The organism is Nonomuraea sp. NPDC049486 (genome assembly GCF_040676925.1).
Lineage (GTDB): Bacteria > Actinomycetota > Actinomycetes > Streptosporangiales > Streptosporangiaceae > Nonomuraea > Nonomuraea ferruginea.
In genome coordinates this window covers 111,214-152,998 of record NZ_JBFAPV010000019.1, presented here as the reverse complement: position 1 = coordinate 152,998, position 41,785 = coordinate 111,214, and the positions used below count along the sequence as shown (strand labels likewise).

The following is a 41,785-nucleotide window of genomic DNA, read 5'->3' as shown; positions in this document are numbered from 1 at the left end:
CCACGCCCACATGGTCGAGACCAGCGGTGAATCCCATCGCCTGGCCGAAGCACTCGCCGGAAAGGGTGTCGTCCCTCTCACCTGACCGTCCACCTAGACTTTACGTGTCCGTCTACCTGGAGATTTCATGGCCGCCAGCCTGGATCAGGCTGGCCGCCCACCTGGAGAAATTCCTGACCGTCCACACCCGGGCTCACCCATTGTCGACGCTGATGTCCCGTGAGAACATCCAGCGATGCGTGTGAATCTGTGGTATCGCAATTTATCCCGCATCCTCCTGGCCCTGGTCGCAGCTGCCTTCTCCATCGCATCCCTGGGCCTGGCCACCCCGGCATCCGCCGCCGTTCCCGACGGCCACAACTGCTGGTACGTCTCGCCGGGCAGCCCACCGAGCAAGACCGACAACTACAGCGCGACGGTCCAGTGCGACGGTCCAGCGCGCCGCATCGACGCCACCCCGGCATCCGCCGACCTTCCCGACGGCCACGTCTGCTGGTGGGTCTCGCCGGGCAGCCCACCGAGCAAGACCGACAACAAGACCGTCAACTACAGCGCGACGGTCCAGTGCGACGGTCCAGTGCGCCGCATCGACCTCACCGTGGAGTTGCTCTACCACGGACTGGTCGCCGGCCCCGGCGTAACCGTGAGCGGCCGCACCGATGTTTGGCAGTACACCACCCTGGTCCCCCTGTTCGGCCTCGGCGCCCCCACCCCGGGCGAGTTGTGCGAGTCCGGCTATTACTCGGGCCGGGCGACCGCCACGGTCCAATACCTGTCGGGGTCTCCGGAGTTCATCACCGGATCGACGGGGTCTGATCCGGTATGGCTCGACTGCCCGCCGCCGGATATGCCCACGCCCCCGCCGGCGATGACGGTCGTCAACCCGGGCACCCAGAGCACGCGCCTCCCGGCGGACAGCGTGATGCTGCAGATGCAGGCCACCGGCGGGAGCGGGTCCTACACCTGGTCGGCGACCGATCTGCCGCCCGGGCTGACCATCGACACGACGACCGGCTTGATCACCGGCACGCCCTCGATAGGAATCTACAACGTCACGGTCACGGCCGTCGGCGGCGGCCAGGCAAGCACCACCTTCACCTGGCGCGTCCGGCGCGAGGCCATCTGCCCCAGATGCTGATCTTCCGCCCCCAACGGAAACTCTGTCGGAAAGGCGACGGCGCGTATTGTCTGCGGTCCCGGGTCGGTCCTCCTCCCCGATCCCGCTCGGTGCGGGTAGGAGAGGAGCAACCCGTGACACACGCTGTGAACACATCTGCCGTCCCGAGCGGCGCCCTCGCCGCGGGTCTGGCGCGGCTCGGGCAGGACGACGGCCGGGCGGTCAACCTGGTGCACGGGGTAGCACGACGATGTGCCGTTGATGGAGCGGCTGGACTCGTCCGGGTCCCATCCGGTCACCGTACTGCCGGTCAGCTCCTCGACGACGACGACGACGGCGGCCGCGGCGGCCTGGGCGCCGCGCACGCTCCGCGCGGCGATCGTGCCGAAGAAGCCGAACCCCAACTCGGCGAGCAGGGTCAGCGCGGCCAGGGCCTCATCGCCGGACGGCCGGGGACTGTCGTGGAAGCGGTACGGGTTGGTGAGCTGGTGGACGTTGGTGACCTTCCCGGCGTCGCGCGCGGCGTTCCCGGACGGCACGAAGCGCGTGTTCGGGCTCTCCTCGCTGAGGAAGGCACCGGCGTCTTAAGGACGGGTCAGGTCGTAGACAGGCCGCACGGTCACGTCCCCCTCGGTCGCGCCCCGACGTCCTCGTGGCGATGGCAGATCTGTCATCGCCACGAGGACAGGCGCTGCGGCGGCGTGTGTTTGTTCCCGATGAAGTCTTCAGAGCGGCTGTGCCGCGAACTGCGCGGATAGCCCAACGTAGGTCCGAACGCCCAGCACGTCGGATGCAGAGTTACTCCGGACGTCGCAAGATCGATCGCAAGGTAAGCCGGACGTCGCAGGGCTCCCCCGGACAGGACAAAAGGCGGCATCCGATCTTGGTCGGAGGTCGTATCCGGCGGGGAGATACCTTGGTCCATTTCCGCTCTTGCCTGCTACATCCGGGACGAAAGCGTAAGGGGGTTTCAGCGCCGCGCCGCCAGCTCGTCCAGTCCGCCCGGATGCGCCTCTCCCAGTGCCACGAGAGCTTCCATCAAGGCGTGGCACAGCTTGCGGTGATCCCAGTGCCGGGCGGCCAGCTCCCCGCTGGCGCGCAGCTGCCCGGAGCACAGCCAGGTGCTCGACCCAGTCGCGGGCGGTGCTCGGCGGCTGCCGCTCCAGCCGGGTCTCCACGCGCGTGGGGGTGCGGACGGTGGTCTCGGTGTGCACCTCGCGCACCAGCTCGGCGTGCACGGGCCGGAGATGGTACGGGTGGCCGGATCGCGGTGGAGCGTGGAGGAGTGTTTCCAGGCCACCAAGAAACGAGGTCGGACTGGACCACTATCAGGTCCGCAAGCACCTGGTCTGGTATCGGCACGTCACGTTGGCCGTGGTCGCCCACGCTCACCTGGCCTTCCTCGCCGCTGGCCCGCCCGGCGCAACAGGCCATCAGCACAGGGAGAGACTTTTTCGGGCCTGGCCACATAGGGGCCCTGCCGACCGGGACGATCACGACCTGACAGTACGAACGGTGACGATTCCGGCGAGCTGATCCCGCTCACCGTCAACGAGATCCGGCGTCTGCACGCCCACCTCGCCCAGCCCCGGCACCCCGCCAGCCACCGGATCCGCTGCTCACGGTGGCGACGTCGGCATCAGACCCGCGCCCGCCGCTGCCATTACCAACGGCAGCGACGACTCATCGATCACTAAATGCGGCTGGAGTACTAGGAGGTGACGGGGCATGACGAGCATCCGAACGAAAAGTCCCGTTAGCGGGTGGCTACAGCTAACTATTTGATCCTCCGCTCGTCCTGCTTGCCAGGACCGCCCAACCTTCGGCGTCTATGCCGGTTGAGTTCTTGAGTGATGGTGAGGCGGCCGCGTACGGCCGTTTCTCGGTGCTCCGTCGCAGGCGGAGTTGGAGCGGTTCTTCTACCTGGACGACGCGGATCGGGCGCTGATCGCCGAGCGGCATGGGACACACGCCCGCCTCGGCTTCGCCCTCCAGCTGACGACAGCCCGCTACGTCGGGCGTTTCTGACCGACCCGCTGGATGTGCCCGATGAGGTGCTGGTGTACCTCGGCGAGCAACTCGGGATCGAGGATGTCTCGCAGATCAGCCAGTACACCGAGCGGCGCACAGGCGCCATCGGCGTAGGAGCCGGCCCTGTCTCGGCAGATCACCTGCACCCCGGGATGGTCCTTCAGCCACGTGGCCAGGTCATCGGCGGTCCGGCCGTCCAGCAGATCGATAGGACGGTGGGTGTCCATGTCCACCAGGGCGGTGCCGTAGGAGTGTCCGCGCTTCTTCGCGAAGTCGTCGACGCCCAGCACTGTGACCTTCCCTATCTCGGGATCGGGCAACGCCCGCAGTGTCCGTAGCAGCGTGGATGGGCTGGCCGGCACGCCGACCAGGTAGGCCATGCGGGCACCGGCTCGCCCGGCAAGTGCTATCGCGATCGAGGTGAGAAGAGTGCGTAGGGCGGTGCTGCGACGGGCATGCCGCTGGGTCAGCCCGCCGACCTGCTCGGCGAAGATCTCTCGGTCGCAAGAGGGTTCGCCGCAGAAGAAGCGGCGCACCTCCAGCTCGACCTTGACCGGCCGCCCGCCCGTCGCCAGATCCCATAACAGTCCGGCGATACCGGCTGTGCACCCGGGCCGAGGGCAGCCCACACTTCGGGCATGGGGCTTCACTCGCCACGGTGCGCGCCGCGATCAGCATGGTGTCACCGAGGTCCTCAACATTGAGGACATCCATCTCCCGCAGCGCGGGGCAGAGCAAACGAAGGCAGCAGGCGTTCTCACCTGCCGAAGCATGCAACACAATGATCCCCACGGCCGCTCGTATGGTGATCAGGTTCTCGACAAACCAGATCGTTGACGAGCGGCCATCTCCGTGTGGGGTCCGTTACAAGATCGCGATAACGAGAAACAGCACCGGGATCCTCTCGCCGAGCTCACCCTGAGTAGCTGATCATCGTGAGTGAGCCAGAGCCAGTTGATGTCAGTGGCGGTGACGCGAACTCGCGACCTCAATGTGGGAGCCCGGCTTTCCCGGGGCTGTGCCCCGGGGCCTTGCCGGCCGGAGCGGCGATCGGGCAGGATCGCCGCCCCGATATCGCCGGCAGTTCAGAGGATCCTGATCCCCTGGATGCGGACCCCACCGGGATGGTTCGGCCAGGTGAACACGGTCCACTTCGGGATCGGCTGAGCCGGCTGCCACCTCCCGTCCCCGTACCACTGGACGCGGTTGTTACCGGTCGAGATCCGGGTGACCCACCAGATGTTCAGGGCGTACATGTCCTCTCCGGCGTTGGCGTAACAGTAGTCGACTGACGAGCTGCTGGTTGCGTGGATTGTGGCGCGCACGAGGTCGGTCCGGTCGCCGCACGGGACCTCATCGATCGCGTACGCCGCCGTCGGGAGGACGACGGCAAGTGAGGCCGTCATCGCGACGGACGCCAGAGTGGCCAGGGCCGCGCGCTTGGCGATGCGTTTCATGGACTTCTCCTTTGCAGGTGAGATTCATGCGGTGGAAATGGAGCCGGACTATCCGCAGACTTGACCAGGAGATCTCTGGCCACCTGCCGGGGTGGCTGTCTCGCTTCCGATACGAACACCACGGCTCACGACCGGCTGCGATGCCACAGGGTGTCAGATCTGCCTCAGACGGGCTGGCCGACCGGCCGGATGGTCAGGGTGTTGAGGTCGACGTCGGCCGGCTGGCCGAGGGCGAAGCAGATGGCCTTGACGATGGGCTCGGGGGACAGGGCGAAGGGCGGGACTCCGCCTTGCCAGAAGGCGGTGTCGGTCACGCCGGGGTTGACGAGCGTGACGCCGACGCCGCGGCTGGTGGCGTACATCCGCAGGTTCTCGGCCATGCCGGTGACGGCCCATTTGGTGGCGGAGTAGAGGTTGGCGGGGCTGTTCTTCAGGCCGGCGACGCTGCCGATGAGCACCAGCCGCCCGCCCGTGGTCTCGAGGTGAGGCAGGGCGGCGTTGGCCAGCAGGGCGGGGCCGAGGACGTTGGTGAGGACCATGGGCGCCCACGGTTCCGGGTCGCCGTCGGCGACGGTGCGTGGGTGGTCGGCGGGGATGAAGCCGAAGTTGGCCACCGCGGGTGCAGGGCGCCGAAGTGTGCCACGGTGCGGCTCACGGCGGCTTGGGTGGCCGGCCAGTCGGCGGCGGCGGCGATGATGCCGAGCAGCCGGTCGGGGTGGCCGGTCTCGTCGAGGAAGGACTTGAGTTTGGTCTCGTCGCGGCCGGTGACGGCCACGCGGTGGCCGCGGTCGAGGAGCAATCGTGCGGTGTGGGCGCCGATGCCGCTGGTCGCGCCGTGATCAGTACGGTCTCGCCGGTCATGGTCATACTCCCGGGTGCTGGAGGTCCTGGTGGTGCATCACAGGAGGGCGTCGACGGCGATGGGCGGCCCGATCACCACTACAAAAGCTGGTCGGACAGGGTCCATCTCCGTGTCGCAGGTCGCGTTCGATTCGCTGATCCCAGGAAACCCGCCTGGCCGGGCGCGAGACAGAGCGCATTTATAGGGGGGATAAGCTCAACCCCCTTACCGTCGGCGCCTGCGCGAACCCTCCGGTTACCGTGGGAGCATGGACGACCGGCCCGACAACCGCGACCAGATCCGGGATTTCCTCGCCATCCGGCGCGCGAAGCTCACTCCGGAGCAGGTCGGGCTGCCCACCGGCGGTCGGCGCCGAGTCCCCGGGCTGCGCCGCGAGGAGGTCGCGCTGCTGGCCGGTGTGAGCACCGAATGGTACACCCGGCTGGAGAAGGGCCACATCAGCGGCGTATCGCAAGAGGTACTCGACGCGGTCGCCCAGGCCCTTCGCCTGGACCAGGACGAACGCACCTACTTGTTCGACCTGGCCCAGGCCGCCCGGCCCGCCCGCCGCGCACCTTCGCGCCGCAAGGACGTCCAGGTCCCGCCGCGCGTCCAGTGGCTGCTGGACTCCATGACGATGTCGGCGGCGTTCGTACGCAACGGCCGCCAGGACATCGTCGCCCACAATGCGCTGGCTCGGGCCCTGCTCGCGCCGGTCTTCGACAGCCCTGCCACCACCCGGCACGGCCGCGCCAACCTCGCCCGCTACATCTTCCTCGACCCGGGCTCCCAGCGGTTCTTCGCCGACTGGGACACGGCCACCGCCATCAGCGCCGCGCTGCTGCGCGCCGAGGCCGGACGCGAGCCCCACGACCGGGCGCTACGCGACCTCGTCGGCGAGCTGTCCACGCTCAGCACCGCGTTTCGCGGCCAGTGGGCCGCCCACGACGTGCGCATCCGCCACGCTGGCGGCAAGCGGCTGTGGCACCCGCAGGTCGGCGACCTGGAGCTGACCTACCAGTCCCTTGACCTGCCCATCTCCAGCCGGACAGTGTACGACCTCACCATCTACACCACGGAACCGGGCAGCACCTCCGAAGAGCGGCTCAAGCTCCTGACCAGCCTGGCAGCCACCCAGCCGGCACACCCCACCAGCCAGCCGCGTTGAAGCGCGCCGACTTGCTCACGGCCTGCAGCTCGGGCACCTATAGCTACGGCGAGCCGCTGCGCTGACCGGGCCCCGCGGACAGGCATCGAACTAACATCACCACGACCTGAACACGCGTTCACCCCAGCATGCCAGCATGCCAGCCAACGTGCCTTTACGTGCCTGGCAAGATCACATCTCCCGGCCCTGCGAAAAGATGCGAACAACCCCAGATAGCCACGGCGACGCCTGTCATCATCGAGGTCCAGGTGTGCTTCGAGAAACGATCTCCCAGGGGCGGCACGACGAGAGCGTGATCCCCGCCGTGCCAAGCCGATGGCGAGCGGGGGCGCAATCGACCGACTACGCCCCCTAGCTTGATCCAATCAGGACCCAGCGCCCCGACCTGCCGAAACCGGACGCCGATCCAATCAGATCCGATCCCCACTTCCGCCCCTCCTTTTCGCCCCCCAAAGTGGCATCAGAGCCCGCCGGACACCTCCCGGGCCACCCTGCGGGGAAGGAACCTGATCGGACATGGCCGACCGCGTCTACCTGCGACACTCCACCGACAAGCAGACCGACGCCCGCCGGCGGCACGCCCTGGCCGCGCTGATCGCCTCCGGCGCCCCCGTCTACGAGGACCCGGCCACCTCCAGCCGCCAGCTCTCCCTGGACCGGGCGGGGTTCACCAAGCTGCTGCACGAGGCCGCAGTCGGCGACACCATCCGCATCGCCGACGCCGCCCGCCTGTTTCGCTCGGTCGCCGACATCCTGGCCCTGCGGCCCGTCCTCCTCCGCCGCGGCCTGCACCTGCGGGTGGAGTCCGGGCTGCTGTCGGGGATCGATCTGGCCGCCGATGATCCCGGCACCAAGATGATGGTCAACGTGCTGGCCTCGGTGCTGGAGTTCCAGCGGGACATGATCAGCGAGAACACCCGCCAGGGCGTCGCCGCCGCCGAGGCCTCCGGCAAGACTTTCGGCCGCCCGACCGCGCTCCCTGCGGACAAGGCCGCCGAGGTCGTCACCGCCTACTCTCAAGGCGCCGCCGTCAAGGCCCTGGCCCGCGAGCATCACGTCGCGCCCAAGACCATCCGCCGCGGCCTGGACGCCGCTCACGCCCGCCGACTCCCCGACCAGTTCGACGCGCTGTCCGTTCCCGAGGAGCCGTCGGGCCCTGCCGCGGACACGCCCGTGACGCTCGACGTGCCTGGCCTGCTCGCCGACCCCTGCGGGCCGTCGGCGACGACACCATCCGCAAGATGCTCATCTGGGGGCGGATCATCCGCCGCGGCAAGGGCTACTCCATCCGCCTCATCGTGCCGCTCGAACTCCACCACGCCGCGCTGCAACAGAGCACAGCCTTCGCCGCCGAGGGCGCCGGGCCGGCCGAACGCAAGGCCTACCGGGTGTACGCCACTCGCATTTCCACCGCCCAGCAGCCACCACCGGGCCGCTGACCAGCACGCCCCGTATCAGCCCCGATCACCAGGAGGATGTGCCCGTGAGCACCGCAGGCAAGAGGTGCACCAACCTCGACAGCGACGAACTGGACGCGCTCATCGGCTCCCCCGCCCGGCGATACGACGAGATCATCGAGTTGTGGGACACCCTCCTGCTCAAGGAAGACGAACTGGCCAAGGCCAAGGTGGTCCTGAGCGCGATGAAGGCCTTGGTCATCTTCACCGTGCTCCCCGATTCAGCCGCGGCGGCCGCCGAGGCCACCCGGCAGCTGAACCGCCTGTTCGAGCACGAGGGTGATCTGGGATACCAGCGTCTCCGCCAGCACCAGCGCCAGAGCGGAATCGGTGCCTCCCTGGCGCACCTGTGGAACTCCCGCCTGGGCTCGACGGTGTGTGGCACCTTGAAACCGCAGGATGCTGGCTATACGAAGGGGTTCTCAATGCCATAGGTCTGCGTCGTCGGTTGTCACAGCTCAGCGTTTCCGCTGACATTCAGCCTGCGCGGCACATGAGTTCCGGGACATGAAGGGAGTCGTCTCGGATAGTTACTTGCGGGAATGTTGCCTTCTCGCAAGTAACCTGTGCTCGTCTCGTACGCAACAGAACTGATTTTCCGGATACTGTTTTCCAGAAAATCAATAATGCTAGGATCCTGGCGTGACGGAAACCGACATGGTGGTGACGCCGTGCAAGCACTGCGGTGCGCCGATCGAGCAGAGGCGAGGGAGAGGGAGGCCGAAGGAATACTGTCCCGACGGTGACTGCCAGGCCGCCGCGAAACGGGAGCGGGAGTTGCGGCGGGCCACGCCCGGGCTGGAAGGGGCGCTGGCCAGGGCCGAGCAGTTGTACGAGCGTATGGAGACCGGTCTGTCGGCGGCCATCGAGCCGCTGGCCAGGGCGCTGGCCGACGAGCTGAGCCCGGCGGGGGTCGAGGCGCGGATCAGTGCCGTTCAGGCCGAGGCGCACACCCGGGTGGCCATCGCGCGTACCGAGAGGGAGCAGGCGTTCGAGCAGGTGCGGCTGGCCCGTGAGGCGGCCGAGCACGCGCGGCGGCAGGCCCAGGAGATGCGGGCGCGCACGGAGGAAGCCGAGGCCGAGCGCGACACCGCGCTCGCCGACGCCGAGCGGGCGCGCGAGCAGGCGCTGGCCGCGTTGCGGGAAGCGGCGAGCACCGAACGCCAGGCGCTCCAGGCGGCCGAGGAGGCGGGCCGGCGCGCGGAGGCGGCCGATCAGCGGGCCGAGGAGGCGCTCCGCCGGGTCGAGATGACCGAGCGGGCCCGCGACCAGGCCGTTCAGGAGCTGGCCGAGCGGGTGGAGGCGGCCGAGGTCAGGGCTGAGGAGGCGCGGGCGCAGACCGTACGGGCCGGTCAGGATGTCGAGCGGGCGGTGGCGGAGCGTGATCGCGCCCGTGAGGAGACGGCGGCGGCCGTGCGCGCCCGTGAGCAGGCCGAACGGGACGTCGCGGGGGCGCTGGCCCGGGCGGAGGCGGCGGGGCAGGAGCGTGACCGGGCCGTCGCGCGTGCCGAGAGCGCCGAGCGCTCGGCGGCGGCGGCCGAGCGGGAGCGGGCCATCGCCCTGAACGAGGCCGCCGTGGCCAGGCAGGCGGCCGAACAGGCGCGCGCGACGGCGGACGTCGAGGTGGCGCGGGCGCGCAAGGCCGCGGAGACGGAGACGGCCAAGGTCGAGAAGAGTGTGCGGCGGGAGCGGGAGCGGGTCGAGAAGGAGGCCGCCGCCGCGGTGCGGCAGCGTGACCAGGCGCTGCTGGAGCTGCGGGTGGAGCGGTCGAGGCTGGAGGACTTGCGTGCCGAGCTGGAGGCGGCCCGCGCCGAGGCCGCGCAGCTGCGGGAACGGGCGGTCGCGGCGGAGCTGCGGCTCGGCTGAGGGTGTCTTCGCCGTCCGGCGCCGGGCCACTGCCATGAGCCCGAGCGCGTCACCCCGCAACGGCTAGCCCATTTCGGCGGGGTGACGCCTGCCATGGTCGGGGTTGGCCCTGAGAATGATCTTGAGGGGAACGTGACGCCTGGTTTCGATGCGCATTCATCTCGGCTCGGCGTGATCGCCGAATCGCGCCAGGACTCCCATCGCCTGGGCGTGGCCGTCCAGATCTGGACGGTCCGGTACAAAGGGCTTCCGCCAGCGGTGCCGTGGCCGGTGGTGGACTATCTGGCCGAGCAGCTGAGGTCGCGGGTCAAGAGGTACGGCGAGCGGCTGGATACGGGCGTATGGGCACGCGTGGACGGGACGCCTACGGCTACCGGCAGCGGCAGGACGTGCATCGGCGGATCAAGGAGCTGAGTGAGGTCCAGGTGCACGCCGCCGGACGGGAAACCCCCTTGGGGGTGCCGCTCCACCACCAGCGGCCGCACCGGACCTCGCCCCTCAGCAGCGCGCGCCTTCTTGCACTTCCAGGAGCGGCAGGCCCGCCGCGTACCGACGGAAGAAACCGGCGGTCGGGGTGTCCGCGGACGCGACGGCGTCCGGGGTGCCCTCCGCGATCACCGCGCCCCCATCCGGACCGGCTCCCGGCCCCAGGTCGATCACCCAGTCCGCGGACGCGGCGACGGGGATGTCGTGTTCGGCCACGACGACGGTGTTGCCCGAGTCGAGCAGCACGTCGAGCGCGTCCACCACCCGCTGGATGTCGGACGGGTGCAGGCCCGAGACGGGTTCGTCGAGGACGACGAGGCCCGCCTTGCGGCCTGCGGCGCCGCGCTGGATAGCGGAGGCCAGCCTCAGCCGCTGCGCCTCACCGCCGGACAGCTCTGTGGCGCTCTGGCCGAGCTGGAGATAGCCGAGTCCGACCTGGTTCAAGGCTCCCAGGGTTTCCGCGAGTTGCCGGGGTCGGGAGAACCGCTCCACAGCCTCGGCGACGGTCAGCTCCAGCACCTGATCGATGGCCAGCCCTTGATACCTGATCTCCAGAGCCTCCGGCTTGTAGCGTCGGCCCTCGCACGCGTCGCAGACCACCCACACATCCGGCAGGAAGTGCATGTCGACCAGCTTGCGGCCATAACCGGTGCAGGTTTCGCAACGGCCGCCGCCCGCGGTGTTGAAGCTGAACCAGGAGGCATTGACGCCGCGTCCGCGCGCCACGTCGGTCTCGGCGAACAGCTTGCGGACCAGGTCGAACGCCTTGCTGTAGGTGGCCGGGTTGGAGCGCGGCGTCCGCCCGAGTGGTTCCTGATCGACGACGGCGACCCAGTCGAACCCTTCCAGGCCGATCACCTGCTGCACCGTGTCGGTCATCGTCCCGTTCAGGGCGGCCTCCGCACTCCCCGCGAGCGCCCCGAGCAGGCTGCTCTTGCCGCTGCCGCTCACCCCGGTCAGGCAGGTGAGCCGACCGGCGGGGAAACGCACCAGGTCGGCGGTCAGGTTGTGGGCGCGCAGGCCGTGCAGCTCCACCCAGCGGGTTCCGTCACCGATCGGACGGCGGGTCCGACGCAGCCGCGGCCCCTCACCGGCCAGATAGCGTCCGGTCAGCGACGCCGGGTGGGCGGCCACGTCGGCGGGAGGTCCCGACACCAGGATCTCACCGCCGAGGCGGCCGGCACCGGGCCCCATATCGATCACCCAGTCGGTCCGGGCGATCAGTTCGGGGTCGTGCTCGACCAGGAGCACCGTGTTGCCCGCCTTGCGCAGCTCCAGGGCGATGTCGAGCAGGTGCGCCTTGTCCGCCGGATGCAGCCCGGTCCCGGGCTCGTCCAGGACGAAGACGAGGCCGCTCAGCTCGGTACTGAGCTGAGCGGCGAGCCGGGTTCGCTGCAACTCACCCCCGGACAGCGTCGCCGCACTCCGCGACAGCTGGAGATGGGCCAGGCCGAGCCGGTCGAGGACCCCGAGCCTGCGGCCCAGGTCCTGCAGCAGCGGCTCACCCACCTCGCGCTGCCGGGCGTCCAGGTCGTCCGCCACGCGCTTCGCCCAACTGCGCACCTCCCGGACTTCTACCTCGATCAGGTCGGGATAGGTGAACCCGCCGAGCCGCACGGACCGTGCCACCTGGTCGTACCCGCTGCCGCCGCAGGTGCCGCACGGCTGCTTGCGCATGTACGGCAGGTAGCGCTCCTTGGCGCTGGAGGTCTGGGCGTTCACGAACACCCGCTCCACCTCGGCGAGCGCGCCCCGCAGCGGCTGGCTGGAGGTGTAGGTCACCTGGGCCGTCTCGTTCTTGTTCGTCATGTCGACGGTGGCCTCGATCTTCTCCTCTCCCGTGCCGTACAGCACACAGCGACGGAACTCCTCAGGCAGCGACTGCCATGGCCGGCCGAGGTCCACTCCCCGCTTCTCGGCGAGGGCGGGCACGAACGCGTGCTCCCCCGACCGCCACTTCGCGTACCAAGGGGAGGCCCCCTCGAAGAGCGGAAGCTCCGGATGGGTGATGACCAGGTCCTCCTGCGCCTGCCAGCGCCCGCCCACCCCGTGGCAGTCCGAACAGCTCCCTTCAGGCGTATTGCGGTCGAAATGAGCGGTGGTCAGAGGCCCGTTCCCGTGTTCCGCCGGGTCGGCGTCGATCGCGGGAAGGCGCGAGTACAGCAGTCCCAGATGCCCGTCGATGCCGGTGATCGTGGCGACCGTGGACCGGGGGTTGCGGTTCAGACGGCGCTGGTCGACCGCGAGCGTCGCGCCGAGTCCCAGGATGCGGTCGACCTTCGGCCGATTGCGCTGGGTGATGTACTGCCGCACGAACGGCGAAAGTCCCTCCAGATACCGCAGCTGGGCCTCGTTGTGCAGGGTGTCGATGGCCAGCGAGGTCTTGCCGCTGCCGCTCACTCCGGTGAAGGCGATGAGCCGCCCCTTGGGTATGCTCACCGACACGTCCCGCAGGTTGTTGGTACGAGCCCCCACCACCTTGATGGTCTCGCCGTCCATACTCGCAACGTCCCGTACGAACGCAGTCAACCTTCGTCCATCCTCTCGCGACACAGCAGAGCATGGGCGGGCACGCACCCCACCCATGCCGAACAAACCGATCACGCCACTGCACGGCGGCGCCCGTCACCAGGGCACTGGGCGGCCGCTTCACCAGGTCTCTCAGCACCTGGCCGGTCTCGATGCCGCCCGTGCCGCGTATCAGGACCGGGACGCCGCGGTGAGCTTGTCGACGTCGGGGGCGTAGACGGTCATCCAGTGCGGACGCAGCCGGTAGTAGACCACGTCGTTGTCCCAGTCGAAGGAATCGTCGCCGTAGAAGCTCTTGAGGTAGGCGAGCAGGTCCGGCCAGCCCGCGTCCCGTTCGCCGTGCCGGGGGTTGAGGATCTCCACCGTGCCGTGGGTGAACACGCCCAGATCCTCCCCGCGCATGTGCGCGGCGCTGACGGCGGGACGGGCGGCGAGGTGGCGCGCCTTGGCGGCGCCGGGCGCCGTGCCGAAGTGCCACTTTCCGTGCAGGAAGTGTCCGTCCACGCCGCTGATCCGCGGCTCGCCCTTCGCCGTCACGGTCGAGAGCGCGAGGGTGCACATGCCGGTGAGGACCTGGGTGAGCTGCTCCGCCGTCAGGGTGTGCTCGGTGGTGACGATCGAGCGCAGGTGCGAGGTGGAGCGGGAGAGCGAGGCGTCCAGGAGGGCCTGAAGCTCCTTGAGATCTTCTGGTGTTTCGCGCATTGCGGTCCTTGTCTGTCCGTGGTGCCCGGCCCCCGTCGGTGCCGACCGGTGAACCCATGATTGGTCTGAAACCCGACGTCCTATGTCATGTTTTCCATCCGTCTTGAGGACGCCATCCCGGGGGCGATCACGGTGGCCAGGCCGTCCACGACCTTCGCGGCCTCAGCCGGTGAAGGTGATCAGCGGCCGGTCCGGGGACCGGCCGCGCCGCGAGGGTGCTGCGCTCGCGCATCCCGGCACGGGCCGGATCAGGCTCCGGATGGCGGGCGATGAGCGGGTCGCCCGCGTCGGCGGGCCGGTCGGCGAGCATCACTCATTCCATCGCGCGTACGGACTGGGTCAGGGGTGCGCGTTCCGGTCGAGGCCGAGTGTGGCGATGAGATCTTCGTGGAGCTCGAACCAGACACGATGGCAGGAGTCGACGTCGGTGCGGTCGACCCAGGCTCCGTCCCCGGCCCGGGCGCGGGTGAGCGCGGCGGTGAAGCGGGTGTCGTATCCGCGCAGGCGCGTCAGGACGTTCCCGAGCCGGTCGGCGAGCGGCGTGAGCGCGTGGCCGACGGCGGCGAGTTCGCGCAGCACCGCGGCGTCCCAGGCGGGGTCGGAGTGGTCGTTGGTGGCGAGCCGGTCGCCGGCGGCCGGCCGGAGCTGCCAGTCGGTGCAGGCTTGACGGAGGCGGCCGTTCAGCGGGAGGAACGCGCGGTAGACGGCCTGGACCTCCTCGGCGCCGCCGACGCGGGCGAGCTCGGCCGCGAGCAGGCGCTCGTTCTCGGCGCGGCCCCGCTCGGTCAGCGACCAGCCTCCGTCGCCGGCGAAGGAGGTGTGCGCGACCCAGCCGCGTGCCTCGGCGTCGAGCAGCGCCTCTTTCGTCTCGGCCGGGTCCAGCCCGTACCGCCGGGCGAGCACCGGCGTGTCGGCGAACCCGGTGATGCGCACGGCGTGCAGGACCAGGAGGTCCGGCGAGGAGTCGGGTGTCATGAGTCGGAGTCCTGTCGGGTCGTCAGGCGGATGTATCGCTGCTGGCACGCCTGCGGGGAGTTGAACCCCATCGCGTGCGCCATCTGCGCCCAGGTCAGCCCCGCGGCGCGGGCCGTGAACAACAGGCCCGATTCGAGTCCTTCGACCTCGGCGCGGGCGGCGGGCAGGAGAGCGAGCGCGCTCAGGATGCCCTCCGGCCCCAGGTCGGCGGAGCGCCAGAGGGCGAACTGCGCGAGGTCGACCGCCGACGGAGGGACGGGTGCGGGCCGCCACGGGCGGGCGCCGATCGCGTCCGCCCCCAGGCTCTGAAGATGCTCCCGCGCGTCCTGCTCGCGGCGCGCCTGGGCGTGGTCGTCGTGCGCGCCGCTACCGGGGTCGTGGTTGCGTGACATGCGCCTCATGCTCCACACTCAACGAAATGTTGTCAACTTTTCGTTGAAAGGGCGCGGATGATCGTACCCCTCAAGGAGGCCGTCGCCGAGACCTGCGGGGGCAAGGCCGGCGCGCTCGGCGCGTTGCTCAGCGCGGGCCGGCCGGTTCCCGACGGCTTCGTCGTCCCGTTCGCCGTCTACCGCGCCGCCGTCCGCGACCTGGGCCTGGGCCGCCTGGACGGCGACGCGGCCCGGCGGGCGATCGAGGCGCGTCCCGTCCACGCGAGCGTGATCGACGCGCTGGGACGCGGGCTCGGCGAGCTGGGCGATCCGCCCGTGGCGGTGCGGTCGTCGGCGGCGGGCGAGGACACCGGGCAGGCGTCGGCGGCCGGTCAGCACGAGAGCTTTCTCGCCGTGCGCGGGGCCGGCGACGTCGGCGATGCCGTACGTGCCTGCTGGGCCTCGCTGTTCTCGGCCCGCGCCATCGGCTACCGGTCCGCCGCCGAGCCGCCCGGTGATCTGGCCATGGCCGTCATCGTGCAACGTCATCTGGACGCCGAGGTGGCCGGGGTCATGTTCACCCCCGCCGACCCGGACGGCGCGACCGAGATCGAGGCGGCCTTCGGCCTCGGCCCGAGCGTCGTCGGGGGCACGGTCACCCCCGACTCCTACCGCGTCGCCGCGGACGGGCCGGTCACCCGCACCGTCGCGGACAAACGCACGCGCCTCGACCGGCGCGGCGCGCGGCTCGTCACCCGCGACGTGCCCGCCCGTACGCGGGATCGACCGGCGATCGACGACGCGACCGCCACCCGGCTGGCCGAGCTCGGCAAGGAGATCGCCGCCGTACTCGGCGGGCCGCAGGACGTCGAGTGGGCGATCGCCGGCGGCCGCGTCTGGGTTCTGCAGGCGCGGCCGGTCACCGCGACGCCCCCGCCACCGGCGTCTTCCGGCGCCCCGGCCGGCGCGCTCACCGGGACCCCGGGCAGCCACGGGACCGTGACCGGCACCGCGAGGGTCGTCCGCGGCCCCGGCGACTTCGCGCGGGTGCGGCCGGGCGACATCCTCGTCTGCCCCTTCACCGACCCCGCCTGGACGCCGCTGCTGCGCATCGCCGCCGGTGTCGTCACCGAGACCGGCGGCGTGCTCTCGCACGCGGCGATCGTCGCCCGCGAGCACGCCATCCCCGCCGTCCTCGGCGTCCGGGACGCGACGGGCAGCCTGCGCGACGGCGCCGTCATCACCGTCGACGGCACCGGCGGCACCGTCACGGCGACGGACGCGTGACCGGACCTTCCACCACAGAGAAAGGGGAAGCGGGCCGCGCGCCCGCGCCTGAACATGCCGACACGACACCTTTATCTGGCACGCCACGGCGCGGCCGACGCGTTCGGGGAACTCACCGGCGTCGGCCGCCGGCAGGTGGAGCTGCTGGGCGAACGGCTCGCCGGCCTCCCGGTCGGCGCCGTGTGGCACTCTCCGCTGTCACGCGCCGCGGCGAGCGCGCACGAACTCTCCCGGCATCTGCCGGACGTGCCCGTGGCCGAGGCCGCCGAACTCGTCGACCACGTGCCCTACGTGCCCTCCCCGGCCGAGACACCGCCGTCCTGGGCCGGCTTCTTCGACGGCTACGACGAGACCGAGGCGGCCTCGGGCCACCGGCTGGCCGAGGCGCTGGTCGCCCGGTTCGCGCAGGCGCCCGAGAAGGCTCAGCCCGACACCCACGAGGTCCTGGTGACGCACGCTTACCAGATCGCCTGGCTGGTGCGGCACGCGCTGGACGCGCCGCCGTCGCGGTGGCTCGGGCTCAACAGCGCCAACACCGCGCTGACGGTCATCGAGTATCGGAGCGGGCTTCCGCCCACGGTCGTGATGTTCAACGACATGAGCCATCTTCCGCCCGACCTGCGCTGGACCGGCTTTCCCGGCGGCGTGCGGCCGTGAGAGGTCCGCGCCGCTAGCGGGGGGTCAGCAGGCAGAACTCGTTGCCGTCGGGGTCGGCCATCAGCACCCGGCCGCCTTCGGGCCGGCCGGCGTCGAGCCGGGTCGCTCCGAGGGAGACGAGACGGTCGACCTCGGCGAGCTGATCCCCGTCCGCGGGCGGAGCGAGGTCGAAGTGGAGCCTGTTCTTCCCGTTCTTCGGCGCGACCGGCGGACCACCCCAGGTGATCTTGGGGCCGCCGTGCGGCGAGCGGATCGCGGTCTCCTGGTCCTGGTCCCAGACCAGCGGCCAGTCCAGCGCCGCGCTCCAGAAGTATCCGACCTCCTGCGAGCCGTCGCACGCGAGCGCACCGATGAACCCGCAGTCGGCCAGGAACTTGTTGCCCGGCTCGATGACGCAGAACTCGTTGCCCTCGGGGTCGGCGAGCACCACGTGACCGTCGTCCGGGCTCTGCCCGATGTCGATGTGGCGGCCGCCGAGCTCGAGCGCCCTGGCCACCGTCCGCTCCTGCTCCTCGGAGGACTGGCTCGTCAGGTCGAAGTGGATCTGGTTCTCGGTGGTCTTCTTCTCCTGGGACGGAAGACACCGGATCTGGAACCCGGTGTCGTCGTTCGGCAGGAGCGTGACGCCGTCGTGCGTCTCCCAGCCCAGGATCTGGGTCCAGAAGCGGGCGAGACCTCGCGGGTCGTGCGCATCGAAGCAGAGCGCGATGAGCTGGGAACGCATCCGGTCTCTCCAATCCGCCGACGCGTGACGGCGGCAACGCTAACCCGCCCGGCGACCGTGACGCCAACGAATATCCGGCGCGGTGGAGCCGTGCCAGAAGCCGGCGTAGCGGCCGCCGCGGCGCAGCAGTTCGTCGTGGCCGCCTTCCTCCACGATCCGGCCGCCGTCCAGGAAGACGACGCGGTCGGCCCGCTGGACGGTCCGCAGCCGATGCGCCACCATCACCACCGTGCGGCCCGCCATCAGGCGTTCGACGCCCTCGTGCACGGCCGCCTCGTTGACCGGGTCCAGCGCCGAGGTCACCTCGTCCAGCAGCACGATCGGCGCGTCCTTCAGCAGGGCGCGCGCGATCGAGACCCGCTGACGCTCGCCGCCCGACAGCAGCGCGCCGCCCTCGCCGACCTTCGCCGCCCAGCCGCCGGGCAGCCGCTCGATCACCTCGTCCAGCCGCGCCGCCGTCGCGGCCGCCCGCAGCTCGGCCTCGCCGGCGTCGGGACGGCCGAGCCGTACGTTCTCCTCGATCGTGCCGTCGAAGAGGTAGACGTCCTGGAAGACGATGGCGATCCGCGACGTCAGCACCTCGGTGCCGACATCGCGCACGTCGGCGCCTCCCACCCGCACCGCGCCCGCGTCCACGTCGTGGAACCGCGCGAGCAGCTGCAGCAGGGTGCTCTTGCCCGCGCCCGACGGCCCGACGACGGCGAGCCGCTGTCCTTCCGGTACGGAGAGGGACAGGTCGTCGATCACCGTGCGGCCGTCCTGGCGGAAGGTGACGGAGTCGAACTCCAGGCCATGGTGCGCCGGCCGGACCGGGTCGGGGGCCTCCGGCAGCGGCTCGGTGCTCAGCACCGCGTCGAGCCTGCCCAGTTCGGCGCGCGCCGCGCGGAGCTTGCCGCCGAGGTCCGACAGCGACAGCAGCGGATCGGCGCAGCGGGCGGCGAGCACCAGGATCGCCAGGAGCTCGGCGGCGCCGATGTGCCCGCCGAGCGCGAGGTAGGCGCCCAGGGCCAGCAGCGCGGTGAACACCGCCTGGACCGTGAGCGTCAGCCCCAGCACGCCCGGCAGCGCCGACAGCACGGTGCGGCGGGAGGCGCGCTGGAGTTCACGCAGCGAGTCGTCCAGCAGCCGGAAGCGTTCGCCGGTCCGGCCGCCGGCCCGCAGCACCGGCTGGGCCTGGAGATACTCGATGACGCGCCCGGTGGCCTCGTGGCCGCGTTCGTGCCGCTCGGCGTCGGACGCGGCCATCGAGCGTCCCGTCCAGACCTGGATCGCCGCCACGACCGGGGCGGCGGCCAGCGCGGCCAGCCCCAGCCGCCAGTCGAAGGCGAGCATCACCACGACGATCGTCGACGGGGTCACACAGGCCGAGACGTACGGCCCCAGCAGGTGCGCGAGCACGCCCATCGCCTCCAGGACGCCGCGGCTGGCCAGCACCGACACCTCGCCGACCCGGGCGCCGCCGTACCAGCCGATGGGCAGCCGCGCCAGATGGTCGCCGAGCCGGTGGTACATGCCGCGCAGCAGCACGGTCCCGACGCGCATGCCGGACAGGTCGCTGAGGTAGCGCAGCACGGCGTAGACCGCGACCGCGGCCCCGAACGCGATCAGCCAGGGCCGGGCCCCGCCCGGTTCGCCGCCGAACAGGGCGCGCAGCACCGGGACGAGCAGCCCGTAGGACAGGCCCTCCACCATCGCGGTCACCGTCATCAGGGCCACGGTGCGGCGCACCGGCCCGGCGTACTCGGGTCCCAGCACGCGCATCAGCATGCGGATCATCGAGGCTCTCCTCCTCGCGTCAGGGCGGTCGCCGACCGGTAGGTCCGCGAGAACGCGGCGAACTCCCCGTCCCGTGCCAGCAGCTCGGCGGGGCTTCCCCGCTCGACGATCACCCCGTCGTCCAGCATCACGATCGTGTCGGCGTCGGCGATGGTCTCCAGGCGGTGGGCGATGACCAGGATCGTCCGGTCGCCTCGCAGGGTCGCCAGGGCCCGGCGCACCGCCTGTTCGGTCCGCGGGTCGGCGAAGGCGGTCGCCTCGTCGAGCACCAGGACGGGCGCGTCGGCCAGCAGCGCGCGGGCGATCGAGATCCGCTGGGCCTCGCCGCCCGACAGCCCGGCCTCTTCGCCGATGACCGTGTCGTATCCGCGAGGCAGTTCGGCGATCCGGTCGTGGATGTCCGCCAGCCGGGCGGCGCGGACCATGTCGTTGAAGCCGGCGTGCGGCACCGCCAGTGCGATGTTGTCCGTCACCGAGGCGCGCAGCAGCCGGACGTCCTGGAAGACGAAGGAGACCAGCCGGTAGAGGTCCCGGCTGCCGATCTCGCGCAGATCGACGCCGCCGAGGGTGACCGACCCGCCGGTCGGGTCGTAGAACCGGGGCAGCAGCTGGACCAGCGTGGACTTCCCGCTTCCTGACGGCCCGACGACCGCGGTGACCGTGCCGGGCTCCAGCACCAGGTCGATCCCGCGCAGCACCTCGCGGCCGGCTTCGTAGCCGAAGCGGACGTCACGCAGCTCCACGCGGTGCCCCCGGGGTCCGGCCGGGTGGACGGGCTCGGGCAGCGGCGGCACCGCGAGCACTTCCTTGATGCGGCCGACCGCGCGCCGGGCGGCCTGCATGTCGTCGAAGCCGTGGCCCAGAGCCGCCACCGGGGCGGTCAGGCCGAGCCCGAGCAGCAGGAAGGGCAGCAGGTCTGCCGGGGGCAGGTCACCGGAGGTGATCAGGGCGGCGCCGCCGGCCAGCACGGCCAGCAGCACGAACGGCGGCGACAGCGCCAGCTGCATGCCCGCGGCGATCACCGACATGCCGCGCACCCAGCGGAAGAAGACGGCGACGAACTCGTCCACGGCCGTCACGAACCTCCGGTGGGCGCGCTCGCCCGTGCCGAACGCCTTGACCACCGCGATGCCCCGCACGAACTCGACCACCGTGTTCGCGACGCGCCCCATGGCCGCGTCGAACGCCTTCTGCTCGCGCAGCCGGGCCGGGGTCATCATCAAGGGCACCAGCGCCACCGCCAGCACCACCGGGACGAGCGTGATCAGGGTGAGCCGCCAGTCGACGGCGAACAGGTAGAGCAGCGACACCAGCGGCACCACGAAGGCGGCGACGAGCTCGCTGGGGGCGTGGGCGACGAACGGGTGCACGGCGCTCACGTCGTCGCCGACGACCTTCGCCAGCTCGCCCGTACGGCGCCGGGAGAACCAGCCGATCGGCACGCGTCCCAGCCGCTCGGCCAGCCGCCGGCGGAACGCCAGCTGCACCCGGTCGTCGAGCAGATGTCCGATGCCGGACGACGCCGCGGTGAACACCAGCCGGACGAGCAGGCCGGCCGCGCCCGCGATCACCACGATCCGGACGTGGCCGTGATCGAGCGGGCCGGGCGAGAGCAGGGCGCGGCCCAGTTCGGCGACCGCCAGCAGCGGCGCCAGGCCCGCGACCGAGCCGATCACCTGCAGGACGACCACGGCGGCGAAACTTCCCAGGTAAGGGCGTAACAGCCCCACCGGTGGTGGCGCGGACCGCTGCCTCGTTGCGAGTTCGGGAGCCATGCAGAGCATCCTCCCGGCCGCCACTCCTGCGGATCAGCCGCCATCCGTCGCACATCCCGCACGGATCACGCGCCGAACGGCGCACGGTACGGGGGGAGGACGTGACAAAGAGGGATCACCCACCTCTTGCCACTCTCAACGTATAGCGGACAGGGGGGCTTGCGGCAAGACCCGGGTCGTACCGCAGAATCGTCGGCCGACACGCGAGCTCGACAATGGGGGATTCCATGATTGACGTGATCATCGCCGGTGGCGGGCCGACCGGCATGATGCTGGCCGCCGAGCTGAGGCTGCACGGCGTGCGCGTGGTCGTGCTGGAGAAGGAGACCGAACCGACGCCGAACGTCCGTTCCCTCGGCCTGCACGTGCGCAGCATCGAGGTGATGGACCAGCGCGGCCTGCTGGAACGCTTCCTCGCGGAGGGCCGGAAGCACCCGCTCGGCGGGTTCTTCGCCGGCATCGCCAAGCCGTCGCCCGGCCTGCTGGACACCACCCACCCGTACGTCCTCGGCATCCCGCAGCCCGTCACCGACCGCCTGCTGGCCGAGCGCGCCGCCGAGCTCGGCGCCGACGTCCGGCGGGGCCGCGAGCTGACCGGGCTGAGCCAGGACGAGCACGGGGTGAGCGCCGAGCTGGCCGACGGCTCGCGGCTGCGCGCGCGCTACCTCGTCGGCTGCGACGGCGGCCGCAGCACGGTGCGCAAGCTGCTCGGCGTCGGCTTCCCCGGCGAGCCTTCCAGGGCCGACACGCTGCTGGGCGAGATGGAGGTGGGGGTGCCGCAGGAGACGGTGGCCGCCGTGGTGGCCGAGGTCCGCAGGACCCAGCTGAGGTTCGGCGTCGGGCCCTTCGGCGACGGCGGCCTGTATCGGGTCGTCGTGCCGGCCGAGGGGGTGGCCGAGGACCGCTCGGTCCCGCCTGCCCTTGAGGAGTTCAGGCGGCAGTTGCGGAAGGTCGCCGACACCGACTTCGGCGTGCACTCACCCCGCTGGCTGTCCCGCTTCGGCGACGCCACCCGGCTGGCCGAACGGTACCGGACCGGCCGGGTGCTGCTGGCCGGCGACGCCGCGCACGTCCACCCGCCGATGGGCGGGCAGGGGCTCAACCTCGGCATCCAGGACGCGTTCAACCTCGGGTGGAAGCTGGCCGCCGAGGTCGCCGGCTGGGCGCCGGAAGGCCTGCTGGACAGCTACCACGCCGAACGGCACCCGGTGGCGGCCGACGTGCTCGACAACACCCGCGCGCAGGCGGAGCTGATGTCCACCGAACCCGGCCCGCAGGCGGTGCGCCGGCTGCTGTCGGAGCTGATGGACTTCGAGGACGTGAACCGCCACCTGATCGAGAAGATCGTCGCGATCGGGATCCGCTACGACCTCGGCGAGGGGCACGAACTGCTCGGCCGGCGGATGCGGGACGTGCCCCTGAAGAACGGCCGGCTCTACGAGCTGATGCGCGCCGGTCGCGGACTGCTGCTCGACCGGACCGGCCGGCTCTCGGTGGAGGGGTGGGCCGATCGGGTCGACCACGTCGTCGACAGCAGCGAGGAGCTGGACGTGCCCGCGGTGCTGCTGCGGCCGGACGGCCACGTGGCGTGGGCCGGCGACGACCGGCGGGAGCTGACCAGCGGGCTGTCCCGGTGGTTCGGCGCCGCGGCCGGCTGAGCGCTACTCGCTCGTCCTCCATTCGTCCAGGTGGGCGTCGATGAACGCCCCCATCGAGGTGGGCTCCCGGCCGGTTATCCGCTTCACGGCCGGCGAGAGCTCGGCGAAGCCGCCGTGCCGGACGCGGTGGTAGAGGTCGTCGAGGATGCCCGCCGTCCAGGGGTCGAGGCCGTGCAGGGTCTCGTGCGGGGGCGGGTCCTCGGCGCGGATCCGGTGGCCCAGGCGCGCGGAGAGCTCCCGCGCGACGGACGCGACCGGAACCGCCTCCGGGCCGGTGATCGTGTGCGCCCGGCCACGGTGATCCTCCGGCGCGCCGAGCGCGGCCACGGCCACGTCGGCGATGTCGCGCGCGTCCACCCACGCGATCGGGCCGCCGCCCGAGGGCAGGCTCAGGACGCGGTCGTCACGGATGGCGTCCCGGTAGAAGCGGGGGTCGGTCAGGACCTGATGGAACCAGGACGGGCGCAGCAGCGTCCAGGAGGCGGCCCGGGTGACGACCGCGTCCTCGGCCCGGCGCGCCCAGTGGTCCGGCGCGAGCGATTCGGCCCCCTGCTCGGACACCAGGACGACATGGGCGTCCGGGTTCACGTCGACCAGGCCGGCCATGAGGTCGGGAGCGGCGGGAAGGTCGGGGCGCACCAGGTAGATCGCGTCCACGTCCGCCGCCTCGCGCCAGGTGGCCGGGTCGTGCCAGTCGAAGCGGACCTGATCGGCGGCGGGCCGCGACGACCCGGCCCGGACGAGGGTCCCGGAGCGGCGCAGCCGGGCCGTCACCTCGCTGCCGGTCTTGCCCCGGGCCCCGGTCACCAGCACCGTGCGGGTCATGCCTGCTCCCCGAGCCGGACGACGGCCTTGCCGATCGTGGACGTTCCGCCGTGCAGCAGGCCCAGCAGGGCTTCGGGCACCCGCTCGATGCCGTCGAGCACCGTCTGCCGGTGCACGATCTGGCCCGAGCGCACCCAGGAACCCACCTCGGCCCGGAAGGCGGGCATCTGGTCCCGGTGGTCGCCGACCAGGAAGCCGCGTGCGGTCGCCCGCCTGGTGACCAGCTCGTACAGGTTGCGCACGCCGTGCGGCTCCCGGCCGTCGTACTGGCTGGCCATCCCGCACAGGGCCAGGCGGGCGCCGACCCGCAGGCGGCCGATCGCGGCCTCCAGCTGGACGCCGCCCACGTTGTCGAAGACCACGTCGACGCCGTCCGGCGCGGCCTGCGCGAGGAGCTCCTCGGCCGCGCCGTCGTGATAGTCGAAGGCGGCGTCGAAACCGAGGTCGTCCACCAGATGGCGCACCTTGGCCGGCGATCCCGCGCTGCCGATCACCCGCCCGGCTCCCCGCAGCCTGGCGATCTGACCGGCGACGCTCCCGACCGCCCCCGCCGCTCCGGTGACGAACACCGTGTCGCCGGGACGTACCTCCGCCATCCGGGTGATGCCCAGCCACGCGCTCAGGCCTGTCGTGCCGAGCACGCCGAGATAGCTCTCGGCGGGCAGATCGCCGGTGTCGATCGGGGAGACCCCGGCCGCGTCGACCACGGCGGCCTCGCGCAGCCCCAGGAAGTGCTCGACCACCTGGCCCGGCTTGACACCGCCGGCGCGGGACTCGACGACCACGCCGACCGCTCCTCCCTCCAGCGGCGCGTTCAGCGGGAACGGCGGGATGTAGGACGGACGGTCGTCCATCCGGCCACGCATGTACGGGTCGACCGACAGGTGGGTGTTGGCGACCAGGACCTCACCGGGCCGCAGGTCGGGAATCGGGGCTTCGACCAGCGTGAAGTCGTCGGCCGACGCCTGTGCTCGCGGCCGTCGGGCCAGGTGCCACTCCCGGGCCCGTCCCTTGCTGGTAACCGTCATCGGCATGCCTCTCGTAGATGCTTGAGTCAATCAAGCATTAAACCTGGCACACATATTTGAGTGAGTCAAGTTCTTGGTAGGGTGGTGCCATGGCGCTACCCACAGGGCCCGTCACCGCGTCGACCGACGCCGAACGCGCGATGTTCGACTTCGTCGACGCCTACGACCGCGCCTTCGAGACCGCCGCCGTGCGACACGGGCTGAGCGTGGCGCAGGCCTGCGTGCTGGGGCGCCTGACCCGGGAGCGCGGCATGGGCGAGCTGGCCGACGAGCTCGGATGCGACGCCTCCAACATCACCCAGATCATCCGCAGGCTGGAGGCGCGCGACCTCGTCCGCCGTCAGCCCCATCCCGACGACCGCCGCTCCCGGCAGATCGTCCGCACCCCCGAGGGCGCCGGCCTCTACGCCGCCTTCGAGGAGTCCTTCGCGTTCGCCCGCTCCGCCGTCTCCAACCTGAGCGCCCGCGAGCAGGACCAGCTGGCCACCCTGCTCCGCAAGGCGCTCCACGGGAACGACCGGCCCGCGGGGTGAGCCGGTCGGCGCCTCTCACGCGCCGGATTCGGCCTCCTCGGACGACGCCGGGACGCCCAGCGCCGACAGGAACGCGGCGGCGGCGGGGGAGGGCCGGTGCCGGCTCCAGATGAGATGCTCCACGCGGGCCGGGGCGTCGCTGAGCCGGACCACGGGCAGGTCGGGGAGCTGGGACACGAAGGCCGCAGGCAGCATCCCGACGCCCAGGCCCTGCCGGATCAGGCGAGCCATGAAATCGGGGGTCGACACTTCGAAGGCGACCTCGCGCCGCACCCCGGCCGCCGCGAAGGCCTCGTCGGACTGGATCCGCCCGGCGCTGCCCGCGGGGAAGTCGACGAACCGCTCGTCCGCCAGCCGGTCCAGCTTCACGTGCTCCTTGTCGGCCAGCGGGTGGCCGGGCGCGACCACGGCGACGAGGTCGCCGCGTGCCAGCTCACGGCCGCGGACGCCCTTGGGCCGGACGCCCAGGGGAAGCCCCAGGAAGGCGACGTCGAGCGTGCCCTGCCGCACCCGTTCGACGAACTCCTCGCTCGCGCCGGAGCGCAGGCTGATGCGTACCTCCCGGTGGCGCAGGTGGAAGCGCCGTAGCGCGACCGGCAGATCGACCGCCGTGACGGTGGGGATGGCGCCGATGGCGAGCCGGCCGCGGATCTCGCCGGCGGCGGCCGCCACCTCGGCCCTGGCCCGCTCGGCGGCGTCGAGAGCTTGGCGGGCGGCGGGGAGGAACGCCTCGCCCGCCGGGGTCAGCCGGACGCTGCGGCTCGTGCGGTCGAACAGCTTGGCGCCCAGCTCGCGCTCCAGCCGCGCGATCTGGTGGCTCAGCGCCGACTGGACGACCAGGCACTGCTCGGCGGCGCGGGTGAAGTTGGCCGTCTCCGCGACGGCGACGACGTAGCGCATCTGCTGAAGCTCCATGGATCAATCGTGATTCACGATCGTTGAGATGACAAACATGCGTTGGACTCATTGATCGCTCATGCCTCAGGCTGGGACGCATGACGCCAAGACCCCATCCTGAGGGCGGCCTGTCGCACGGGCTGCTCCTGCTCATGTCGGTGGCGACCGGGCTGGCGGTCGCGGGCAACTACTTCGCGCAGCCGCTGCTCGACCTGATCGGCAGGGAGCTCGGCCTCGGACCCTCGATGGCGGCGCTCACGGTGACGGCCGCGCAGGCCGGGTACGCGCTCGGGCTGATCCTGCTGGTGCCGCTCGGCGACCTGGTGGAGCGGCGGCGGCTCGCCGTGTCGCTCTACGCGGCGACCGCGGTGTTCCTGCTGGTGTCGGCCACCGCGGCCGACGGCACGGTGCTCCTGGTCAGCACGGCCCTGACCGGCCTGGCCTCGGTCGGCGCGCAGGTCGTGGTGCCGTTCGCGGCGACGCTGGCGGCCCCCGCCGAACGCGGCCGCGTGGTCGGCACGGTGATGACCGGGCTGATGCTCGGCCTGCTGCTGGCGCGCACCGCCTCCGGCACGCTGTCGGAGCTGGGCGGCTGGCGGACGGTCTACTGGGTGAACGCCGCCCTGATGGCGCTGACGGCCGTGCTGCTGCGGGTCTTCCTGCCCCGGCTCGGCGGCGACGGCGGGCGCCTGTCGTACCCGAAGCTGCTGCGCTCCACGATGGCGATGTTCCGGTACGAGCCGCTGCTGCGCTGGCGGGCGGCCATCGGCGCCCTCAGCCTGGCCTCGTTCAGCGTGCTGTGGACGGCGCTGACCTTCCTGCTGGCCGGGGCGCCGTACGAGTGGTCGGAGTCGGGCATCGGCCTGTTCGGCCTGGTCGGCGTCGTGGGCGCGCTGACCGCCACGGTCGCGGGACGGCTGGCCGACCGCGGTCTCGTGCAGATCGTGACCGGCGCGGGGACGGTCCTGCTGGCGGCGTCCTGGCTGGCGCTCGCCGCCGGGACGCGCTCCCTGATCTGGCTGCTCGCCGGCGTGGTCGTGCTGGACCTGGCGCACCAGGCGGTGCTCAACAGCAGCCAGAACGTCATCTACGCGCTGCGGCCCGAGGCCCGCAACCGGATCAACTCCGCCTTCATGACCTCCTTCTTCGTCGGCGGCGCGGTGGGCTCCGCGCTGACCTCGGTGGTCTGGGTGCACGGCGGCTGGACCGCCGTGTGCGTCCTGGGCGCCGTCCTGTCCGCCGGGACCGTCGTGCTCTGGGTCCTGGAGCGCCTCACCACCGGCCGGGCCGCCGGGAAACCCCCGCGGCCCGCCGCCCACCCGGCGACCGCCGGATCTGCCAAATAGTCACAAGGAGAACGAACATGTCACGCACCGTACTGATCACCGGAGCCACCGGAACCGTGTCCACCGCGCTGATCGACGCGCTGGAAGGGGCCGACGTCCGCCTGCGCGCCCTCGTCCGCGACGCGTCCAGGGCGGACGGGCTGAGGGACAGGGCCGAGGTCGTCGTCGGCGACCTCGGCGACCCCCGGTCACTGACGCCCGCCTTCGAGGGCGTGCAGGACCTGTGGCTGCTCACCCCGAACAGCCCGCGCGCTCCGGAGAACAGCATGAACGCCGTGTGGGCGGCACGCCAGGCCGGCGTGGAGCGCGTCGTGCGCCTGTCCGTGATCGGCGCGGCGCACGACGCGCCGAACCGCAGCGGCAGGCTGCACGCGCTGTCGGACCAGGAGCTCGAACGGTCCGGCCTGCGCTGGACGATCCTGCGCCCGCACTGGTTCATGCAGAACCTGCTGAACGAGACGGGCGACATCGCGGCCACCGGCACGTTCTCGCTGAACGTCGCCTCGTCCAGGGTCGGCATGATCGACGTGCGCGACATCGCCGAATGCGCCGCCCGCGTGCTCCTCGACGACCCCGACCGTCACCACGGCCGGACGTACACGCTCACCGGCCCGCGCTCGCTGACCTTCGACGAGGTGGCGGCCGAGCTGGGCCGCGTCCTCGGCAGGCCGGTCGCCTATCTGCCGGTCAGCGACGAGGCCAAGCACAAGACGCTGCTCGGCCACGGTGTCCCTGAATGGATCGCCGACATGCTGGAGGAGTACGCGCGGGCGTACGTCTCCGGCTGGGGCGACTTCACCACCGACGCGGTCGCCGGCCTGCTCGGCCGCCCGCCGCGCGACGTCGCCGACTTCGCCCGCGACCACGCCGCCAGGTTCGCCCCGGCCGCCTGAGCCGGGGCGAACCTCGCCGAGCGCCGGGCGGGACGTGCGGCTAGAGGCAGGCCCCGCCGCCCGGGGCGCAGTGCTGGACCTCGGGATACCGCGCTGACGGCTTGTCCAGCAGGGGCTGCCGTTCCGCCTTCAGATGCTGGTCGAGGAAGGCCGCCACATACGTCCGGGTGAGCTCGGCGGCGCGCGCCGCCGCCAGTTCGGGGCCGGCGGGTCCGATGCCGAGGGCGCCCGCCAGCACCGGGAGGTCGGTGAAGGACTGGTGGTCCCCGCCCTTCATGACGATCCACCGCTTCCACCCGGTCAGCAGCTTCCAGTCGCGCTCCCACGTGGTGTCCCGGCCGCCGGGGACGTGCTCCGGCGAGCCGATGAACATGAACGGCCTGGAGAACCCGCCTTCGGGGATCCGGGCGTAGGTGGTGCCGTCCATGTCGATGCCGGCGCGTACCCGGGAGTCCTTCACCATGACGGCCACCGAGCTCGCCCCGCCGATCGACTGGCCGGCCATCGCGATCCTGGAGCGGTCGATCAGCCCGGCGCCGTCCCACCGGGACGGCAGCTGGTCGAGCACGAAGGAGACGTCGGCCGCCCGGACCTGGACCACCCCCGCGCCGAATCCCGGATCGGCGTCGCTGTCACACGCGAGGCACTCCGCCACCCGGCCGTCGGCCAGGGTCGTGGCGTAGCTCTCGTGGGTGTGGTCGATCCCCGCCACCACGTACCCCCGGCTGGCCAGGTCCTCGGCCAGGGAAGTCAGCGTGCTCAACGGCTTGGTGAAGCCCGGGGACAGCACGACCAGCGGAAGGTCCCGCCCCGCGGGTTCGGCGTCTTCGACGGCGTTGGTGCGGGTCCGGCTGAGCGCGTCGTACGGAACGCCCGTGATCCTGGAGCCCTTGAGGAACAGCTCCGATTCCCGCGGCGTCATGTACGGCGCGCGTTCCCCGTCGCGCCGCCTGGTCGGGTACCACAGGGTGACCTTGAGCTCCCTGGCTTCGGCGTCGAGGTCCCAGGGGTCGGGGCGGGAGGTGTCCTCCAGGTGCAGGACGGTGGTGCCGACCGGGTGGGCGCCGGAGGGCTCGGGCAGGACCGCCGGGCCCGTCGGCGTGGGCGACGGGGCGGCGGAGCGGGGCGGCGTCGGCGCGGCGCAGGCCGACACGGCCAGGACGGCCAGGACCGCCAGGAGGTGTCTCATCGCAGGGTCCCTTCACTTCCGCAGCAAGGTCAGGGCCTTGGCCAGCGCGGGGTCGCGCCCGGCGGCCGCGTCGCGCGGGGCCGGGGCCACGTGGTGGTCGGGCGGCACGCCGATCCGGTCGATCACCTCGCGATCGGGACCGAGGTGGTGCCTGGAGGGGAGGCTCAGCAGGGTGTTGTCGCTCAGCAGGTACGGCTGCGCCGGGCCGGAGACGACCCCGGCGGTCCTGGTGCCGACCAGCCGGCCGGCGCCCAGGTCCTTGATCGCGGAGCTGAAGTGCTCGCACGCCGACGCGCAGCCGCGGTCGGTGAGCACCACCAGCGGCAGGCCGACCAGTTCGACGGTGTCGTCGGTCCGCATGGCCTCGCAGTCGCCTTCCGCGGTGCACTGGTAGGCGGTGACCTCGCCGTGGGCGAACGCGCTCACCAGCCGGACCGCCTCGACGGGGCTGCCGCCGCCGTTGCCGCGCAGGTCCAGCACGACGCCGGAGAGCGTCCGTCCGGTACGCAGCCGCGCGACCGCCTTGAGGACCCTGTTCGCGGCGTCGGAACCGAACCCCCGCAACCGCACGTAGGCGACGTCGTCCAGCAGCTTCGACCGCACCGCCTGCAGGGTGGCCAGGTCCCGCTGGTAGAGGTCGGGCTTGAGCGTCACGCTCCAGCGGCGGCCGGTGCTCTCCCGCAGCAGCCGCAGCCGGACCGGGCGGGCCTGCGGGTAGCGCGGGTAGAGGGCGGCGACCGCGGCGGTGGCCTTCCCGTCGAGGAAGGGCGCCGAGCCGTCGATCGACTCGATGACGTCGCCGGGGCGCAGACCGGCGGCGTGCGCCGCGCCGCCCTCCACGGCGGTGACGAACAGCGGGGGCAGGGCCGTGCCGGGGTTGCCCGTCACCTGCGGGCCGTCGACGTTCGCCTGGAGTCCCAGGCCGTAGCCGTCGCCGTCGTAGGCGTCGGGGTGCCGTTCGACGCCGTGCGCCCAGCGGGCGTGGTTGTCGCCGAGCGCCGCCACCATGGCCTCCAGGGTGACCACGGCCAGCTCGTCGCGCAGGCCGGGCACCTGGTCGGTGGTCTTCCGGTAGACGGTCTCGAAAGCGGTCCAGTCGGCTTTCCTGTCACCGGTCAGCGCCGGCATGGCCGCCTCGGGCACGTCGCGGCCGTTGCGGTTCAGCTCCTGCGTCAGGGCGGCGAATCCGGCGAGCAGCAGCGTGCGGGCGTCCAGCGTGGCGCCGCCGTAGTAGTTGCCGAGGATGCAGAAGTACGCCTGCTCGATGACGTCGATCGTGGTGGCCGTCTCCGCACCGGGCGGACTCTGAGGGCGCGCGCAGACCGTGCCGGCCGCCGTGCCCGCCTCGCCGCGCGGTGGCGTCGGCGCGGCACAGGCCGCCGCCAGGAGGAGCGCGATCCCGGCCGCCGCGATCCTGGCGGCGGTCATGACAGACGCCTCCTGGTCCACCAGAAGGAGAACCACGCCAGGCCGGCGGTGAGCAGGACGTAGATCCCGGTCTCGATCCACTGGAAGGGCCAGAAACGGTCGAGGGGGTGGTAGGTCGCCTGCTGCCGGTAGCCGAGGCGGTTGATCTCGGCCACGCACGTGTCCATGCCTCCGGACGGCGCGCAGGGTCCCGACGTGGTGGAGACGCCGACGGTGCCTTCCGCGCCGGCGGCGCGCCCGGACGGGTCGACGAATTGGCTGGACAGGACCCAGGCGCCGGCGTGACCGGGAACGGCCGACCTCAGCATGACGTGCACGGCGCCGCCCTCGTCGCGGTCCACGCCGATGCCGTCCACGTTCGCCTGGCCGAGCTCGAAGGACGCCGTGACCGGGGACATCAGATGGGGCCGGACCAGCATCGGCATCGCGAGCTGGACCACGGCGAACAGGGCCAGCGTGAGGGCCATGGCGGGCAGCATGCGGCGCACGAGCATGCCCACGGTCACCCCGAGGACGAAGGCGAAGGCCGCGTACCCCATCGGGGCGATGCCGCGCGCGCCGAACACCAGGGGAGCCATCAGGCCCAGTCCCTCGGCGGCAGACTTGTCCAGAGGGTCGGACCACCAGGTCACCATGAGGCCGCACAGGCCGGCGGCGGCCACGGTGACCAGGCCGACGAGCCCGAGCTTGACCGTCAGCCAGCGGGCGCGGGTGATGCTCTGGTTCCACACCAGCAGGTGCGTCCCGGCCTCCAGCTCGCGGGTGATCAGCGGCGCCCCCCAGAAGAGTCCCGCCAGGGCGGGCAGGAGCAGCACGACGAGGGTCAGGGCCATGAACGGGAGCTGGTACGTGTCGAAGAAGCGGTCGTAGAAGCGGCCGCAGCTGCCGTCCTGGGCGCAGGCGGCGATCCCGGAGGCGTAACCGGAGGCCAGGCCGGGGCCGGTCACGGCCAGGACGGCGGCGAGCACGCCGAGAACGGCGGCCATCATCACGGCCGAGCCGCGGAACTGCCGCCAGGTCAGCCAGATCATCGCCGCACCTCCAGCACGGGCCGCCGGTCATCGGCGACGTACCTGTCCATGTAGGCCAGGACCAGGTCCTCCAGGTCGAGCCGGGTGACCGTCCAGGCGGGGTCGTGGATCGGGGCGTCGGTGCGGATCACGTACGTGCTCTGCCGGTCGGTGTGGCGTGCGGAGATCACCTGCTGGCCGGCGGGGAGCCGGGCGGGGTCGCGGCGGGGGCCGGTGAGCCGGTGATGGGTGGACAGCAGCCGGTCGACCTCTCCCGCCACCTGCACGCGCGAGTCGACGAGCACGATCAGGAAGTCGCAGACCCGCTCCAGGTCGGCGACCAGGTGGGAGGAGAGCACCACGCTGAACTCGTGCTCGACGGTGGCCTCCATCAGCCCCTGCAGGAACTCGCGGCGGGCGAGCGGGTCGAGCGAGGCGACCGGCTCGTCCAGGATCAGCAGCTCGGGCCGCTTGGCCAGGCCCAGGGTGAGGGCGAGCTGGGCGCGCTGGCCGCCGGACAGCTTCCCCGCCCGGTGGCCTGAGGGGAGGCCGAGCCGCGCGATCCGCTCCCGCGCGAGGCCGGCGTCCCAGCGGGGGTTGAGCCGGGTGCCCAGGCGCAGGTGCTCGGCGACGGTCAGCCCCGAGTAGACCGGGGTGTCCTGGGCGACGAACCCGACCTTGGCCAGCTGCGCCGGGCCGCCGGCCGGCCGGCCGCCCAGCACGGTGATGGTGCCCGCCGTCGGTTCGAGCTGGCCGGCGGCCAGCTTCAGCAGTGTGGTCTTGCCCGCCCCGTTCGGGCCCACCAGGCCGACCACGTGCCCGGCCGGGATGTCGACGGTGCACTCGCGTAACGCCCAGCGTTTGCCGTACTTCTTGCCCAGTTCCTGGGCTTGCAGGACAGAAGTCACGCTATTTCCTCCTGGGAGGCGGTCCGAAAGGTGGTCATGAAAAGGGCCTCGATGCTCTCGTCGTCGAGCCCGGCCCTGCGCGCCTTCTCCAGCCAGCGCCGCAGGTCCGCGCGGAGCGGGCCGTGCGCGGCCAGCGAGGCGCCGGCCAGCGTCGCGGTCACGAACGTGCCGACCCCCGGCCGGGCGGCCACCAGGCCCTCGTGCTCAAGCTCCCGGTAGGCCTTGAGCACCGTGTTGGGGTTGATCGCCAGCCCCGCCACCACGTCTTTGACCGTCGGAAGCTGGTCACCAACGCGCAGCAGGCCCAGCCGCAGCGCGTGCCGCACCTGCTGGACCAGCTGCTGATAGGGCGAGACGCCGGACCGGCTGTCGAGGTAGAACTCGATCAACAGCTTCTCCATTCATCTAGTCTCCTAGTACTTTAGGAGTATGGATGTTAAGAAGCCGTAAGCCCTGGCCGCTCAGTACGCGCCTGTCTGACGCCACCCTGATCGCTGTTCGGCAGGAAATCCCTACGGGTTCGGCGGGCGGACCAACCCTGTCTCGTAGGCGAACACGGCGGCCTGGGTGCGGTCGCGCAGGCCCAGCTTGACCAGGATGCGGCTCACGTGGGTCTTGACCGTCTGCTCGGCGAGCACCAGCCGCTCGGCGATCTCCGCGTTCGACAGGCCCTGCGCGATCCGCGCCAGCACCTCGGTCTCGCGCTCGGTCAGGCCGGCGAGGCGGTCCATGCGCTGCCGGGGCCCGGCCATCCGGGAGAACTCGGTGATGAGCCGCCTGGTCACCCCTGGCGCCAGCAGGGCGTCACCGGCGGCCACCACCCGCACCGCGTGCGCCAGCTCCGCCGCCGAGGCGTCCTTCAGCAGGAACCCGGAGGCGCCCGCCCGCAGCGCCTCGTACACGTACTCGTCCAGGTCGAACGTCGTCAGCACCAGCACCTTGACGGCGCCGCTGACCCGGCGGGTCGCCTCGATGCCGCTCAGCCCGGGCATGCGGATGTCCATGAGCACCACGTCGGGGGAGAGCTCGGCGACCTTGGCGACGGCGTCCAGTCCGTCCACCGCCTGCCCGACGACCTCGATGCCGGGCTCGGAGTTCAGCAGCACGGTGAAGCCCTGGCGGACCATCGTCTGGTCGTCGGCGACGAGCACGCGGATCATGGGGTGTCCTCGGCGGGGAGCGCGGCGGTGACCTCGTAGCCGCCGTCGGGGGTGGGACCAGCGGCCAGCTCGCCGCCCAGCATGTGGGCGCGTTCGCGCATGCCGAGCAGGCCGAGCCCGGCCCCGTGCGAGGACGGGGCCGGGCGGCGCGGCGCGGTGTTGCGCACGGTGAGCGCGAGCGTTCCGGGCCGGTACGCGATCTCGACCCGTACGGAGGCGCCGGGGGCGTGCCGCATGGCGTTGCTGAGCGCTTCCTGGAGGATGCGGAAGGCCGACAGCTCGATGCCGGGCGACAGCGGCCTGGGCTCGCCGGTGGTCGTGGCGGTGACGGTGAGGCCGGCGGTGCGGACCTTGGTGATCAGGTCGTCGACCTGGTCCAGCGTCGGCTGCGGGGCGTCGTCCGCGGGCCCGTCGGCCGAGCGGAGCACGCCGAGGACGCGGCGCAGCTCGGCGAGCGCCTCCACCGCGTTCTGCCGGATGCCCGCCAGGTTGTCCTTCAGCTCCTGCGACGGGTTCTCCACCAGGTGCGGGGCCACCTGCGCCTGAATGGAGATCACCGACATGTGATGGGCGACCACGTCGTGCAGCTCGCGGGCGATCCGGTTGCGCGCCTCCAGCACCGCCCGCCGCGCCCGCTCCTCGGCGGTGACCTCCTCCTGCACGACCAGCTGCGTGCGGGCCACCCGCGCGCCGCGCAGCGCGGCCCCGATGACCGCCGCCGCCAGGACGATGACCAGCCAGACCGCCGCCGCGCCCGTGTGGTGGCCCCACGGCTCGCCGACCAGGAAGGCCAGCGCGACCAGCACGGTGATCGTCACCATCTCGGCCAGCACTCTCGGCCTGACCCGCAACGCCACCAGCAGGAACAGCATGGCCTGCAGCGCGGCCGCGAAACTGGACCACGAGAACGGCGTGCCGGGCGACAGGTAGATCGGGTGCTCCCGCACCGGCAGGCCGGTCTGCGAGCCGACCGCCATCACCAGGAGCGACACCCACCAGGCCGGGACCGGGCGGAACAGGGCCAGCACCACCGCCGCCGCCTGCCCGATCGCCAGCGGCGAATAGGTGGGGTCGCCGTGGCCGCCCGCGGCATCGACCATGAGGACCGCGTACAGCACCACCAGGACGTGCGGCAGCCGCGCCAGCGGGCGCGGGCCGCGCATGCGGGGGAGCGGATCGGCCGCCGCCGTCCACAGGTCCGACCGCAGGGTCCCGATCACGGCTCCACCCTACGGCGCGGAGCCCGTACGGAAGATCGCTCGTAGGTGTGGAAGAGCAGGCAGCACAGGGCCAGCGCGACCGCGAACGCCGGCAGCCAGGCCAGCCGGGCCGCCACCCAGCCGAGCCCGTCGGGCGCCGTGTGCAGGCCGGGCAGGCGGCCACCGGCGTGCAGGCCGGCGACGGTGACGGCGATCATGGCGGTCTGGTGCCAGAGGAAGACGGTCATCGCCGCCAGGTTGACCGCGGCCACCGCCGCCCACGCCGCGGGCCTGGCCAGGAGCCGCCGCAGCGGGCCGGCCAGCAGCGCCGCCGCCCCGCACTGGGCGAGCCCGAAGGCGACGGCGGCCAGGGTCGGCGGGTCGAGGTTGGACACCGGCGCGCCCGGCACCCCGACCATGGCCGCCGGGTACCCGCCCCACGCCACCAGCCCGATCGCCGCCAGCCCGCCACCGGCCACCAGCCCCCACCCGGCCGCCCTCCCCGGCAGGCCGCGCGCGGCCCAGGTCAGGCCCAGGCAGTACGGCACCAGCCAGCCGGCCACCACGTTCACCCAGCCCGCCCAGGAAGGCCCGCCCAGCCCGTACCGGACGAGGTCGGCGCAGGCGACGGCGGCGAGCGGCCACGCCGGGTGCAGCCGCGACACCAGCGGCGTGGCCGCGGTGAGCAGCGCGAACACCAGCAGGAACCAGAGCGGCGACACCACCAGCGTGCCCAGCGTGCGCACCGTCTCCAGCTCCGCCCCGGACACGAACATCGCGCCCGCGGCCACCGCCCACACCCCCGCGAGCGCGCCGACCGGCCGGAACAGCCGCGCCGTCCGTGCCTTCAGCCACGCGCCGTACGGGCCGCGGCGGCGGCCGTTCACCAGCCCGCCCACCAGGAAGAACACCGCCAGCGTCTGGAGCACCCAGGACACCGGCGCCAGCTCCGGCATGACCCGCAGCGGGCTGCCGGCGCGCAGCGTGTCGCCGCCGGCCACCAGGGCGGTCACCAGCCAGTGGCCCAGCACGACGCCGGCGATCGCCAGCGCGCGCAGCCCGTCGACGGCGCGGTCACGGCCCGGCGGGGTGGCGGTGTCGATCCGGTGGACGAGTTCGACCAGGGATGGCATGAGGCGAACCTAGGAACCGCCGCCCCTGACCCGAATCCCGCTGGAGAGCTCATTCGCCGTTGGTCCTGAAGTATGAGGCAGGTTCAGCCGGCGCTCGTCGCCTCGGCGCGCTCGCGCAGGAGGGCGCGGAGCGTCTCGGCGTCGGCGTCGACCGCGCCGGCTCCGGCGTTGAGCTTGTAGCCGCGGACGATGTCGTCGAGCAGGCCCGACAGGATGCCGCCGGCCAGGAGTTTCCGGTGGAGTGCGGCGTACTGCTCCTCGTACAGCTTCTTGAAGGCGGGGGTCGCCAGGAAGCGTGCCTTCAGCTTGTGACCGCCCGTCCGCCCGCCGCCGGACGCGTCGCCGCTGTAGGCGAAGTTGAGGTCCCAGGTGACGACCTGGAACCTGCGGGTGCCCAGGTCGTACCAGAGGTAGTAGTTCCTGCCCGGGCCGCTCATGTCGTCGAAGTTGAGCATGAGCTCCTGCAGCGCCACGTAACGGGCGAACGACTCCACCTCCAGGCGTGCGGGCAGCCCGGCCGCGAACTCCTCGTCGGACGCCTCGTCCACCCACCGGATCAGGTTGATCACGGGCTGCAGGTCGGTGCCGCCGACCTTGTTCACCTGTTTGAAGTCGGAGGCGTACCGGGTCTGGTCCTCGCCCTTGTAGGTGAAGGAACCGGTGGCGAGCGACTTGTACAGCACGCCGTCGCCCAGGTTCTCGGCGTAGCCCTCGTCGAGGTACTCCACCACCAGGCGGGGCGCCGAGCTGCGGCCGTTCACGGTGAACGCGCTGTAGGCGAAGCTCTGGGTGGGTTCGCCCGCGGCGCCGACGGTGGAGATGGCGAGCGCCTCGTTGAGCATCGTCGGGGCCCGGCCGGTCACGGGGCGGACGGCGACCTGCGAGTGGCCCTGGTAGCGGCGGCCCTCTGCGAACTCGTCGAAGCTGATCAGCCAGGGCAGGGTCTCCGGCTCCTCCGCCTTCAGCGCGGCGCCGAAGCCGCCCATGCCGCCGCGCCCCCGGCCGCCCTCGCGAGGAGGCTGGAAACCGTCGGGCGGCCGGAAGCCCTCGGGGCGCTCGCCGCCGGGTCTCCCGGCCGGACGGCGGCCGGCGCTCTGCCCCTTCCAGGTGAGCCCCGCCAGCGTCGAGTTGCCCTTGAGCCGGATGCCGACGCTCGGGATCGTGGTGCCGTCGACGGTCAGGTCCGCTTCGACGTACTCCTTCTCGCCGTCCTTGACGTACGCGGTCAGCATGTCCTGGTAGCTCTCGTCGCGGAACGTGAGCGTGATCTCGTGCGCGACGGAGGTGTCGAACAGGTCCTTGGTGCCCGTGACGTCCTGGGTGACGACGGCCGAGACGCCGGACACCGAGACCGCGTACGGGCGGACCGTGCCGCTGCCGAACACCCCCCAGCACACGCCCAGGAAGGCCGCGCAGGCGGCGAGGAGCTTCCCGTTCTGCCGGAGCCTGACCGGCAGCCGGCGCCTGAGCCTCGTCACAGGTCGGTCTGGTCGTAGCCGGTCAGGACGGTGACCGACTGGCCGTGGTTGCGTTCGCGCAGGGCCGCCATCAGGTCGGCCGGCTCGCCACCCTTCTTGATCTTCACCGTGTACATCAGCTCGGTGAGCGCCCCGCCCCTGATCGACTCCATGCTGACCAGCTCGAACTCGTCGGTGTGGCGGATCAGCACGTCCTGGATGGCGTGGGTGTGGTCCTCGTCGGCGGGCACCTGCACCTTCACCACCTGGCGGCGCACGTTCAGCTGGAACCAGTCGAACCGGTGCATCACCACGACGATCAGCGAGATCGTCACCGCGGCGACGACCGCCAGCAGGTAGAAGCGGGTGCCGACGGCCATGCCGACGCCCATCACCAGGAAGATGAACCCGACGTCGCGGGTCTCCTTGATGGCGTTGCGGAACCGGACCACCGACAGGGCGCCGACCAGGGCGAACGCGCGGGCGATGTTCGAGCCGACGACCAGCATGATCAGGGAGATGAGCATGCCGAGGACGACCAGCGTCTGCACGTACGACTGGCTGTAGGAGACGTTGCGGTGCGTCGCCCGGTACACCCAGCCGATCATGGCGCTGAGCACGAACGACAGCGTCATCGCGATGGCGACGTCGGCCACGCTGAACGTGCCCGAGAGGTCCTGGAACGAGAAGTCCATGGGGGTCATGCCTCCGAGAGATCATGATCGGGGACGTGGAAGACGGAGCGCGGGGCCAGCCCGTGCGCCTCGATGCTCTGGCAGTACTTGGAGACCCGCACGACCTGCAGGTTCCGCTTGGCGGTCAGGTCGGTCAGCCAGTACGGGACGCGCTCGTTCGCCTTGACCTCCATGATCGCCTTGTGCGGCGGGACGATGAAGCGGTTCTGCGCGTCGGCGCCGAAGCCGAAGTCGCGGTCGCGGCCCCGCACCCGCCGGTCGAACGTCACCCGCAGCCCGGTGTCGGCGTCCCTGCCCAGGTAGGCGTGGCGGGTGTAGCCGGTCATGGCGGTGGCCCGCAGGTCCAGGCGGCAGACCAGGTCCAGCACCTCTTCGAGGAAGGCGCGCTGGGATGGCTCGTGGGCGATCATCTCGCGGCCGTCGCACAGCCGCAGCGCGTCGAGGTACGGCACGCGTACCCGCCGCTTCTGGGTGACCCGGTTGACCCGCTGCTTGATCTCCACGAACACGGGCGTGTCCCCGGCGGCGGAGAACCGGTCGCCGTAGTGGCGGATGCGCAGCTTGCGGCGGAACCTCAGGCCCTCGATCTTCTCCCAGTAGAACCGGAGGTGCCGGGTGTCGTAGTAGGCGCTCCAGATGGCGTAGCCCTCGTCCGGGCAGTGCCGGTCCCGGTCGAGCCGCCGCTCCAGCTCCGCGCGCAGCTCGTCCACGAGGCCCGCGTCCATCAGGTACTTGATCTCGTACCGGTTGAAAAGGCGCAGCATGCCGATATGTGACCCGACGAACCTGGGAATAGTGTGTGAACCCGCCGTGAGGGTCAGGCGGACGGGAGCAGAACGCGGAAGCGGGTGCCCCGCCCGGAGCTGGAAACCTCGATCCGGCCGCCGTGGGCGCTGACGAGCGCGGCGGCGATGGCCAGCCCCAGGCCGGTGCCGCCCTGGTCACGTGAGCGGTTCGGATCGGCGCGGTAGAACCGGTCGAACACGTACGGCAGGTGCTCCGCGTCGATGCCCGAACCCTCGTCAGCCACCTCCACCAGCGCGGCCTCGGTGCCCGGAGCCGGCCCCGGCCCGGCGTGCACGCCCTCGGGCGGGCCGACACGGGCGTGCCCGACCGTCACCCGCACCGGGGTGCCGGGCGCGGTGTGGGTGAGCGCGTTGCCGACGAGGTTGGCGATGACCTGGTGCAGCCGGTGCTCGTCGCCCCTCACCCGCACCGGCCGGTCGGACAGCGTCAGGCGGACCGGACGGTCGCGGTCGCGGGCGTGCGCGGCGTGCACCACGTCACCTGCCAGCACGTGCAGGTCGGCCGTGGTCAGCTCCAGCGCGGGCTCCTGGTCCAGGCGCGCGAGCAGCAGCAGGTCCTCCACCAGCACGCCCATCCGCTCGGCCTCGCTCCCGATGCGGCGCAGCAGCCGCTCCGCCGCCGGGTCCCTGGGCGCGTCGCCGTGCTGGTAGAGCTCGGCGAAGCCGCGGATGGAGGTGAGCGGCGTGCGCAGCTCGTGCGAGGCGTCGGCGACGAAGTGGCGCAGCCGCCGCTCGGAGCGCTCGCGCTCGCGCAGCGCGCGGGCCAGGCGTTCGAGCATCACGTTGAGCGCCGTGCCGAGCCGGCCCGTCTCGGTGCGCGGGTCGCTGTCGGCGACCCTGCGGTCGATGTCGCCGGCCGCGATGGCCTCGGCCGTACGCTCCATCCGGGTGAGCGGGCGCAGCCCGAGCCGCACCACCGCCAGGGCGGCGGCGGCGAGCAGGCCCAGCACCAGCCCGCCCGCCGCGAGCTGGATGACCAGCAGCTCCCGCACGGTGGAGTCGTCGGACTCCAGCGACATCGACACCGCCGCCCGGTTGCCGTCCGGCAGCGGGACGACGAGCACCCGCCAATCGCCCGTGCCGTCCTCGCCCGGCACGGTGAACGGGCCGCGCGGCGGCCCGGCGACGAGCTCGGCGGGCACGGCCGGGCCGTCCTGGGCGCCGGTGGGCACGTCCTCCAGCAGCGTCCCCGCCGGGCTGTAGATGTCCACGTCGAACCGGGTGGGCACCCGCACCTCGTCAGGGCGCGGCGGCGGCGCGATCGGCGGCGGGCGCCTGCCGACCCGGTCGGCGAACTCGGCGAGCTGGCCGTCCGCCCGCGCCATCAGCGAACGGTCCAGCAGCAGCACCCCGGACACCGCGAAGATCGCCAGCCCGGCGGCGGACAGGCCGACCAGCGCCGCCAGCAACCGGTGCCGCAGCGGCCACGGCCGGTTCACGACCCGTCTCATGACGGGTCCCGCAACCGGTAGCCGACGCCGCGCAGCGTGTGGATCAGCGGCGGGCCGAGCACGTCGATCTTGCGCCGCAGGTAGCTGATGTACGACTCGACGATCCGGCTGTCGCCGTCGAAGTCGTAGTCCCACACGCTTTCGAGGATCTGCCCCTTCGACACCACCCGCTCGGCGTTGACCATCAGGTAGCGGAGCAGGCTGAACTCGGTCGGCGACAGGTGGATGGCCCGGCCCGCCCGCCGCACCTGGTGCGCCTCCTCGTCCAGCTCCAGGTCCGCGTAGCGGAGCACGCCGTCGCCCGCGCGGTCCTCCGGCGGGCGGGCGCGGCGCAGGATCGCCCGGACCCGCAGCACCACCTCCTCCAGGCTGAACGGCTTCGTCACGTAGTCGTCGCCACCCGCGGTGAGCCCGGCGATCCGGTCGGACACCGCGTCCTTGGCGGTCAGGAACAGCACCATCGGGCTCTCGCCGCGCTCCCGCAGCCGCCGGGCGACCGCGAACCCGTCCAGATCGGGGAGCATCACGTCGAGCACCACGATGTCCGGCCTCTCCCGCGCCACCGCGTCCATCGCGCGCCACCCGCTGGACGCGGTGGTCACGGTGAAGCCGTTGAGCAGCAGCGCCTCGGAGAGCAGCTCGCGGATGTTCGGCTCGTCGTCGACGACCAGCACCTTCGCGTCCATGGCCTCCTGGATACCGGCACTGTCTGAGAGTCCGCTGAAAGCCGCGGTCAGTCCTTGCCCGCGGGGCAGAGCGCCGGGTTCGCCGTGGTCCCTTCCGTGTTGAGCAGCACCACCGTGGAGCCCGGCCGCACGCCGAGCGACGCGCGGCGCTCGTCGGAGTCCAGGGCGGCCCGGGCCCCGGCCAGCGAGGCCGCGCCGCACGGTCCCGCGTCGACGCCCAGAGCCAGGAGCTCTCTCGCGGCGCGGGTGCTGTCGGCGTCCCCG

At 71.9% G+C, this 41,785-nt stretch carries 42 protein-coding genes and 3 pseudogenes (1 of these 45 cut by a window edge); 15 read left to right on the top strand and 30 right to left on the bottom strand.

The genetic code is table 11. The features are described from left to right. The first annotated feature begins 235 nt into the window (after positions 1 to 235). Complete coding sequence (locus AB0K05_RS39000) at positions 236 to 1,138, top strand: Ig domain-containing protein (protein WP_364236189.1); 903 nt, start codon at positions 236 to 238, stop codon at positions 1,136 to 1,138. Here the strand turns inward: AB0K05_RS39000 and AB0K05_RS38995 are convergent. Further along, complete coding sequence (locus AB0K05_RS38995; RefSeq protein ID WP_364236187.1) at positions 1,045 to 1,656, bottom strand: hypothetical protein; 612 nt, start codon at positions 1,654 to 1,656, stop codon at positions 1,045 to 1,047. The genes AB0K05_RS39000 and AB0K05_RS38995 overlap by 94 nt on opposite strands. Positions 1,657 to 2,361: 705 nt before the next feature. Here AB0K05_RS38995 and AB0K05_RS38990 point away from each other — a divergent pair. Together AB0K05_RS38990 and AB0K05_RS38985 are read left to right on the top strand one after the other, a co-directional pair. Continuing rightward, positions 2,362 to 2,653 (top strand): annotated as a pseudogene (locus tag AB0K05_RS38990) (hypothetical protein); the annotation flags it as partial. A 369-nt stretch (positions 2,654 to 3,022) separates the two neighbouring features. Further along, on the top strand, positions 3,023 to 3,145 hold the full coding sequence (locus tag AB0K05_RS38985) for a DUF4158 domain-containing protein (protein ID WP_364236185.1): 123 nt from the start codon (positions 3,023 to 3,025) through the stop codon (positions 3,143 to 3,145). Here AB0K05_RS38985 and AB0K05_RS38980 read toward each other — a convergent pair. The 4 genes and pseudogenes from AB0K05_RS38980 to AB0K05_RS38965 all read right to left on the bottom strand — a co-directional run. After that, complete coding sequence (locus tag AB0K05_RS38980) at positions 3,127 to 3,684, bottom strand: transposase (protein WP_364236183.1); 558 nt, start codon at positions 3,682 to 3,684, stop codon at positions 3,127 to 3,129. The genes AB0K05_RS38985 and AB0K05_RS38980 overlap by 19 nt on opposite strands. A gap of 549 nt (positions 3,685 to 4,233) precedes the next feature. Further along, positions 4,234 to 4,605 carry a beta/gamma crystallin domain-containing protein gene (locus AB0K05_RS38975; RefSeq protein ID WP_271276495.1) on the bottom strand — a complete coding sequence of 124 codons (372 nt, stop codon included), beginning with the start codon at positions 4,603 to 4,605 and terminating at the stop codon, positions 4,234 to 4,236. A 164-nt stretch (positions 4,606 to 4,769) separates the two neighbouring features. Then, positions 4,770 to 5,219, bottom strand: coding sequence for an SDR family NAD(P)-dependent oxidoreductase (locus AB0K05_RS38970; RefSeq protein ID WP_364236180.1), 450 nt, complete (start codon positions 5,217 to 5,219; stop codon positions 4,770 to 4,772). Positions 5,220 to 5,287: 68 nt separating this feature from the next. After that, positions 5,288 to 5,380, bottom strand: a pseudogene (locus AB0K05_RS38965) (short-chain dehydrogenase); the annotation flags it as partial. 334 nt (positions 5,381 to 5,714) lie between these two features. Between AB0K05_RS38965 and AB0K05_RS38960 the strand changes: the two are divergent. The 6 genes and pseudogenes from AB0K05_RS38960 (at position 5,715) to AB0K05_RS38935 (ending at position 10,351) form a co-directional block, all read left to right on the top strand. Continuing rightward, positions 5,715 to 6,614 carry a helix-turn-helix transcriptional regulator gene (locus AB0K05_RS38960; RefSeq protein WP_271276497.1) on the top strand — a complete coding sequence of 300 codons (900 nt, stop codon included), beginning with the start codon at positions 5,715 to 5,717 and terminating at the stop codon, positions 6,612 to 6,614. Between the two features lie 516 nt (positions 6,615 to 7,130). After that, a pseudogene (locus tag AB0K05_RS38955) lies at positions 7,131 to 7,508 on the top strand (recombinase family protein); the annotation flags it as partial. 347 nt (positions 7,509 to 7,855) lie between these two features. Then, on the top strand, positions 7,856 to 8,053 hold the full coding sequence (locus tag AB0K05_RS38950) for a hypothetical protein (protein WP_364236204.1): 198 nt from the start codon (positions 7,856 to 7,858) through the stop codon (positions 8,051 to 8,053). A gap of 44 nt (positions 8,054 to 8,097) precedes the next feature. Beyond that, complete coding sequence (locus AB0K05_RS38945) at positions 8,098 to 8,505, top strand: hypothetical protein (protein ID WP_271276500.1); 408 nt, start codon at positions 8,098 to 8,100, stop codon at positions 8,503 to 8,505. 208 nt (positions 8,506 to 8,713) lie between these two features. Continuing rightward, the gene (locus AB0K05_RS38940) at positions 8,714 to 9,937 is read left to right on the top strand and encodes a hypothetical protein (RefSeq protein ID WP_271276501.1); all 1,224 of its coding nucleotides are present in this window, start codon (positions 8,714 to 8,716) and stop codon (positions 9,935 to 9,937) included. Between the two features lie 93 nt (positions 9,938 to 10,030). Next, positions 10,031 to 10,351, top strand: a complete 321-nt coding sequence (locus AB0K05_RS38935; protein WP_271276502.1) for a DUF4158 domain-containing protein — start codon at positions 10,031 to 10,033, stop codon at positions 10,349 to 10,351. 84 nt (positions 10,352 to 10,435) lie between these two features. Here AB0K05_RS38935 and AB0K05_RS38930 read toward each other — a convergent pair whose 3' ends face one another. From AB0K05_RS38930 to AB0K05_RS38910, 5 genes are all read right to left on the bottom strand, one after another. After that, complete coding sequence (locus AB0K05_RS38930) at positions 10,436 to 12,922, bottom strand: excinuclease ABC subunit UvrA (RefSeq protein WP_364236176.1); 2,487 nt, start codon at positions 12,920 to 12,922, stop codon at positions 10,436 to 10,438. A gap of 201 nt (positions 12,923 to 13,123) precedes the next feature. Continuing rightward, positions 13,124 to 13,654 (bottom strand): pyridoxamine 5'-phosphate oxidase family protein, encoded by a 531-nt coding sequence (locus tag AB0K05_RS38925; protein ID WP_364236173.1) that lies wholly within the window; start codon positions 13,652 to 13,654, stop codon positions 13,124 to 13,126. Between the two features lie 127 nt (positions 13,655 to 13,781). Further along, positions 13,782 to 13,964 carry a hypothetical protein gene (locus AB0K05_RS38920; RefSeq protein WP_364236171.1) on the bottom strand — a complete coding sequence of 61 codons (183 nt, stop codon included), beginning with the start codon at positions 13,962 to 13,964 and terminating at the stop codon, positions 13,782 to 13,784. A gap of 29 nt (positions 13,965 to 13,993) precedes the next feature. Further along, complete coding sequence (locus AB0K05_RS38915; protein WP_364236169.1) at positions 13,994 to 14,629, bottom strand: transcriptional regulator; 636 nt, start codon at positions 14,627 to 14,629, stop codon at positions 13,994 to 13,996. Continuing rightward, positions 14,626 to 15,021, bottom strand: coding sequence for a DNA-binding protein (locus AB0K05_RS38910; RefSeq protein ID WP_364236167.1), 396 nt, complete (start codon positions 15,019 to 15,021; stop codon positions 14,626 to 14,628). The genes AB0K05_RS38915 and AB0K05_RS38910 overlap by 4 nt, the downstream gene beginning before the upstream one ends. Positions 15,022 to 15,078: 57 nt before the next feature. On the opposite strand from AB0K05_RS38910, the gene AB0K05_RS38905 reads away from it, so the two are divergent. Next, entirely contained in the window at positions 15,079 to 16,287 is a 1,209-nt protein-coding gene (locus tag AB0K05_RS38905) for a PEP/pyruvate-binding domain-containing protein (protein WP_364236165.1), read from the top strand. Between the two features lie 54 nt (positions 16,288 to 16,341). Further along, positions 16,342 to 16,944: a histidine phosphatase family protein gene (locus tag AB0K05_RS38900; protein ID WP_271276508.1), complete on the top strand. Its 603-nt coding sequence runs from the start codon at positions 16,342 to 16,344 to the stop codon at positions 16,942 to 16,944. Between the two features lie 13 nt (positions 16,945 to 16,957). On the opposite strand, the gene AB0K05_RS38895 is transcribed toward AB0K05_RS38900, so the two are convergent. The 3 genes from AB0K05_RS38895 to AB0K05_RS38885 are packed head-to-tail and all read right to left on the bottom strand — an operon-like array spanning position 16,958 to position 21,219. Next, positions 16,958 to 17,668: a VOC family protein gene (locus AB0K05_RS38895; protein ID WP_271276509.1), complete on the bottom strand. Its 711-nt coding sequence runs from the start codon at positions 17,666 to 17,668 to the stop codon at positions 16,958 to 16,960. 39 nt (positions 17,669 to 17,707) lie between these two features. Next, positions 17,708 to 19,444, bottom strand: a complete 1,737-nt coding sequence (locus AB0K05_RS38890; RefSeq protein ID WP_271276510.1) for an ABC transporter ATP-binding protein — start codon at positions 19,442 to 19,444, stop codon at positions 17,708 to 17,710. Next, on the bottom strand, positions 19,441 to 21,219 hold the full coding sequence (locus tag AB0K05_RS38885; protein ID WP_271276511.1) for an ABC transporter ATP-binding protein: 1,779 nt from the start codon (positions 21,217 to 21,219) through the stop codon (positions 19,441 to 19,443). Before AB0K05_RS38885 ends, AB0K05_RS38890 begins: the two co-directional genes overlap by 4 nt. A gap of 227 nt (positions 21,220 to 21,446) precedes the next feature. Between AB0K05_RS38885 and rox the strand changes: the two genes are divergently transcribed. Continuing rightward, a complete protein-coding gene (gene rox, locus AB0K05_RS38880) occupies positions 21,447 to 22,877 on the top strand; it encodes a rifampin monooxygenase (protein WP_271276512.1) in 1,431 nt (476 codons plus the stop codon). A 3-nt stretch (positions 22,878 to 22,880) separates the two neighbouring features. On the opposite strand, the gene AB0K05_RS38875 is transcribed toward rox, so the two are convergent. After that, complete coding sequence (locus AB0K05_RS38875; RefSeq protein WP_271276513.1) at positions 22,881 to 23,702, bottom strand: hypothetical protein; 822 nt, start codon at positions 23,700 to 23,702, stop codon at positions 22,881 to 22,883. Continuing rightward, entirely contained in the window at positions 23,699 to 24,730 is a 1,032-nt protein-coding gene (locus tag AB0K05_RS38870) for an NADP-dependent oxidoreductase (protein ID WP_364236202.1), read from the bottom strand. Before AB0K05_RS38870 ends, AB0K05_RS38875 begins: the two co-directional genes overlap by 4 nt. Before the next feature lie 89 nt (positions 24,731 to 24,819). Between AB0K05_RS38870 and AB0K05_RS38865 the strand changes: the two genes are divergently transcribed. Continuing rightward, positions 24,820 to 25,263, top strand: coding sequence for a MarR family transcriptional regulator (locus AB0K05_RS38865; RefSeq protein ID WP_271276514.1), 444 nt, complete (start codon positions 24,820 to 24,822; stop codon positions 25,261 to 25,263). Positions 25,264 to 25,278: 15 nt separating this feature from the next. Here the strand turns inward: AB0K05_RS38865 and AB0K05_RS38860 are convergent, their stop codons facing one another. After that, on the bottom strand, positions 25,279 to 26,178 hold the full coding sequence (locus tag AB0K05_RS38860) for a LysR substrate-binding domain-containing protein (protein ID WP_271276515.1): 900 nt from the start codon (positions 26,176 to 26,178) through the stop codon (positions 25,279 to 25,281). Between the two features lie 80 nt (positions 26,179 to 26,258). Between AB0K05_RS38860 and AB0K05_RS38855 the strand changes: the two genes are divergently transcribed. Further along, a complete protein-coding gene (locus AB0K05_RS38855) occupies positions 26,259 to 27,506 on the top strand; it encodes an MFS transporter (protein ID WP_364236157.1) in 1,248 nt (415 codons plus the stop codon). A gap of 17 nt (positions 27,507 to 27,523) precedes the next feature. Continuing rightward, entirely contained in the window at positions 27,524 to 28,399 is an 876-nt protein-coding gene (locus AB0K05_RS38850) for an SDR family oxidoreductase (protein WP_364236155.1), read from the top strand. A 40-nt stretch (positions 28,400 to 28,439) separates the two neighbouring features. Here AB0K05_RS38850 and AB0K05_RS38845 read toward each other — a convergent pair whose 3' ends face one another. From AB0K05_RS38845 to AB0K05_RS38780, 14 genes are all read right to left on the bottom strand, one after another. Further along, on the bottom strand, positions 28,440 to 29,588 hold the full coding sequence (locus tag AB0K05_RS38845) for an alpha/beta hydrolase (RefSeq protein WP_364236152.1): 1,149 nt from the start codon (positions 29,586 to 29,588) through the stop codon (positions 28,440 to 28,442). A 12-nt stretch (positions 29,589 to 29,600) separates the two neighbouring features. Then, positions 29,601 to 31,016, bottom strand: a complete 1,416-nt coding sequence (locus tag AB0K05_RS38840) for a S41 family peptidase (RefSeq protein ID WP_364236149.1) — start codon at positions 31,014 to 31,016, stop codon at positions 29,601 to 29,603. Then, complete coding sequence (locus AB0K05_RS38835; RefSeq protein WP_364236146.1) at positions 31,013 to 32,047, bottom strand: ABC transporter permease; 1,035 nt, start codon at positions 32,045 to 32,047, stop codon at positions 31,013 to 31,015. Before AB0K05_RS38835 ends, AB0K05_RS38840 begins: the two co-directional genes overlap by 4 nt. Then, positions 32,044 to 32,934, bottom strand: coding sequence for an ABC transporter ATP-binding protein (locus AB0K05_RS38830; protein WP_364236144.1), 891 nt, complete (start codon positions 32,932 to 32,934; stop codon positions 32,044 to 32,046). Before AB0K05_RS38830 ends, AB0K05_RS38835 begins: the two co-directional genes overlap by 4 nt. After that, on the bottom strand, positions 32,931 to 33,335 hold the full coding sequence (locus AB0K05_RS38825) for a GntR family transcriptional regulator (RefSeq protein ID WP_148031663.1): 405 nt from the start codon (positions 33,333 to 33,335) through the stop codon (positions 32,931 to 32,933). Before AB0K05_RS38825 ends, AB0K05_RS38830 begins: the two co-directional genes overlap by 4 nt. A 111-nt stretch (positions 33,336 to 33,446) precedes the next feature. Further along, on the bottom strand, positions 33,447 to 34,094 hold the full coding sequence (locus tag AB0K05_RS38820) for a response regulator transcription factor (protein WP_364236141.1): 648 nt from the start codon (positions 34,092 to 34,094) through the stop codon (positions 33,447 to 33,449). After that, entirely contained in the window at positions 34,091 to 35,314 is a 1,224-nt protein-coding gene (locus AB0K05_RS38815; protein ID WP_364236139.1) for a sensor histidine kinase, read from the bottom strand. Before AB0K05_RS38815 ends, AB0K05_RS38820 begins: the two co-directional genes overlap by 4 nt. Continuing rightward, positions 35,311 to 36,426, bottom strand: a complete 1,116-nt coding sequence (locus AB0K05_RS38810) for an acyltransferase (RefSeq protein WP_271276522.1) — start codon at positions 36,424 to 36,426, stop codon at positions 35,311 to 35,313. Before AB0K05_RS38810 ends, AB0K05_RS38815 begins: the two co-directional genes overlap by 4 nt. Before the next feature lie 83 nt (positions 36,427 to 36,509). Then, positions 36,510 to 37,904: a CotH kinase family protein gene (locus AB0K05_RS38805; protein ID WP_364236136.1), complete on the bottom strand. Its 1,395-nt coding sequence runs from the start codon at positions 37,902 to 37,904 to the stop codon at positions 36,510 to 36,512. Continuing rightward, entirely contained in the window at positions 37,901 to 38,587 is a 687-nt protein-coding gene (locus AB0K05_RS38800; protein ID WP_246640289.1) for a DUF4956 domain-containing protein, read from the bottom strand. The genes AB0K05_RS38805 and AB0K05_RS38800 overlap by 4 nt, the downstream gene beginning before the upstream one ends. Next, positions 38,584 to 39,342, bottom strand: a complete 759-nt coding sequence (locus AB0K05_RS38795; RefSeq protein WP_364236134.1) for a polyphosphate polymerase domain-containing protein — start codon at positions 39,340 to 39,342, stop codon at positions 38,584 to 38,586. The genes AB0K05_RS38800 and AB0K05_RS38795 overlap by 4 nt, the downstream gene beginning before the upstream one ends. Before the next feature lie 53 nt (positions 39,343 to 39,395). Continuing rightward, complete coding sequence (locus AB0K05_RS38790) at positions 39,396 to 40,835, bottom strand: ATP-binding protein (protein WP_364236131.1); 1,440 nt, start codon at positions 40,833 to 40,835, stop codon at positions 39,396 to 39,398. Continuing rightward, complete coding sequence (locus AB0K05_RS38785; protein WP_219546311.1) at positions 40,832 to 41,521, bottom strand: response regulator transcription factor; 690 nt, start codon at positions 41,519 to 41,521, stop codon at positions 40,832 to 40,834. The genes AB0K05_RS38790 and AB0K05_RS38785 overlap by 4 nt, the downstream gene beginning before the upstream one ends. Before the next feature lie 47 nt (positions 41,522 to 41,568). Beyond that, on the bottom strand, positions 41,569 to 41,785 hold the final stretch of the coding sequence (locus AB0K05_RS38780; protein WP_364236127.1) for a pyridoxal-phosphate dependent enzyme. It continues 842 nt past the right edge of the window; 217 of the gene's 1,059 nt are visible here — the last part of the coding sequence; its start codon lies off the right edge, out of view; its stop codon occupies positions 41,569 to 41,571.

What these genes read in the sequence shown, in the direction of transcription:
- AB0K05_RS39000 (WP_364236189.1), top strand. Translation starts at nt 236, where the DNA reads ATGCGTGTGAATCTGTGGTATCGCAATTTATCCCGCATCCTCCTGGCC.
- AB0K05_RS38975 (WP_271276495.1), bottom strand. Translation starts at nt 4,605, where the DNA reads ATGAAACGCATCGCCAAGCGCGCGGCCCTGGCCACTCTGGCGTCCGTC.
- AB0K05_RS38960 (WP_271276497.1), top strand. Translation starts at nt 5,715, where the DNA reads ATGGACGACCGGCCCGACAACCGCGACCAGATCCGGGATTTCCTCGCC.
- AB0K05_RS38950 (WP_364236204.1), top strand. Translation starts at nt 7,856, where the DNA reads ATGCTCATCTGGGGGCGGATCATCCGCCGCGGCAAGGGCTACTCCATC.
- AB0K05_RS38935 (WP_271276502.1), top strand. Translation starts at nt 10,031, where the DNA reads ATGGTCGGGGTTGGCCCTGAGAATGATCTTGAGGGGAACGTGACGCCT.
- AB0K05_RS38930 (WP_364236176.1), bottom strand. Translation starts at nt 12,922, where the DNA reads ATGGACGGCGAGACCATCAAGGTGGTGGGGGCTCGTACCAACAACCTG.
- AB0K05_RS38925 (WP_364236173.1), bottom strand. Translation starts at nt 13,654, where the DNA reads ATGCGCGAAACACCAGAAGATCTCAAGGAGCTTCAGGCCCTCCTGGAC.
- AB0K05_RS38920 (WP_364236171.1), bottom strand. Translation starts at nt 13,964, where the DNA reads ATGCTCGCCGACCGGCCCGCCGACGCGGGCGACCCGCTCATCGCCCGC.
- AB0K05_RS38915 (WP_364236169.1), bottom strand. Translation starts at nt 14,629, where the DNA reads ATGACACCCGACTCCTCGCCGGACCTCCTGGTCCTGCACGCCGTGCGC.
- AB0K05_RS38910 (WP_364236167.1), bottom strand. Translation starts at nt 15,021, where the DNA reads ATGTCACGCAACCACGACCCCGGTAGCGGCGCGCACGACGACCACGCC.
- AB0K05_RS38905 (WP_364236165.1), top strand. Translation starts at nt 15,079, where the DNA reads ATGATCGTACCCCTCAAGGAGGCCGTCGCCGAGACCTGCGGGGGCAAG.
- AB0K05_RS38900 (WP_271276508.1), top strand. Translation starts at nt 16,342, where the DNA reads ATGCCGACACGACACCTTTATCTGGCACGCCACGGCGCGGCCGACGCG.
- AB0K05_RS38895 (WP_271276509.1), bottom strand. Translation starts at nt 17,668, where the DNA reads ATGCGTTCCCAGCTCATCGCGCTCTGCTTCGATGCGCACGACCCGCGA.
- AB0K05_RS38890 (WP_271276510.1), bottom strand. Translation starts at nt 19,444, where the DNA reads ATGATCCGCATGCTGATGCGCGTGCTGGGACCCGAGTACGCCGGGCCG.
- AB0K05_RS38885 (WP_271276511.1), bottom strand. Translation starts at nt 21,219, where the DNA reads ATGGCTCCCGAACTCGCAACGAGGCAGCGGTCCGCGCCACCACCGGTG.
- rox (WP_271276512.1), top strand. Translation starts at nt 21,447, where the DNA reads ATGATTGACGTGATCATCGCCGGTGGCGGGCCGACCGGCATGATGCTG.
- AB0K05_RS38875 (WP_271276513.1), bottom strand. Translation starts at nt 23,702, where the DNA reads ATGACCCGCACGGTGCTGGTGACCGGGGCCCGGGGCAAGACCGGCAGC.
- AB0K05_RS38870 (WP_364236202.1), bottom strand. Translation starts at nt 24,730, where the DNA reads ATGACGGTTACCAGCAAGGGACGGGCCCGGGAGTGGCACCTGGCCCGA.
- AB0K05_RS38865 (WP_271276514.1), top strand. Translation starts at nt 24,820, where the DNA reads ATGGCGCTACCCACAGGGCCCGTCACCGCGTCGACCGACGCCGAACGC.
- AB0K05_RS38860 (WP_271276515.1), bottom strand. Translation starts at nt 26,178, where the DNA reads ATGGAGCTTCAGCAGATGCGCTACGTCGTCGCCGTCGCGGAGACGGCC.
- AB0K05_RS38855 (WP_364236157.1), top strand. Translation starts at nt 26,259, where the DNA reads ATGACGCCAAGACCCCATCCTGAGGGCGGCCTGTCGCACGGGCTGCTC.
- AB0K05_RS38850 (WP_364236155.1), top strand. Translation starts at nt 27,524, where the DNA reads ATGTCACGCACCGTACTGATCACCGGAGCCACCGGAACCGTGTCCACC.
- AB0K05_RS38845 (WP_364236152.1), bottom strand. Translation starts at nt 29,588, where the DNA reads ATGAGACACCTCCTGGCGGTCCTGGCCGTCCTGGCCGTGTCGGCCTGC.
- AB0K05_RS38840 (WP_364236149.1), bottom strand. Translation starts at nt 31,016, where the DNA reads ATGACCGCCGCCAGGATCGCGGCGGCCGGGATCGCGCTCCTCCTGGCG.
- AB0K05_RS38835 (WP_364236146.1), bottom strand. Translation starts at nt 32,047, where the DNA reads ATGATCTGGCTGACCTGGCGGCAGTTCCGCGGCTCGGCCGTGATGATG.
- AB0K05_RS38825 (WP_148031663.1), bottom strand. Translation starts at nt 33,335, where the DNA reads ATGGAGAAGCTGTTGATCGAGTTCTACCTCGACAGCCGGTCCGGCGTC.
- AB0K05_RS38820 (WP_364236141.1), bottom strand. Translation starts at nt 34,094, where the DNA reads ATGATCCGCGTGCTCGTCGCCGACGACCAGACGATGGTCCGCCAGGGC.
- AB0K05_RS38810 (WP_271276522.1), bottom strand. Translation starts at nt 36,426, where the DNA reads ATGCCATCCCTGGTCGAACTCGTCCACCGGATCGACACCGCCACCCCG.
- AB0K05_RS38800 (WP_246640289.1), bottom strand. Translation starts at nt 38,587, where the DNA reads ATGACCCCCATGGACTTCTCGTTCCAGGACCTCTCGGGCACGTTCAGC.
- AB0K05_RS38795 (WP_364236134.1), bottom strand. Translation starts at nt 39,342, where the DNA reads ATGCTGCGCCTTTTCAACCGGTACGAGATCAAGTACCTGATGGACGCG.
- AB0K05_RS38790 (WP_364236131.1), bottom strand. Translation starts at nt 40,835, where the DNA reads ATGAGACGGGTCGTGAACCGGCCGTGGCCGCTGCGGCACCGGTTGCTG.
- AB0K05_RS38785 (WP_219546311.1), bottom strand. Translation starts at nt 41,521, where the DNA reads ATGGACGCGAAGGTGCTGGTCGTCGACGACGAGCCGAACATCCGCGAG.